This is a genomic window from Bacillus sp. sid0103 (assembly GCF_019219025.1).
This window is the reverse complement of record NZ_JAHUWN010000021.1, coordinates 1-57,671: the sequence shown is the minus strand read 5'-3', so window position 1 is coordinate 57,671 and position 57,671 is coordinate 1. Positions and strand designations below refer to the sequence as shown.

General features: G+C 39.5%; 53 protein-coding genes and 1 pseudogene (1 of these 54 running past the window's edge). 41 read left to right on the top strand and 13 right to left on the bottom strand.

Going from position 1 to position 57,671, the window contains the following annotated elements; genetic code table 11:
- From KW850_RS21560 to fabF, 4 genes are all read left to right on the top strand, one after another.
- Positions 1-791: the 3' portion of a quinone oxidoreductase family protein gene (locus tag KW850_RS21560; protein ID WP_218349825.1), read on the top strand. It extends 190 nt beyond the left edge of the window; the window shows 791 of its 981 coding nt (coding positions 191-981); the start codon falls outside the window, past its left edge; it ends in the stop codon at positions 789-791.
- 72 nt (positions 792-863) lie between these two features.
- On the top strand, positions 864-1,832 hold the full coding sequence (locus KW850_RS21555; RefSeq protein WP_218349824.1) for a hypothetical protein: 969 nt from the start codon (positions 864-866) through the stop codon (positions 1,830-1,832).
- Between the two features lie 454 nt (positions 1,833-2,286).
- On the top strand, positions 2,287-2,568 hold the full coding sequence (locus KW850_RS21550) for a phospholipase A2 family protein (RefSeq protein WP_218349823.1): 282 nt from the start codon (positions 2,287-2,289) through the stop codon (positions 2,566-2,568).
- A 164-nt stretch (positions 2,569-2,732) separates the two neighbouring features.
- Positions 2,733-3,974, top strand: a complete 1,242-nt coding sequence (gene fabF / locus KW850_RS21545; RefSeq protein ID WP_218349822.1) for a beta-ketoacyl-ACP synthase II — start codon at positions 2,733-2,735, stop codon at positions 3,972-3,974.
- Between the two features lie 36 nt (positions 3,975-4,010).
- On the opposite strand, the gene KW850_RS21540 is transcribed toward fabF, so the two are convergent.
- Together KW850_RS21540 and rlmN are read right to left on the bottom strand one after the other, a co-directional pair.
- Entirely contained in the window at positions 4,011-4,217 is a 207-nt protein-coding gene (locus KW850_RS21540) for a hypothetical protein (protein WP_218349821.1), read from the bottom strand.
- 250 nt (positions 4,218-4,467) lie between these two features.
- Entirely contained in the window at positions 4,468-5,526 is a 1,059-nt protein-coding gene (gene rlmN / locus KW850_RS21535) for a dual-specificity RNA methyltransferase RlmN (protein WP_218349820.1), read from the bottom strand.
- Positions 5,527-5,778: 252 nt separating this feature from the next.
- Here rlmN and KW850_RS21530 point away from each other — a divergent pair, with 252 nt between their 5' ends.
- The 13 genes from KW850_RS21530 to bioB all read left to right on the top strand — a co-directional run bounded on the left by KW850_RS21530 (position 5,779) and on the right by bioB (position 17,591).
- Positions 5,779-6,231 (top strand): NUDIX hydrolase, encoded by a 453-nt coding sequence (locus tag KW850_RS21530; protein WP_218349819.1) that lies wholly within the window; start codon positions 5,779-5,781, stop codon positions 6,229-6,231.
- 157 nt (positions 6,232-6,388) lie between these two features.
- Positions 6,389-7,240 (top strand): alpha/beta hydrolase, encoded by an 852-nt coding sequence (locus tag KW850_RS21525; protein WP_218349818.1) that lies wholly within the window; start codon positions 6,389-6,391, stop codon positions 7,238-7,240.
- Positions 7,241-7,404: 164 nt separating this feature from the next.
- The gene (locus KW850_RS33480; RefSeq protein ID WP_256358375.1) at positions 7,405-7,782 is read left to right on the top strand and encodes a XylR N-terminal domain-containing protein; all 378 of its coding nucleotides are present in this window, start codon (positions 7,405-7,407) and stop codon (positions 7,780-7,782) included.
- Positions 7,770-8,759 (top strand): 4-vinyl reductase, encoded by a 990-nt coding sequence (locus KW850_RS33475; RefSeq protein WP_308128836.1) that lies wholly within the window; start codon positions 7,770-7,772, stop codon positions 8,757-8,759. The genes KW850_RS33480 and KW850_RS33475 overlap by 13 nt, the downstream gene beginning before the upstream one ends.
- 62 nt (positions 8,760-8,821) lie before the next feature.
- Positions 8,822-9,283 carry a PucR family transcriptional regulator gene (locus KW850_RS33470; RefSeq protein ID WP_256358379.1) on the top strand — a complete coding sequence of 154 codons (462 nt, stop codon included), beginning with the start codon at positions 8,822-8,824 and terminating at the stop codon, positions 9,281-9,283.
- A 292-nt stretch (positions 9,284-9,575) separates the two neighbouring features.
- On the top strand, positions 9,576-10,760 hold the full coding sequence (locus KW850_RS21515; protein WP_218349817.1) for an acyl-CoA dehydrogenase family protein: 1,185 nt from the start codon (positions 9,576-9,578) through the stop codon (positions 10,758-10,760).
- A 63-nt stretch (positions 10,761-10,823) separates the two neighbouring features.
- Entirely contained in the window at positions 10,824-11,303 is a 480-nt protein-coding gene (locus tag KW850_RS21510; protein ID WP_218349816.1) for a flavin reductase family protein, read from the top strand.
- Between the two features lie 18 nt (positions 11,304-11,321).
- Complete coding sequence (locus KW850_RS21505; RefSeq protein WP_218349815.1) at positions 11,322-12,152, top strand: FAD synthetase family protein; 831 nt, start codon at positions 11,322-11,324, stop codon at positions 12,150-12,152.
- 36 nt (positions 12,153-12,188) lie between these two features.
- On the top strand, positions 12,189-13,172 hold the full coding sequence (locus KW850_RS21500) for a DODA-type extradiol aromatic ring-opening family dioxygenase (RefSeq protein ID WP_218349814.1): 984 nt from the start codon (positions 12,189-12,191) through the stop codon (positions 13,170-13,172).
- A 29-nt stretch (positions 13,173-13,201) separates the two neighbouring features.
- The gene (locus KW850_RS21495; RefSeq protein WP_218349813.1) at positions 13,202-14,089 is read left to right on the top strand and encodes an alpha/beta fold hydrolase; all 888 of its coding nucleotides are present in this window, start codon (positions 13,202-13,204) and stop codon (positions 14,087-14,089) included.
- Positions 14,090-14,208: 119 nt separating this feature from the next.
- Positions 14,209-15,000 (top strand): 2-keto-4-pentenoate hydratase, encoded by a 792-nt coding sequence (locus KW850_RS21490; RefSeq protein ID WP_218349812.1) that lies wholly within the window; start codon positions 14,209-14,211, stop codon positions 14,998-15,000.
- A 21-nt stretch (positions 15,001-15,021) separates the two neighbouring features.
- Complete coding sequence (locus KW850_RS21485) at positions 15,022-16,332, top strand: MFS transporter (RefSeq protein WP_218349811.1); 1,311 nt, start codon at positions 15,022-15,024, stop codon at positions 16,330-16,332.
- 260 nt (positions 16,333-16,592) lie between these two features.
- Positions 16,593-17,591, top strand: a complete 999-nt coding sequence (bioB, locus tag KW850_RS21480) for a biotin synthase BioB (RefSeq protein WP_218349810.1) — start codon at positions 16,593-16,595, stop codon at positions 17,589-17,591.
- A gap of 131 nt (positions 17,592-17,722) precedes the next feature.
- Here the strand turns inward: bioB and KW850_RS21475 are convergent, their stop codons facing one another.
- Entirely contained in the window at positions 17,723-18,556 is an 834-nt protein-coding gene (locus tag KW850_RS21475) for an RMD1 family protein (RefSeq protein ID WP_218349809.1), read from the bottom strand.
- 199 nt (positions 18,557-18,755) lie between these two features.
- Here KW850_RS21475 and KW850_RS21470 point away from each other — a divergent pair, with 199 nt between their 5' ends.
- The 4 genes from KW850_RS21470 (at position 18,756) to KW850_RS21455 (ending at position 23,340) form a co-directional block, all read left to right on the top strand.
- Entirely contained in the window at positions 18,756-20,339 is a 1,584-nt protein-coding gene (locus KW850_RS21470; RefSeq protein ID WP_218349808.1) for a spore germination protein, read from the top strand.
- Positions 20,336-21,538 carry a Ger(x)C family spore germination protein gene (locus tag KW850_RS21465; RefSeq protein ID WP_218349807.1) on the top strand — a complete coding sequence of 401 codons (1,203 nt, stop codon included), beginning with the start codon at positions 20,336-20,338 and terminating at the stop codon, positions 21,536-21,538. The genes KW850_RS21470 and KW850_RS21465 overlap by 4 nt, the downstream gene beginning before the upstream one ends.
- Positions 21,535-22,626: a GerAB/ArcD/ProY family transporter gene (locus KW850_RS21460; protein WP_218349806.1), complete on the top strand. Its 1,092-nt coding sequence runs from the start codon at positions 21,535-21,537 to the stop codon at positions 22,624-22,626. The genes KW850_RS21465 and KW850_RS21460 overlap by 4 nt, the downstream gene beginning before the upstream one ends.
- A 147-nt stretch (positions 22,627-22,773) precedes the next feature.
- On the top strand, positions 22,774-23,340 hold the full coding sequence (locus tag KW850_RS21455; protein ID WP_218349805.1) for an LOG family protein: 567 nt from the start codon (positions 22,774-22,776) through the stop codon (positions 23,338-23,340).
- Between the two features lie 225 nt (positions 23,341-23,565).
- Here the strand turns inward: KW850_RS21455 and KW850_RS21450 are convergent, their stop codons facing one another.
- The 4 genes from KW850_RS21450 to KW850_RS21435 form a co-directional block, all read right to left on the bottom strand.
- Positions 23,566-23,913 (bottom strand): 2OG-Fe(II) oxygenase family protein, encoded by a 348-nt coding sequence (locus KW850_RS21450; RefSeq protein ID WP_308128835.1) that lies wholly within the window; start codon positions 23,911-23,913, stop codon positions 23,566-23,568.
- Entirely contained in the window at positions 23,913-24,239 is a 327-nt protein-coding gene (locus KW850_RS21445) for an isopenicillin N synthase family oxygenase (protein WP_218349804.1), read from the bottom strand. The genes KW850_RS21450 and KW850_RS21445 overlap by 1 nt, the downstream gene beginning before the upstream one ends.
- A gap of 510 nt (positions 24,240-24,749) precedes the next feature.
- The gene (locus tag KW850_RS21440; RefSeq protein ID WP_308128834.1) at positions 24,750-25,595 is read right to left on the bottom strand and encodes a nuclease-related domain-containing protein; all 846 of its coding nucleotides are present in this window, start codon (positions 25,593-25,595) and stop codon (positions 24,750-24,752) included.
- A gap of 200 nt (positions 25,596-25,795) precedes the next feature.
- A complete protein-coding gene (locus tag KW850_RS21435) occupies positions 25,796-26,959 on the bottom strand; it encodes a Gfo/Idh/MocA family protein (RefSeq protein WP_218349802.1) in 1,164 nt (387 codons plus the stop codon).
- A gap of 177 nt (positions 26,960-27,136) precedes the next feature.
- Here KW850_RS21435 and KW850_RS21430 point away from each other — a divergent pair, with 177 nt between their 5' ends.
- Positions 27,137-27,919, top strand: coding sequence for an IclR family transcriptional regulator (locus KW850_RS21430; RefSeq protein ID WP_218349801.1), 783 nt, complete (start codon positions 27,137-27,139; stop codon positions 27,917-27,919).
- A gap of 100 nt (positions 27,920-28,019) precedes the next feature.
- The gene (locus tag KW850_RS21425; protein ID WP_218349800.1) at positions 28,020-28,931 is read left to right on the top strand and encodes an MBL fold metallo-hydrolase; all 912 of its coding nucleotides are present in this window, start codon (positions 28,020-28,022) and stop codon (positions 28,929-28,931) included.
- A 1-nt stretch (position 28,932) separates the two neighbouring features.
- On the opposite strand, the gene KW850_RS21420 is transcribed toward KW850_RS21425, so the two are convergent.
- From KW850_RS21420 to KW850_RS21400, 5 genes are all read right to left on the bottom strand, one after another.
- The gene (locus tag KW850_RS21420) at positions 28,933-29,184 is read right to left on the bottom strand and encodes a DUF2535 family protein (RefSeq protein ID WP_218349799.1); all 252 of its coding nucleotides are present in this window, start codon (positions 29,182-29,184) and stop codon (positions 28,933-28,935) included.
- Between the two features lie 201 nt (positions 29,185-29,385).
- Positions 29,386-30,513, bottom strand: a complete 1,128-nt coding sequence (gene nspC / locus KW850_RS21415) for a carboxynorspermidine decarboxylase (protein WP_218349798.1) — start codon at positions 30,511-30,513, stop codon at positions 29,386-29,388.
- A 1-nt stretch (position 30,514) separates the two neighbouring features.
- Positions 30,515-31,753, bottom strand: coding sequence for a saccharopine dehydrogenase family protein (locus KW850_RS21410; protein ID WP_218349797.1), 1,239 nt, complete (start codon positions 31,751-31,753; stop codon positions 30,515-30,517).
- 756 nt (positions 31,754-32,509) lie between these two features.
- The gene (locus KW850_RS21405; RefSeq protein ID WP_218349796.1) at positions 32,510-33,496 is read right to left on the bottom strand and encodes a glycoside hydrolase family 43 protein; all 987 of its coding nucleotides are present in this window, start codon (positions 33,494-33,496) and stop codon (positions 32,510-32,512) included.
- A gap of 253 nt (positions 33,497-33,749) precedes the next feature.
- Entirely contained in the window at positions 33,750-34,511 is a 762-nt protein-coding gene (locus tag KW850_RS21400) for an IclR family transcriptional regulator (protein ID WP_218349795.1), read from the bottom strand.
- 246 nt (positions 34,512-34,757) lie between these two features.
- Between KW850_RS21400 and KW850_RS21395 the strand changes: the two genes are divergently transcribed.
- From KW850_RS21395 to KW850_RS21355, 10 genes and pseudogenes are all read left to right on the top strand, one after another.
- A complete protein-coding gene (locus tag KW850_RS21395; RefSeq protein WP_218349794.1) occupies positions 34,758-36,752 on the top strand; it encodes a YjhG/YagF family D-xylonate dehydratase in 1,995 nt (664 codons plus the stop codon).
- 114 nt (positions 36,753-36,866) lie between these two features.
- Positions 36,867-37,802, top strand: coding sequence for a dihydrodipicolinate synthase family protein (locus KW850_RS21390; RefSeq protein WP_218349793.1), 936 nt, complete (start codon positions 36,867-36,869; stop codon positions 37,800-37,802).
- 254 nt (positions 37,803-38,056) lie between these two features.
- Positions 38,057-38,170 (top strand): annotated as a pseudogene (locus tag KW850_RS33465) (aldo/keto reductase); the annotation flags it as partial.
- 117 nt (positions 38,171-38,287) lie between these two features.
- On the top strand, positions 38,288-39,670 hold the full coding sequence (locus tag KW850_RS21385; RefSeq protein WP_218349792.1) for a glycoside-pentoside-hexuronide (GPH):cation symporter: 1,383 nt from the start codon (positions 38,288-38,290) through the stop codon (positions 39,668-39,670).
- Positions 39,671-39,678: 8 nt separating this feature from the next.
- On the top strand, positions 39,679-41,280 hold the full coding sequence (locus KW850_RS21380; RefSeq protein WP_218349791.1) for a glycoside hydrolase family 43 protein: 1,602 nt from the start codon (positions 39,679-39,681) through the stop codon (positions 41,278-41,280).
- Positions 41,281-41,309: 29 nt separating this feature from the next.
- The gene (locus tag KW850_RS21375) at positions 41,310-42,791 is read left to right on the top strand and encodes a glycoside hydrolase family 5 protein (RefSeq protein ID WP_218349790.1); all 1,482 of its coding nucleotides are present in this window, start codon (positions 41,310-41,312) and stop codon (positions 42,789-42,791) included.
- A 322-nt stretch (positions 42,792-43,113) separates the two neighbouring features.
- A complete protein-coding gene (gene xylA / locus KW850_RS21370; protein ID WP_218349789.1) occupies positions 43,114-44,445 on the top strand; it encodes a xylose isomerase in 1,332 nt (443 codons plus the stop codon).
- A 79-nt stretch (positions 44,446-44,524) separates the two neighbouring features.
- Positions 44,525-46,024, top strand: a complete 1,500-nt coding sequence (gene xylB / locus KW850_RS21365) for a xylulokinase (protein WP_218349788.1) — start codon at positions 44,525-44,527, stop codon at positions 46,022-46,024.
- 46 nt (positions 46,025-46,070) lie between these two features.
- Entirely contained in the window at positions 46,071-47,054 is a 984-nt protein-coding gene (locus tag KW850_RS21360) for an aldo/keto reductase (RefSeq protein ID WP_218349787.1), read from the top strand.
- A 12-nt stretch (positions 47,055-47,066) separates the two neighbouring features.
- Positions 47,067-47,669: a polysaccharide deacetylase family protein gene (locus KW850_RS21355; protein ID WP_218349786.1), complete on the top strand. Its 603-nt coding sequence runs from the start codon at positions 47,067-47,069 to the stop codon at positions 47,667-47,669.
- Positions 47,670-47,741: 72 nt separating this feature from the next.
- Here the strand turns inward: KW850_RS21355 and KW850_RS21350 are convergent, their stop codons facing one another.
- Positions 47,742-48,356 carry a YesL family protein gene (locus KW850_RS21350; protein ID WP_218349785.1) on the bottom strand — a complete coding sequence of 205 codons (615 nt, stop codon included), beginning with the start codon at positions 48,354-48,356 and terminating at the stop codon, positions 47,742-47,744.
- A gap of 173 nt (positions 48,357-48,529) precedes the next feature.
- Here KW850_RS21350 and KW850_RS21345 point away from each other — a divergent pair, with 173 nt between their 5' ends.
- The 8 genes from KW850_RS21345 (at position 48,530) to KW850_RS21310 (ending at position 57,355) form a co-directional block, all read left to right on the top strand.
- A complete protein-coding gene (locus KW850_RS21345; RefSeq protein ID WP_218349784.1) occupies positions 48,530-50,308 on the top strand; it encodes a sensor histidine kinase in 1,779 nt (592 codons plus the stop codon).
- Complete coding sequence (locus KW850_RS21340; protein ID WP_218349878.1) at positions 50,277-51,062, top strand: response regulator transcription factor; 786 nt, start codon at positions 50,277-50,279, stop codon at positions 51,060-51,062. The genes KW850_RS21345 and KW850_RS21340 overlap by 32 nt, the downstream gene beginning before the upstream one ends.
- Positions 51,063-51,198: 136 nt before the next feature.
- Positions 51,199-52,488, top strand: coding sequence for an extracellular solute-binding protein (locus tag KW850_RS21335; protein WP_218349877.1), 1,290 nt, complete (start codon positions 51,199-51,201; stop codon positions 52,486-52,488).
- 208 nt (positions 52,489-52,696) lie between these two features.
- A complete protein-coding gene (locus KW850_RS21330; protein ID WP_218349783.1) occupies positions 52,697-53,572 on the top strand; it encodes a carbohydrate ABC transporter permease in 876 nt (291 codons plus the stop codon).
- A gap of 17 nt (positions 53,573-53,589) precedes the next feature.
- On the top strand, positions 53,590-54,483 hold the full coding sequence (locus KW850_RS21325; protein WP_218349782.1) for a carbohydrate ABC transporter permease: 894 nt from the start codon (positions 53,590-53,592) through the stop codon (positions 54,481-54,483).
- A gap of 242 nt (positions 54,484-54,725) precedes the next feature.
- Positions 54,726-55,109, top strand: coding sequence for a VOC family protein (locus KW850_RS21320; RefSeq protein ID WP_218349781.1), 384 nt, complete (start codon positions 54,726-54,728; stop codon positions 55,107-55,109).
- A 483-nt stretch (positions 55,110-55,592) separates the two neighbouring features.
- Positions 55,593-56,759, top strand: coding sequence for a processed acidic surface protein (locus KW850_RS21315; protein ID WP_218349780.1), 1,167 nt, complete (start codon positions 55,593-55,595; stop codon positions 56,757-56,759).
- A complete protein-coding gene (locus tag KW850_RS21310; protein ID WP_218349779.1) occupies positions 56,759-57,355 on the top strand; it encodes a class D sortase in 597 nt (198 codons plus the stop codon). The genes KW850_RS21315 and KW850_RS21310 overlap by 1 nt, the downstream gene beginning before the upstream one ends.
- Positions 57,356-57,671: the final 316 nt, after the last annotated feature.

Sequence of the window (57,671 nt, the reverse complement as noted above, 5' to 3'; positions counted from 1 at the left end):
CTGCGGGGGTTATCGAAAGTGTCGGTTCGGAGGTTCAACGTTTTAAGGTTGGACAAAGAGTGGTCGCCTTCCCTGCAAACGGCTCCTATGCCGAATATATCGTCGCAGAGGAAACCCTTACTTTTGCCATTCCAGATCATATCGGGTTTGAAACGGCAGCTGCATGTCCGACCGTTTCTTTTCTAGCTTACAAACTTCTTGCTGACATTGCGAGAATCGAGAAAGGCGAAACAGTCCTCATCCATTCGGCTGCAGGAGGAGTGGGCACAACCGCCATTCAATTAGCAAAGCTACTAGGTGCCGGGAAAGTGATTGGAACAGTTGGAAATGAAGTCAAGGCAGCGGTTGCTTTGGAGGCAGGGGCGGATCATGTCATTTGCTATGAAACAGAAGATTTCGCCACACAAGTAAATGAGTTGACAGATGGCAAAGGGGTCAATATAATTCTCGATTCAGTTGCTGGGTGGGTTTCGGAAAAAAGTCTAGAATGCCTTGCCCTATATGGACGCTTAGTTCATTTTGGGAATTCCAGTGGTATTGCGGGAAATTTTAAAACGAGCGAATTACATTCCAGCTGTCGTTCTATCCTCGGATTTAGCCTAGGTACAACAAGAAGGCTTAATCCGCAAATACTAGAAGACACTGCACAACATGTTTTCAAATATCTAGCAAATGGAAGTTTACAAATAAAAATCGGGCATACCTTCCCATTGAAAGATGCGGCCTTAGCCCACGTATTAATAGAAAGCCGTCTAAGCAAAGGAAAAGTGTTGTTGGATGTAACTAATTAAACTTACATCAGATGACTGGCATCTTTCGAAAATATGAAGACCGTTTAGGACACTAATATAGGAGAGACAAATATGAGAAAACTATTGATAATCGTTTTTTCAAGCATTCTGTTAGCTGGATGCGGTAATGACACATACGATAAAGCCCTTGAACAAGGAAAATTGGCATTGGCAAAAGGGGAGAATGAGAAAGCGCTCGGCCTTTTTGAACTAGCATTAGAGGAAAAACCAAATGATAAAGAGGCAAAGCAAATCTATCAAACATTACAAACGCTGGCTCTAGTTCAAGCAGGTGTAGAAAATAAACATTGGGATGAAGCCTTAACGAAAGGAAATACCCTGCTCAAAGAAAAGAATTTATCGAGCAGCATTAAAAAGGAAATAAAGCAATATTTAGAAACAGCAGAGGCAGGAAAGACACAATTTAATGTAATCTCAGAAAAAGTAGAAACAATTAAACTCCTAATTAGAGAAAAGAAGTATAAGGAAGCTCAAAAACTCATTAGTGAATTAAAACAAGATGAAGGGGCGAAAGAGGCATTAACTACTTTTTCAGAGGAAGTAGATAGATTGGAATTAACAGCAATTGAAGAAATAAAGAGGCAAGCTGCAGCAGCTGCACGAATCGAAGCAGAAAGGAAAAAGAATCAAATTAGCTGGAAAACCTACCATAACGGGAGATTTGGTTTTACGATTAACTATCCAAAGGGCTGGGTTTTAGGGCCTGAACCAACAAATGGTGATGGAAGGGCGCTGTATCAAGGAAATGATGCAGAGGTAGTTGCCTCTGGAAGTAATTATAGGGAAGAGTATGCGGGGGACATTTCTAATTATAAAAAAATAAAAACAAACACGGGTTTTGACGCTTTTTTATTAGAAGAAAATAATGGTTCTGAAATGACCTTTGATGGGCTCATCATTAATGGTGAAATCGAATTTCATTTAAGTGCCACAATGAATCAGAGTTTTTATAATAAGTATTCGGATGTACTTAAGAAGATGTTTTTCAATGTAAGTTTAGATTACAATACCAGTCAATAAGACCGACGCTCAAAAAAATACACTGGCCCCTATCCTTATTAAGGACAAGGGGCCAATTTTATTCTCAAAGTAGAGTTATTACGAATATAAATTATTCCTCTTCTGTATAAGCTTCAGTGGTCGTATCCATGCACTCCCAACATTCACTTCTATTCCTCTCATACTTGGACAATTCACTCCCACATGAAATGCAAAAATCCATAAGAATCGATTCCCCTTTCAAGTGAAAAATTTAATAATGTTAAAGCTATTTGTTTATTTATATTCCAACATAGCTTGTTAGATAACCATGTTCCAGCAATTAAAAACAAATCATTTGTTTATTACATTCACACACGAATGGCAGATACTCTACTGACACACTGGGGTCAACACCCTATTTAGAATACCAGTCTAATCAGGTTTTGTAATTTTTCATATTAATATAGTAATAAACTCTCAGGAGGTGAAATGAATGAAACGTAGGAAAGGGAGCCTGCTGCCGCTATGTATTTTTCCAGGCTATCGGTGGTGCGGCCCAGGATGCAGCGGGCCGGGTAGACCCATTAATGATGTTGATAACTGCTGCTACCATCATGATCGCTGTTTGAGCCAAGGTAATTCCCCATGTTATTGTGATAAGCAATTTATGAAATGCCTCAGCTCAAAAATAGATCCCCATACGCAAAAAGGTAGAAATGCACGCTTAATGTACGGGTTCATGAAACTGAAAACCACGTTCACCTGCCCAAAATAGTTGCTATAATGTTAACCCACTAAACGGATGCCCGAACTCAACCTAAATTTAATCATTGTCCGATATTGATTTGTCCTGCCGCTCTGAATTAGTTAAACTATATGGAGGATAGATTTTCCTAATCGTATGTAGGTACCTAATAAATGGGTGGGAGAGAGCATTAGATGAGTAGAAGAGTAGTGATTACAGGTATTGGAGCAGTCACTCCTTTGGGGAATGATGCTCATTCAACATGGGAACAAATTAAAAGTGGTGTATCTGGTATTGGTCCTGCCACCATATTTGATGTAGAAAAAGTGGATATCAAAATCGCAGCAGAAGTAAAAGGCTTCGCACCAGAAGAATTTATGGATAAAAAAGAAGCGAGAAGAATGGGTCGTTATAGCCAGTTTGCTGTGGCAGCGAGTCAAATGGCTGTAAAGGATGCAGGGATTCAAATCGGAGAGGATATTCAACCTGAACGGGTTGGTGTTTGGATTGGATCCGGCATTGGCGGTTTAGGTGAGTTCGAGGAACAACATCGGAAATTTATTGAAAAAGGTCAAAGAAGGGTCAATCCGTTTATTATTCCCATGTTTATCCCGGACATGGCGGCTGGACAAGTTTCTATTGCACTTGGAGCAAAAGGAATCAACAATTGTTCGGTTACGGCATGTGCTTCAGGCGCCAATTCCATCGGTGATGCATTCCGAGTGATTCAAAAGGGGGATGTTGATATGATGATTGCTGGTGGAACAGAAGCAACGATTACAGAGATGACCGTTGCCGGATTTTCTAATATGACAGCCCTTTCAAAAAATCCAGATCCGAAAACAGCGAGCCGGCCTTTTGATAAGAATCGTGATGGATTTGTTATAGGGGAAGGCGCAGGAATTGTAGTACTAGAAGAATTAGAACACGCTATCGCCCGTGGTGCGACCATATATGGAGAATTAATCGGATATGGAGCTACAGGTGATGCACATCATATTACCACACCTGCAGCAGACGGAGAAGGTGCGGGACGTGCAATGAAATTAGCATTAGACGATGCGGATATTTCCCCTGAACAGGTTGATTACATCAATGCTCATGGGACATCCACATATTATAATGATTTGTATGAGACATTAGCCATTAAAGAAGTTTTTAAACAACATGCCTATCAATTATCGGTCAGTTCTACCAAATCAATGACCGGTCATTTGTTGGGAGCGACAGGGGCTATTGAAGCCATTTTCTCTGTTTTAGCCATCAAGGAAGGAATCATTCCGCCAACCGTCAATTATCAAACACCGGATGAACAACTTGATTTAGATTATGTCCCTAACGTGGCAAAGAAGAAGGATCTTCAAGTGGTTTTATCCAACTCATTAGGATTCGGCGGCCATAATGCCACATTGATTTTTAAAAAATTTAACGCGTAACGATAGCAAGCAGTTAAAACTAGGTGTCTAATATCATTAGATACCTTTTTGTATTTTTCTTATAGGCTCTGTTAACCTTGCCTGTTGATTTCCGCTCCAGGCGCGTGCGGTTCGTGGGCGGTCCGGGGAGCCTCCTCGTCGCTGCGCTCCTGCGGGGTCTCCCCTGCACCGTCCTCCCGCAGGAGTCTTCGCGCCTGGAACGTTGATCAACAGGGTGCCAAAATCAACAATAAGCTTTAACATAGCCTTCTTATAAAAAAACAAGTCGATAAAAGGCATTTCTTCGTTTATTAATCACTCTTCGACACGCTTCCCAATCATTCGTTACTAACCAAACGTTTGATTAGTAATATAATCAATCCTTCAATTAAAAGGATTTTTTCCCGGGAAATGGAGAGAAGAATGTCGGAATTCGATTCGACATAAAAAGACCGGGTATCGCTGCCCGGTCCTCTTATGTCTATTGAATTCTTTATTTAGGAAATTACGGTGCTTACGCTTTTCTTATTTGTTTGCTACGTAACTGTCCGCACGCCGCATCAATATCTGTTCCATGTTCTTGACGGATTTTGCAATTAATCCCGCCCTTTTTCAACGTATCATAAAATGACAATACCGATTCAGTTTCACTTCTTTGGTATTGACTATGTTCATCGACCGGATTATATGGAATTAAGTTTACATAGACTTTCTGCCCTAGAGAACGCAGGAGTTCGGCAAGTTGCTCGGCTTCCCGCTTATGATCATTTACATCTCGCAACAGAATATATTCAATGGTTATCCGACGGTTTGTTTCGTTTACGTAATATTCCATCGCCCTCATTAATTTTTCAATAGGAATGGCACGGTTTATTTTCATAATACGCGTCCGAAGTTCGTTATTTGGCGCATGCAAGGAGACGGCCAGGTTTACCTGTAGACCTGTATTCGTAAACTCGACAATCTTGTCCGCGAGACCGCTGGTTGATACGGTGATACGTCTAGATGCAATCGCAAGCCCTTTATCATCTTTAATGACCTTGATAAAGTCTAATAGGTTTTCAAAATTATCAAATGGTTCACCAATCCCCATCACGACCACATGACTGACTGTTTCTCCTTGACCTTTGCTGTCCAGATGGAGTTGTACGTTCATAATCTGCTCAACAATTTCCCCACTGGATAAATCCCGGCTTTTCGCTAATAAACCACTTGCGCAAAAACTGCAGCCGATGTTACAGCCTACTTGCGTTGTCACACAGACAGAAAGACCATATTTCTGACGCATTAGAACCGTTTCAATTAAGTTGCCATCTTGCAGTTTAAACAGAAACTTAATCGTGCCATCAGCTGATTCTTGCTTAATGTGCTCCTGTAGGGTTTGGATCTCGAAGTTGTCTGATAGTAATTGAAGACATGCTTGATTTACACCCGTCATTTCCGAGAAAGCTGTGACACGCTTTCGATAAAGATTTTCCCAAACTTGTTGTGCCCGCGACTTCTTCTGACCGTGCTCTTCAAGCCAGGCTGCCATTTGATCTATCGTTAATCCATAAATGGACTGTTTACTCATGATTTCCCCTCTTTTCGTAACAATAAAACTTCCTAAAATTTATCTTGTCAACTCAGATTGCTATATATTTGTAGTGAAAAGACTTTAAATAGAATTAAACACCTCAAAAGAAATTTAAAAACATTATCTATTATACCAAGAAAAAACGAATAATAAAAAGTTACCTATAATTGGTTGTCAAAAAAGGTGTCAGGGACCATCCTTGACCAATCGGTAGTGCCTGACACCCTATTATTTTTTGGGAGGATACAAATGGGATATATGGAAGAGTTGCGAGCTATTATTGGAAACCAGCCACTTATTTTAGTAGGTGCTGTGGTGGCTGTTATTGATGAAAAAGGAAAAATTCTATTACAAAAGAGACCTGAAGGCGTCTGGGGACTTCCAGGCGGGCTATTAGAATTAGGGGAATCGGTTGAGGAAGCTGGAAGAAGGGAAGTTTTTGAAGAAACAGGCGTTGAAATTGGCCAACTTCAATTAGTTGAGGTTTTTTCAGGTAAACAGTATTTTCGAAAGTTGCCAAATGGTGATGAATTCTATCCAGTCACGATTGCCTATTTATCAAAAGATATTAAAAATCACACGATTCAAATTGATAGGAAAGAGACGATTGATGCAGGATTTTTCCCAATACACGAGTTACCGGAACATACAAGTCCATTGGTCAAAACGATGATACAACGATTTGCTAATATTATGGCCTAGTCATAGTGAGGAGTTTATTCCCGCGAAAGGGCATTTGGGAGTACGAACAGTGACAAGGCATCTAGCCTTATAATAAAATGAACTTTAAAGGCTTTCTAAACTTAAAAAGGAGTTTAGATAATTATTAATAGTGTTTGCAACAGGAGGATTACTTGGAATGACAACAGTAGGGACCTTTAATGGTGTTAATGGAACGGAACTATTCTTCCGAGTGATTGAACCATTAACAACTCCAAAAGCGGTGGTTATTTTAGTTCATGGACATGGCGATCATAGCGGAGGGCTACAGAATCTAAGTACCAGTTTGGTTAACCATAATTATATAGTTTATGCCTTTGATTTACGCGGTCATGGAAAAAGTGCTGGTAAAAGGGGATTTATCCGGAGTTGGGATGAATTTAGAGGCGATTTACACGAGTTCCGTAAGCTTGTTTCACTTGATCAGCCTAATCTGCCTTTGTATATTGTGGGACATAGCATTGGCGGATTGATGACTCTCGACTATGCCTTGGACCATACTACCGGCATTTCAGGAATTATTGCGATATCCCCCGCTATTTCTTATGAAGTGAAACCGTTTGAGCAATTAGGTATAACCCTTATGGGGAAAATTAAACCAGACTACAGTATCAATAAAGCTCGGAAAATCCGATTAGTGAAGAAAAGCTCAGCACAGCATGCGAAATATTATTCCGACACTTTACGTCACAATATCGTTACGCCTGGCTTGGGAAGCGGATTGATCCAAGCAATAACCCGTTTAGAAAATCTGGCACAATCACTAACATTGCCGTTATTATTGCAATACGGGCTTGACGATAAAATTACTCCGCCAACAAAACTGAACCAATTTTTCCATCTGATTTCATCCAAGGAAAAACAGTTGTATGAATATCCTCTGGCCAAGCATCGTCCCTTTGATGAAGTAGGAAACGAGAAGTTTTTAGGAGATTTACTTGGATGGTTAGACCAACAGATTGTTAAAAAGCAATACAAAGAGATTGGATAAAGGATGGTAAAAGAGGATTTGTTCGAAGAAAACAGGAACCCTAGGTTTCTGTTATACTATATTATGATTGCGTTTACATTTTTGATAAAGTTATCACTTAGCCTTAATTTTGTCTAATGACTATCTACTTACATATATGAACGATGAAATGAGGGTGTGTTAGAATGAGAATTCAAATCTCTGATGAGAGTCATAATCCTGAGGTGGTTTTTGATGGCCGGAAAATTATTACATCCTCCTCGGCTTTTGGGATTCTCAGGCAACAACTGGTCAAGAATATTGGGATAGAAAGAATTAAAGGGTTTCTGTTTCACTATGGTTGGGAAATGGGCGTTAATGATGCGAAAGACGCTATGAAAGCCGATTTACCATTAGAAGATTTAATCAAATTTGGACCAATTCGACATATTGAGAATGGTCATATTAGCGGGATTCAACATGAATGTACCTATGAGCTCGATGTCCAAGATAGCCTGAAGTCTTTCTTTTCATCAGGTAATTGGGTGAATTCCTATGAAGCCATGAGCATATCAAACAATTAGGAGTTTCAAAGGAACAGGTCTGCCATACTCTCATTGGTTATGCGAGCGGTTTTATGACAACGATATTCGGAGAAAAGCTTCTGGCAAAAGAGGTTACCTGTGTGGGGAAAGGGGATGCCGAGTGTCGTTGGATTATTAAGAGACAAAGCGACTGGGAGAAAGAATCGGGCAGTGATCTCCAGCAATACAATGCTCCTCCCATTTTGAAGGAACTGGAGTATACGTATGACCAACTGTTGGAACAAAAAACGGTTGTAACTCGATTGGCTAATTTTCAACAGAAATTAACTGAAGAAATCATTAATGGAAGTCAATTACAGACCATAGCCAATAAAGTTTCATCCATCCTGCAACTACCGATTATTATTAAAGGAGTAGATCATCGGACCATTACGTATGCAGGGTTGTCGGAAGATAGGTATGAGGAACTGCAAAGTGAGTTCGTACAATTTCTTAACGGCCATGAAAAAAAGGATCAGTTTTTCATAAAAGCTAAACAGCCACTGCCATTTCGGAAAAAAATAATCAAAACCGACCTTCAGGAAAGGCTGATGACACCTATTCTTGTCCAAAAAGAAGTATTAGGCTATTGTTCATTTATTTATGAAGGGGCAAAAACGGAGCAGCATGAAGAAGATTACCTGCTTCTTGATCGGTTTGCCAATGCTGTTTCTCTCATTCTATTAAATGAAAAGACAAAGTTTGAATCGTTTGAGAGAATGAAAGGAAATTTTTTAGAACAAATATTGGATGGAAAGCTGACTGAAAGTGAAATGATCAACAGAGGAAAATATACAGGTCTAGACCTGGGACAGCCTTTTTATATAGCAGTCATGGAATATAAGAAAACGCAAAGTTCAATTGAAGAAGAATTCCTATTACAGGAACAAATTTTTGAGTCGACATTTCGCTATTTCAATGGAAAAAGACCGAGTATATTAGCAGGTAGCGTGATGGCAATATCATCTTATTACTAACAAACGAAACCCTTAAAAATTCTACCATCAATCATGTGATGCAGGAATTTCATGGTGAGTTGATGCACAATTACCCGCACGGTGATTTTAAGTTTGGCATCAGTAATGTCAGTGACCAAATTGATAAAGCATCAAAGTGTTTTGAGGAAGCTATGATTGCCTTACGTTTAGCCGTCAAAAAGGAGATTGTTTCATTTCACTCATTAGGAATTGTGGGGGTACTGATTAACTCCAAAAATATAACCGGGATCGAAATGATCGCAGAGCAGGAGTTAGGGCCTTTACATAAGACGGAGAATCCAAAAATAGTTGAATTACTTAAAACCTTATACATCTTTTTGTTAAATGGAGGAAAACTCGAGCAGACGATGAATGATCTGTCGCTGTCGATGAGTGGATTAAGACACAGAATCAATAAGATTGAAAGTTTACTAGAAAAAGACCTTCGTGACCCGAATGAAATGTATCAATTATTACTGATTATCAAATCACTGATTGCCTTAGGAAAACTAAAATTCGATTAAATAGATAATAGAGACGATCAGCCAGCTAAATCTGGCTGGTCTTTTTTTGGTTACTAAACCTTCTAATGAACAAAAATGTACAATTTTGAAGAAAAACATGAACAGTTTTTGTTCTAGTCTGAAAATTTAAAACTATCTACACTATAGATAGACGTTCTTAAACAATATAAGCAAGCGGTAAAAGTTATAAATGTAAACGGTAACAAAACAGTCTTATGAGACCTTCCCCACTGCCTGTAGTGATTGGTGGAAGATGAGAAACCAACAAAACAAATTTGAGAGAGGTGCAATCATGGGAAATTCAGCGTTACAGGAAAAAAGTTCAACCATTGAAGAATTATTATCTGGAGCAGAAAGAGTCGGTAAATTAGCAGAACAAGAAGCACAGGAAACAGAGAAAAATGCAACCATTTCTGAAAATGTTATCAACCTCATGAAAGAAACACAAATTACTAGATTAATGCTTCCAAAAAAGTATGGTGGACCACAAGCAGATTTAAAAACGTTTGCGAAAATTGTTCGTAAGGTGGCTAATTATAATCTTTCAGCTGCCTGGCTTGCCTACTTATACCCACTCCATAATATGCTGCCTGCCTTTCTTCCGCAAAAAGGTAGTGATGAAATCGTCAATCAAGGTGGGTTAATCTGTGATATCTTTGCGGCATTAGGAAAAGCGGAGAGAGATGGCGATGGTTATCGCATTAACGGGAAGTGGAACTTTGTAAGCGGTGTTTTATATAGTGATTGGGTTGGGGCTGGTGTGATGATTCAATTCCCTGACAGTGATAAACCGGAGTATTGCCTGCCAATGCTGCGGACATCAGAGATTGAGATTATCAACAATTGGGATACATTTGGACTGAGAGGCTCAGGCAGCAACCAGATTATCGCGGATAACGTGTATGTCCCAATGGAAAGAATCCTCCGATTAGATCAAGCGGAAGCCACGAGAAGGCCGCCTGAAGAAGATTACGATCAGGGTTATCCTTTTTATAAAATTCCGTTTTATCCCGCTTTCTATCTTGGCTTTGCCTACATGGCGCTTGGAGGTGCAGAACGTATTTTGCAAGAATTTAAAACACTCACCGAAAAACGTGTCCGCTTGATGGATGGTGTACGTGAAAGTGAGTCCCCAAGAAGCCAACGAGTACTAGCTGAAATGACCACTGAATTTCATGCAGCTGAAAGCTTGATGGAAAAATATATTGATCTATTAGAAAACTATGAAAAAGATGGGATGGTCACGTCACCGGCAGAATTTTTCGCAATTCGGACAAAGGCCATCAAGATTTGTGTAGATATCGCAGTCCGAGCCCTATTAACGCTTGGAGGTGGAGCGCTTTATAAAGGCGGTCCAATGGAATTGTTCCTTAGAGACATTATCTCTGTGGCAACGCATAAAACATCCTTGTATGAGGATTCAGTTGCTGCCTACGGAAAAGAATTATTTGGTTTTCAATCAGGAGTAAGAGGATAAAGTCTATTTCTAACATAACATCTTGAAATAAAAACTAGTTGCAAAAACAGGAGGATAATAAATATGGATGATCGTCAATTCCGGCAAGCAATGGGGAAATTTACAACAGGTGTAACAGTTATTGCGACAGATTTAGAAGGAGATGTACATTGGATGACAGCGAATGCTTTCATGTCCGTGTCACTTGATCCAAAGCTTGTGGTTATTTCTATTGGAGAAAAAGCTAAAATTCTAAACAAAATTAAAGAAAGCAAAATATTCTCTGTCAATATCTTGGCTGCAGATCAACAGGAGTTGTCGATGATATTTGCCGGCCAGGTAAAGGAACATCGGGAAGTTATGTTCGAGCGGTTAGATGGAAAACCAGTTATCCCTGGTGCAGTTGCTCAAATTTCTTGTGAGGTGTCGGCAGAGCATGTCGAAGGGGACCATACCCTGTTTATTGGAAAAGTAACCGATATTCACCTTGAAAATGTGGAACCACTGATCTTTTACAGCGGCCGTTATCGCTCTTTAGTAGAAGTACAACCTGTCTCAATATAGGTGCATGAAAGGAGACGTATGAAAACCATTTATTTGAACCAGGAAAATTTGGATGCTTGGCAGAAAGAGGCGAGGCCAAATGTCATGGCACTTGGATGTTTTGACGGGCTCCATCATGGACATTGTACGGTGATTAAAACAGCTTTACAAAAGGCAAAGGCGCAGCAGGTCCCTTTAGCAGTCATGAGTTTCTTTCCTCATCCGAAAACAGTGATATCAAACGGTAAAAAACAAGTTCACTATTTAATGCCACTTTCTGAAAAAGAGGCGCGGCTTCGGGAGCTAGGTGTCGATACCTTTTATATTGTGGAATTTGATCAACCCTTTGCTGCCTTAACACCGGAACAATTTATTGCCCAGTATTTGTTAAAGCTCGGCGTCATCCATGCTGTTGCAGGGTTTGATTTTTCCTATGGCTGTCGCGGGGCAGGGCATATGGACCGGCTCCAAGAGGATTCGGGTGGTCTGATTGAGGTGACGAAAGTAGCGAAAGTGGAGTACTGCGGGGAGAAAATCAGTTCAACTTGTATCCGAGAACGATTGCTAACAGGGAATGTTGAGGACCTGCCTGAGGTTTTAGGGCGCTCCTATGAAGTGAAATGTGATTGGGATGGATATGTACTAAATCCCCGTCCTTATTTTACTCTCCCCGCCCCAGGGCGCTATGCCGTTACTCTGAAAAAAGAAGCCGTATTTATGAAGGCGGAAGTGATGGTCGTAGCAAAGACAGATGGTTTATCGCTTAGTTGTATGACAGAGGTTCCCTCACTCATGAAGGGTGAACTGTCGATTGTTTGGCACCATCGGATTCGGGAAGAAGATTTAGCAAAGAACCAACTCATCTCATAGGTTAGTAATTAATTTTTTAAAAAGGAAGTGGGAGAAATGGCTGACATTATTGCAGGTGTGGCAATGTCACACAGTCCAATGATCATGACAAATGAAGCAGGTGCTGGAGAAAAAGGGCAGCGCTTTCTTCAAACTGCAGCAGAAATGAAAAAATGGTTAGAAGAAGTTGGAGCCGATGTAATCGTGTTGATATCCGATGATCATTTTAATAGTTACTTCTATGATCATATGCCTTCATTCACGATTGGATTAGGCGAGTGTGAAGGGTGGGGGGACTGGCAGCTGCCAAAATACAAAATTCCTGTCCAACAAGAATTGGCAAAACATATTCTCCAGACGAGTATAGAAAAAAATATTGACTTTACTTTCACATTGAAAATGAAGGTGGACCATGGTCATACGCAAGGAATCTATTTTTTAAATCCAGATCTGCAAATTCCGGTTGTTCCTATTGCTGTGAATACCAGTGCACCACCACTGCCAACCATGGATCGCTGTTTCCAACTTGGGGAAGTAATCCGTTCGGCCATTGAATCATGGGATAGTGAAAAAAAGGTAGCGATTGTCGCTTCTGGCGGTTTATCGCATTGGGTGCCTATTCCGAAAATTGACAGTGAAAAACCAGAAGATCAAACGTTGATTAAAGTGTTAAAAAATGGCCGCCAGGAAATCGAACAGCTTGATGAATATTTACAAACACGAGAAACGCGGGTCACTCGGATTAAAACAGGTCCAGTGAATGAGCAAGTCGACCGAGAATTTTTACGGCTGGTTTCCGAAAAGGATTATGCAGCATTAAGAAACTGGAGTGCTGAATTTATTGAGGAAAACTTAGGGAATGGCGGCCAAGAAATTCATAACTGGCTTGTCTTGTTAGGGATACTTCAACACTTTGATCCAGAAGTGGCGTGCTACGAGCCGATACCAGAATGGGTGACAGGAATGGCGATTGTTCAGTTCAATTCGCCCGTCTACCAAACTAAACGTAAAAACGTGTCTGAATACGAAGTCAGTAAATAACAATTAAAAAAAGGGAGCGAGTGATTGAAATGACAATCTGGACAGAATTATCCGATATAGAATTCAAACTTTATTATGTCGATGCGAACGGAATCAAAACAAGAGTGCTGGAAGCTGGAACGGGGGAACCGCTCATTTTGCTTCATGGGACTGGCGGCCATATTGAAGCCTATGCCAGGAATATGAAAGGGCTAAGTAAGCATTTTCGCGTCATTTGTATCGATATGGTTGGACACGGCTATACAGCAAAACCTGATCGCCCATACGGAATTGACTATTATAGCGAGCATTTATTAGGCGTTATTCAGGCGTTGCATCTATCAAACGTATATCTTTCAGGTGAATCGTTAGGAGGATGGGTGGCGGCTTGGTTTGCAGCGGAACATCCACAGTATGTGAAAGCAATGGTACTAAACACGCCTGGAAATGTAAACAACAAGCCTGAGGTCATGAAAAAGCTGAAGGATTCGACGTTAAAAGCCGTTCTTGAGGCAAACTATGAAAATGTGAAAACTCGACTTGAGTGGTTAATGTTTGATAAAAGCCAAGTGACTGAAGAATTAATCGAATCACGCTATAAAATATACACGCAGCCATCCTATCAAGAAGCCGTTCATCATATTGTTTGCCTTCAAGATATTGATGTAAGAAAGTTATACAGTTGGGATTCATCATGGTGCGGCAAAATTAACGTGCCAACTTTGCTGGCTTGGACGGACCATGATCCAACTTCATCAGTGGAGGAGGCGAAACCGATTCAAGATATGATCCCCAATAGTGAATTAGTGGTCATAAAAGATGCCGGGCATTGGCCACAATGGGAAAAACCAGAAGAGTTTAACCATGTATTAACGGATTTCCTTCTAAAAAATAGTAGGGAAAATCTCGAGGATGCCAAACTCGTAACGAATAAGTAAGACGTCGGTGGAAGACGAAAAAAGCACTATTTAATTGATTCAAAAGCTGATAGTTTAAAACGCTGAATCTTTGAATAGTGCTTTTTTTCGTAGATTTTTAAAGAAAAGAGGTTTTTTCAATGCGTAACCAAGTAATTCCACGCGTCAATGAGGCTTATGAGCATTTGATTCAAGCAGAAAGAGAACAGAAAATGGTCTCTCCACTTACGGATTTGTATCCGGATCTAACCATTGATGAGGCCTATCATGTACAAATCAAAGCGATTGACCAAAAACTACAAGCCGGTCATCGCATTGTCGGCAAGAAAATTGGATTAACCTCTCACGCCATGCAGAAGTTGTTGGGGGTTGATCAGCCGGATTACGGTCATTTATTGGAACATATGGAAGTACCGAATAATGGCATCATTCAATTGGACCAGCTTTTTCAGCCAAAGGTAGAAGCGGAACTTGCCTTTGTCCTCCGTAAAGACCTAAATGGTCCAAATGTGACACTGGAGGATGTATTAGAGGCAACAGATTATCTGGTTCCTGCTTTAGAAATTGTCGACAGCCGAATTGTTGATTGGCGGATTAAATTACAAGACACGATTGCAGATAATGCTTCATGCGGTCTTTATGTACTTGGGAATGAACGGATTTCCGTTGCCGATAACGATTTAACCCAAGTCGAAATGAACCTTTTTCGAAATGGTGAATTAATGAATACAGGATATGGTGCTGATGTATTAGGTCATCCTGCAACATGTGTGGCCTGGCTGGCCAATAAATTATCAGAGTATAATGTTGCCCTGAAAGCAGGAGAAGTCATTTTATCAGGGGCACTTTCAGCTGCCATTGTTGCCCAAAAAGGTGATCGATTCACAGCTGGTTTTACAAGGATAGGGAAAGTAGAAGTGAGTTTTGAATAAATAAAATCGGGGAGGTCCTATATGGGTCACAAGAAAACAAAAGGTACCGGCATGTCAAAAATGACATGGACGGTAATCGCACTATTATTCTTATTAACGGTCATTAGTAATGCGGATAAAGCAATTATCGGGTTTGCATCGGTCCCAATCATGAAAGAACTGGGATTAAGTGCGGAACAGTGGGGTGTGGTAGGGAGTGTTTTCTTCTTATTATATTCGATTTCTGCTGTTCTTGTCGGGGCACTAGCAGACAAAGTCGGGACAAAAAAGGTGATTGCCGGAATGGCAGTCATTTGGGCTCTTATTCAGTTTTCCACCGTGTTTGTATCTAGTTTTACTTACTTGTTAATTACTAGAATCATTTTAGGTGCGGGGGAAGGACCTTCCTATTCATTAGCCATGACCGCAGCATCCAAGTATCTTCCAAAAGAGAGACTTGGAATTGGTTTAACACTCGTATCTGTCGGTGGTCCTCTTGGGGTTGCGATTTCAGCACCAATTTTAATGCATATCATCTTAACAGAGGGTTGGCGTGCTGCGTTCATTGCAACGAGGATTGTAGGCGTCATTTGGGTTATTGCCTGGTTATCGCTTGTGAAAGAGAAAAAGAATTTTGAAGTGGAAGTTTCAGGAGAAAAAGGCGGGCTGGAACAAGCGGTCTCACAAGAGGAATCAAAGTTCACTTCTATTCTATTTTCTAAAAATTTCATCCTCATTGCTTTATGCGGTTTTGCAACCTATTGGTCCTTTACCATTGGACTAAACTGGCTGCCAAATTATCTCGAGAATGTTCGTAAATTAAGTGCTGAACAATTACAGATTGTAGTTGCATTACCTTGGATTCTAATTACCGTTTCACAAATCGTCTTTTCCACTTTATCTGACCGTCTTTTTTATAAAACAAAGAGTGTGGTAATAGGACGAGTGTTTGTTCTAGGACCTGTTTTGCTGGCAGGAGCGGCGTGCTATGTTCTTGGCACAATGGTCACTTCCAACATCTTGGCCATTGTTTTCTTATCACTCGGTTTAACATTTGGTTGTATTACATTAGTACTTGGGCCTGCAATATTAGTAGAGTTAGTAGCGAAAAAGCATCAAGGGAAAATTCAAGGCTGGTTTATGGCGTTAACCTCCTTGGGCGGAATAGTTGGACCATATGTGACAGGCTACCTTGTTCAACATTCATCCAGTCCAGCAACAGGCTTCCACCATTCATTCCAGGTTTGCGGATTGGTCCTTCTTGTTTTTGGCGGACTAGTATGGGCTGGCGTCCGTCCTAAGAAGTCGGAAAATTTAGCTAACGTATTAACTGTTAATCAGGTGCAGAGCTAATGGTGGATTTGCAGTAAAAGCGGAGACATCTAAACAGGGTCACTTTAGCGGTTGCAAATGTTAACTTATACGAAAACACACGGCATTTTAGATAATATGCCGTGTGTTTCTTTGTGTTTTATATTGATTACAATATATTCCCAAATGTTATTGACAGAATAATTATATGAATCTATTATTTAATTGTTAACTAAAAATTTATTTAAGTTTACAATTAGTGAAGAACCTATCAGAAAAAGAAATAAAATGGAGGGATAAAGATGAATAAATGGATGGAACTTGCAGATCGTGTGTTAGATGGGGTGGAAGTAACCAATCAGGAGGCCCTTTCAATTTTAGAATGTCCTGATGATGACGTACTGCTACTCATGCATGCTGCTTTTCAAATTAGAAAACGCTATTATGGGAAAAAAGTAAAGCTTAATATGATCATGAATACGAAATCTGGACTCTGTCCGGAAAATTGTGGCTATTGCTCTCAATCTTCGATTTCGACAGCACCGATTAATTCTTACAGAATGGTGGATAAGGATACGATACTTGAAGGAGCAAAGCGTGCATATGATTTAAATATAGGGACGTACTGTATTGTTGCTAGTGGTAGAGGGCCATCTAATAAAGATGTAGATCACGTTGTGGACGCAGTAAAAGAAATAAAAGAAACATATGGATTGAAAGTTTGTGCCTGTCTAGGGCTGTTAAAACCTGAGCAAGCAAAGCGATTAAAAGAAGCCGGGGTAGATCGTTACAATCATAATCTCAATACATCTGCAAGCAATCATGCTAACATCACAACTTCACATACATACGAAGATCGAGTCAATACGGTGGAAACGGTAAAAGAATACGGAATGTCTCCATGTTCAGGTGTCATTGTAGGGATGAAGGAGACAAAGCAAGATGTAGTCGATATGGCTAACAGCTTAAAAGCTCTTGATGCGGATTCAATTCCGGTTAATTTCTTACATGCGATAGATGGTACACCACTAGAAGGCGTAAAAGAATTAAACCCACTTTATTGTTTAAAGGTATTGGCGTTATTTCGGTTTATCAATCCAAAAAAGGAAATTCGAATTTCCGGAGGCCGAGAAGTCAACCTCCGCTCACTGCAAGCATTAGGTCTGTATGCAGCCAATTCTATCTTTGTCGGTGATTACTTAACCACTACTGGACAAGATGAAACGGAAGATCACAAAATGTTACTTGATTTAGGATTTGAGGTTGAATCCGTAGAAGAGATGAAAGCAAGCTTAAAGTAGACGAGTTGATTCTAATATCAAATCACAGCAAAAGACACCCAGCATGAATCCGCTGGGTTTCTTTTGTTATTTATGGCATTTTTCGCATTTCTTTAAGTATTCCTAGATGACTCGTGGCAACCTAGCCTTATTTACAACCAACCGCCAATTTCCAAAACTGTCAGGACGATCTCAACCACGATAAGTGTTACGATAATCCATTCCACGAAAAGTCCCCGGATTGAATGGCTGATAGTAGAAAAACCATCCATGATGTTATACAAAATATCCGTTTTGCTTTTCAAAATTTTATAACGATCATTCAACTCGAAAAACACCACCATCCTGTCGTAAAACTCGCTGGCTGTGCTACTCGTCCAGGTAATATCAGGCTTATCCAAAATCATGATATAAGCAAGGGTATTATACTCATGACGGACGATTTTCGCGGTGGTCCGGGCAAGCTCCTTGTTGCCAATCCGCAGTTTGCCTTTCTCAAGCCTGTCAATCATGGTTTCAAGTTTGTCGTGGATCTTCCCAAGTTGTTCCTCCGTTTTCTCAAGCGCGACCGATTTAGCTATGACCGTAGAAATCAATTCAGGGTAAAACTCCTCATACTCAGGCACAACCACATATTCATCGGTCAATTCAAGGTTCTCGGTTTCAGTGATATGAAGGCAGTAGTCGTCGCTATATCTGTCCGCATGTTCAATCTCAAAGTCCGGTTCAAAGGAATGGATGTAGTGCAATAAACTGTTAATCTCATCTTCGCAGGAGTGATTAATGAAGACGATGCTGCCAAAGGAAAAGACTAGTACCATTTGCGAATCGTCTACATAGTTATGGAGGATTGATTCTAGAATAGCGCCTCTCAGGATTAAAGGCTGTTCCCAGGTGAATTTTTTTGGAATCCCGCAATGGATGGCAATTTTATTCAAGTCAATTTCATGGGTGACAGCAAATGCTTTAAAGGTAATTTCTTTCACTTTGATCACCTTTCCAGGGAATTGTCCTTTTTCGATTTTATTCTATTCTTAGCAAAAACATGCATCCACAGTCTAGAGTGAATTAAGGACTAGCCACTTTTTTATAATTGTAAAATATTGCATCTTATCCTCAGCAGAAGTGCATATAAACCTCTTTAGTTGGAAAAATATACATAGTGAATTAAAGGGGTGCCCAATAATGGTTCGGTTCCGCAAACGAAAAAAGTTAGACGAATGGAAGAAAATTATTTCACTGTCTCCTGGAGAAGAAACGATCGAACCGTTCAGTTCGGATCTTTCGGAAAACGAGCAAATTTTAAAAGATATGTTTCAAAATTGCGCTGACTTTATCATTCGTCCTATCTATATAACTGGCAAACCTAAAATTCTTCTTATTTATATAGAGGGGTTAACTGACACAAAAACTCTGGAGAATATGCTGTTCAAACCGATGGTATTTGAGGGGCTTCCCAACGATATAGGTGAAATTCGATCGATTGTACAAATCATGGAGAAACAGCTTTTATCTGCCACTCCTGTTAAAACTGTTTCACAGATTAACGAACTGGTTAATGGGGTCTTGAAGGCGAATGTCGGAATATTATTAGAAGGTGAATCAGAAGCATTACTTGTCAGTTTAACAGAATTTGAAATGCGGAATGTGGAAGAACCGGCAACAGAAATCACCATTAGAGGCCCAAGAGATGGATTTACAGAATTAATCCGGACAAATACCACCCTTCTCCGCAGAAGAATCCGCAGCACAAGACTGAAATTGGAGCCTCTCTCGATTGGCGATCTTTCTCAAACCGATGTTGTTATTGCTTATATTGAGGGAATTGCTCAGGATTCACTATTGGAAGAGGTACGTAAAAGGTTGGGCCGTATTAAAATTGACGCGATACTAGAATCTGAGTATATAGAGGAATTTATTGAGGACATGCCATTTTCGCCATTCCCGCAAATTCAAAATACGGAAAGGCCTGATATTGTTGTGGCCAACTTACTGGAAGGAAAAGTCGCGATTCTCGTCGATAATACTCCGTTTGTCCTCATTGCTCCAATGACATTTTGGGATGGACTTCAGTCGGTTGAGGATTACTATGAACGTTTTTTCTATACCAATTTCATCCGGTTTGTTCGTTATGTTTTGTTTATTATGACTCTCTTTTTACCATCTTTATATGTCGCGCTTTCAACCTATCATCCAAAACTAATACCCACTAAACTCCTTATTAGTATAGCGTCAGCTCGAGAGGGTGTCCCGTTCCCAGCCATCATTGAAGCCTTGATTATGGAATTTGTGTTTGAAGGGTTACGGGAGGCTGGGATTCGACTGCCAAGAGCGGTCGGTTCAGCGGTCAGTATTGTTGGAGCTCTTGTCGTCGGACAGGCAGCTGTACAAGCAGGTATCGTGTCTGCCCCCATGGTCATTGTCGTAGCTACAACCGGAATTGCCTCGTTTTCAATTCCACGTTACAATCTTGGAACTGCGCTTAGGCTCGTTCGATTTGCCATGCTGATTTTATCTGGAATCTTTGGTTTATACGGTACCACACTGGGCTTTATAATGCTGACCATTCATCTTGTCAATCTCCGCTCTTTTGGGGTTCCATATTTTACTCCTGTGGCCCCACAGATTCCCCGGGATTTAAAGAGCACTTTATTCAGGTCGCCTCGATGGGCCATGCAGTTTGGTCCAATTTTTACTTTTGGCAGTAATAAACCACGGATTCCTCCTGGACAAAAGCCGAGTCCGAAAAAAGGGGGAAGAGATGATTGAAGAAAAAGAACATTCTTCATTTAGTATTTTGTTTTTCTTTCTTTTTCATTTCAGGATGCTGGGATAGCAAAGAATTAAATGAACGGGCGATATGGCTGGCTTCAGGCTATGATAGTGCAAAAAATAACGGAGTAGAAATAAGCGGTCAAATTGTCATTCCTTCTAATATGCAAACCCAAGGCGGATCTGGAGGAGCGACAGAAAAGGGTTTTTTTACGATTTCTGCGAGTGGAAAAAATCCAATGGACTGTTTGGATAACATACAGTTAAAACTTCCAAGGGAGTTGTTTACTGGTCAGCGGCGTGTAATTATTCTCGGTGAACAATTTGCCCGTCGCGGACTTAAGAAAATGATGGATGCAAATCAAAGGAGTCCCGAAGTTAGTTTGCGAACGGATATATTTGTCATCAAGGGGGCTACCGCTAAAGAAGCACTTTCTCTAACCAATCCCTTAGAAAAGCCACCTGCTACTGCGGCTTTAAGTATACATGAAGAATCGGGAGGAAGAGGGAACACGACTTACTTAAATTTCATGTCGGCAGCTAACAGTGACGGTCTACGCCCCACACTGCCTGTTCTTGAGTTCAGCAGTTCTCAGAATGGAAAAAAAGCAGGGAAAGTGGGATCAGCTAATCCACCTCTACTACGGGTTGCAGGAGTTGCAATTTTTGATCAAAACCTAAAAATGCGGGGACTTTTGAATATGGAAGAAAACAAACATATGCTTTGGGTAATGGGAATTCTGAAAAAATTTACGATCAGTATTGCAAAAAAGGATAGTAATGCTAGTCTCCAATTAAACCGAATTAGTAGTAAAATTAAACCGCACATAAGTCATCATAATCAGATTAAGTTCATAGTCACTTTGAAGGGAGAGGGGTCCTTAAGGGAAAGTAATTCAAATTTGGACGTTCAGTACCACAATAATCTTAAACAGCGCGAAAAGGAATTCGAAACTTATGCCCAGAAACAAGTTCAACAAACGATAAAAAAAGTACAAAATGAGTACGGCTTGGATATCTTTGGATTTGGCGAAGTGATCCATCGAAAGAATCCAAAAAAATGGAAATCTTTGAAAAATGATTGGGATAAGAAATTTTCAGAGGCAGAGATTACAGTAAAAGCCGACGTAAAGATTACGGATATTGGAATGAATGGGCCCTCATTGTTGTATAAAGAAAGTGGGGTCAAAAAATGAAACTCTCAGCACTGCAAATTTTTTGGCTGATGTTCACTTTCGAAACGGGAAATATGATTCTGATTACCATTTCCCCAACTTTTCAGGTTGCTAAGCAAGATGCTTGGATATGCTATTGCCTGGCCGGAATTTTAGGTATTATGATTGTATACGTGTCCTCAAGGGCTGCCCTTCTATATCCAGGCAAAACACTTGTTGAATATAGTAAGCTTATTTTTGGCAAGTGGTTCGGAATGCTTATTGTAATTGTTTATCTTATTCAGTGGTTTTCTGTAATCGGTGAAATCTTGAGAGAATTTACAGAATTTACCATTATTGTACTTCTTCCAACTACACCAATATGGATATTAGTGTTAACCATGCTTTTGATACTAATCTATATAACTTACAGTGGAGGAATTGAAGGGATTGGACGGTGCAGTGAAGTGTTTGGTCCCATCGTACTCCTATCCGTTCTCATTATGTTGATTTTATCCGTATCCATTTTTAATTATAACAATTTTCTGCCTATCTTTACAGATACGGGATTCCTGCCAATTATGAAAGGTACCTTAACTCCGCTCTCTTTTCTTGGGGAGTCTGTCATGATGTTAATGCTCCTCTCGTTTATGGACCATCCCCAAAAGGGCCCAAAAAGCGCGGTTTGGGGAATTGCTGTAGCTTCATTGCTTGTTAGTTCAGTAGCTATTGGAGTATTACTGATATTGGGACCAGAAATTGCATCAAAGCTACGTCACCCTGCATTTGATACAGTCAGTTATGTTACGGTAATGGATTTTATTCAAAACTTAGAAATCCTGGCTGTTCTAGTCTGGATCCTTAGTATTTTTATTAAATTATCGCTTTACTTCTTTTTAGCCAATTATGGAACGGCACAATTGCTCCATATCAAAAACTGGCGGAAAATGCTCTGGGTTACCGTGCCCATCTTTTTTGGGATATCGGTCATCTTTCCTAACCCTACGTATAGCCTCATCTATTTGAATAAGTATTGGATCAATTTTGCCCTTCCGGTCAATATGGTAGGAATCCCCCTTTTACTATGGTTTGTAGGAAGTATACGAAAAAAATTTCAAACACATTTGTAATATGGCTGACTGATTGCTTCCATATCCAATCTTAAATGTAAGGCTCTTCTATTAGAAGTCCGGCGCTTTCACAATAATATCTGTTATTCTAGTCCAAATACGAATCATATATATTTATAATAAATAGAAAAGGAGGGAGGCAAGTTTATGAAACGATTAGCTGTTTTTTGCGGATCCAGTTTCGGCGCTTCAGAGGCTTATAAAAGAGGAGCCATTCTATTAGGGAGAGAGCTAGCAAAACGAAACATCACCTTAGTATACGGCGGTTCGAGTATCGGCTTAATGGGTGCAGTTGCAGATACGGTCTTAAGCGAAGGCGGACACGCAATAGGTGTCATACCTAGAGTGTTGGAAGAACGTGAAATATCGCATAAAGGATTAACAGAGTTAATTAAAGTGGAAACCATGCACGAGAGAAAAGCAAAAATGGCTGATTTATCTGATGGATTTGTTGTTCTGCCTGGCGGAACCGGAACGCTGGAAGAGTTTTTTGAAATGTTCACATGGGGGCAGATTGGGTTGCATCAAAAGCCATGCGGCCTACTTAATATTGATCATTATTATGACCCATTGCTCAGCCTTTTTGACCATATGATCGACCAAAAATTCTTACAAGAAAAATTCCGCACTATGGCAATCATTGAAGAAAAAGCAGACGCATTACTCGATATGTTTTTAGATTATAAACCTCCTACGATTAAGACATACGATTAGGGGAATGGAAAAGTGATAAAGATTGAATAAACACGTGTGGAATATTGTTGATTTTTTTGGGTTTTAGATTTGTAGAGATAAAGAGGCATTTGGATTTAATCGGGGTGAACCGTATCATAAGTACATTTAAAAATGAAAGGATGCTACAAGAGCATCCTTTTTGTATTTGTTCAGTTAGGTTAGTAAACGAAGTAAGAAAAATACTTGATCTGGAACAATGGCTTCTTATTTCTTAATTAAGCCGATCTCAACTAATCTTTGATATAGGAAGTCACCAGCGGTAATGGCTGGATATCTTTCTGGGTTATCCTCAGTGATACAAGAAGGAATGGTTTCTAGTAAACAGGTGCTGTATGGGTGCACAAAGAACGGCATGGAATAACGAGCTGTATTTTCGCCTGCAGGATTTACAACACGATGCGTTGTTGCCGGAATGACTTCATTTGTAATGCGGGATAACATATCCCCGGCATCTACAATAATTTGTCCTGGCTTCGCCTTAACTGGCATCCATTCTCCTTCACGAGTTAATAATTCTAGTCCAGATGCAGTTGATTCTACTAATAAGGTAATTAAATTAATGTCCTCATGCTCTGCAGCACGGATTGCAGTGGATCCATTGATTCATGTAATGGCGGATAATGAATAGTACGCAGGATACTATTCCCTTCATGAATCATATCGGAAAAGAAATTCGGGCGAAGATCAAAGTGCATGGCAAGTGCTTCTAACATATTGCGGGCAACTCGCTCTAATTCCCGATAAAAATTTAAGGCATATTGCTTTAGCTCAGGAAGCTCTTTTGGCCAAATATTCGCAGAGTATTGACTAGTTAGAGGATGTCCCACTGGCAATTCTTGTCCAACATGCAGGCTGTATTCGGACAAGTCAAGTCGCAAAAAGCACAAACCTGTCTGAATGTATGCCTTATTCGGACAAGTCAAGCCTCGAAAAAGTCAAGCCTGTCTGAATGAAGGGCGTCTTCGGACAAGTCATGCCCCGAAAAGGTACAAACCTGTCTGAATGCAGGTCATCTTCGGACAAGTCATGCCCCGAAAAGGTACAAACCTGTCTGAATGAAGGGCGTCTTCGGACAAGTCAAGTCGCAATAAGCACAAACCTGTCTGAATGCATGCCTTATTCGGACAAGTCAAGCCTCGAAAAAGTCAAGCCTGTCTGAATGAAGGGCGTCTTCGGACAAGTCATGCCCCGAAAAGGTACAAACCTGTCTGAATGAAGGGCGTCTTCGGACAAGTCAAGTCGCAAAAAGCACAAACCTGTCTGAATGTATGCCTTATTCGGACAAGTCATGCCCCGAAAAGGTCAAACCTGTCTGAATGCAGGGCGTCTTCGGACAAGTCATGCCCCGAAAAGGGCAAACCTGTCCGAATGCACACTCATTCCATTAATTATTTATAATAAGTATCACAAGTATTTCCAAATGCAGTATAGTTTTTCTTCAAAATCCTGCAAAATGTCCTTTTACTTAAATCGACATTGCACCACTCATAGATGCATTTGGTAGTTACTTTTCGATCTGGAAATAGGAGTGCAAATTCCTTCACATTTCGTATAACTGCGTCTTCGATCTTTTCGTGTCTACCGCACTTTCTACATACAAAGTCATAATTTTTAATAGATAGCAAAAAGGACTTACAAGTTTTACAATAAATTCCCTTATGCAGATGGTCATAAGTATATGTAGGGAAGACCGTAAATGGGTTTTTGGTTTTATGCAATGAAATTAATATTTGGGCTAGTTTCTTGTGGCCATCATTTAGCTTCGACGGTGTATTATTTAAATCTCTTAAAAAACCATTAACCTGTGTTGGTAAAATTATGGGATCATCCAGTGGGGCTTGATATAAGGTGAATTCGGGGTTGATAAAAATCACGAAGGGTTCAACCAGGTAATTTAGCTTGAGGTTATGGAGCAGCTGGCGAAGAAGAAGTGCAGCCCTTTTTAACTGGTCTACAGGATTCTTATATTCACGATGGTTTGCCACGGTATAAAGGTTGCCCGATTTTATATAACATTCACCTTCATAGTTTTTTATATCCAAAAGGTGAATAACTCCCTGTGAAATTATAAATTTGTCAATTTGAAAATATGAGTTGTTTACTTCAAGCAATAAGTCATTGACGACATACCTTTCCTCTTGGAGATTTTCTGCAAGTTTGTCAAATTGTAATTCACCTTCAAAGCCTTTCTCTAGGTTTAAATGGCGATACTTCTCCTTTTCAGTTAACTCCATTCGCGCGTCCAAATAGCGCAAAACTAATAATTCTTCCGACTCTGTTCGATCTTTAAGTAACATAAGCCACATCCTTTCTTATCACTACTCTCATTTTATAAAAAATTAACAAGGTTCCATTCAAGGAATATGAATATTCTGTTACATTTCAAGGAATTTTGGGCTTAATAAAAAGGCAGGCTTCTCCAAGCCTTCCTTTCCTAATGCGTCCCGTTGACATCCAATGTCGAGTTACTAACATGTTTCTTCTTAAATGTAGATGTATTGATTCTTTCTTGTAATTTTTCGTAGTATAACTCGGGATTGATTGGCAATTCTAGTGTTTCGTTTAACCAGGAAGATAGATAGATGGCATTAGAAATTTCTAGGGCTTTGACTCCATCTTCCCCTGGTGATAATAGAGGCGATCCTTTAAGAATGGCATCAATCCAGTTTTGAATTATGAGGGGATGGTTTGCATTATTACTAGTTACAGATATTTCTTTTTTTTGATAGTCAGGCATCCCGAATCCGCCTGTGTAGGACGAATTAAATTCACGTTCTGATTGTGCCAATTGAAAAAAGATGAGTTCCTCATTCTCAACAACAAGCTTCCCGCGGTCCCCGACAATCTCGAAGCGATTCGTTCCTGGTGCTTCTCCTGTTGAAGCAATAAACACACCTGTCGCTCCATTTTCATATTCCACAAATGCTGTAACATCATCTTCTACTTCAATATCATGATACTTTCCAAAACTAGACACCGCCCGAATTCGCTTTGGCATGCAGCCTGTTGTCCACTGCCAAATATCCAAATGATGAAGTGCCTGATTTAAGAGGACACCGCCGCCTTCGCCTTCCCATGTTGCTCTCCATTTACTAGAATCGTAATAGCTTTGTGGCCGGTAAATATCAGTAATAATCCAATTCGTTCGTTTAATAGTGCCCAGTTGGCCTGACTGAATAAGGTCTCGAATCTTTTGGTAGAGGGGATTTGCCCTTTGGTTATACATGATGCTGAACACTTTCCCGCTTGCTTTTGCTGCTGCATTCATTTCTAGTACATTTTTTGTGTAGACACCGGCTGGTTTTTCGATCAGGACATGTTTCCCTTTTGCAAAGGCCTCTGTCGCTAATTTTGGATGACTATAATGCGGTGTGGCGATTAGGACTGCATCGATCTCGGAGTCATTAAAAAAGCTCTCCTCGTCCTTGAAAATTTTCACATTACCCTTTGTCTCGCTTTTGACCCATTCAATGCGGCTTTCATTACGACTGCAAACCGCCGTTAACTCTGCTCCGTTGATTCGTCCTTGGTTCAGCATTTGAACATGTGAAGTGCCCATATTTCCTATTCCAATCACACCAATTCTAACTAAACCCATATATATCCCTCATCTATAGTTTAATATAAAATGAACCGTATTGTGGTACAGGTGTATCATTATTGATAAATTAAGTATAACGAATAGTAAAATCCGATGTCAATCACTATCTTTTTCGGACACATTCAAATTTCAGTTATAATAGAAGATAGATAGTGGAGGAAGGGGTTCATACTTTTGAACAACGATAAACAGGAGCAAACAAAAATATCAACTGTTCAAGTGATTACTCGAGCAGCTAATATACTGAGAGTTCTTAGAGATCATCCAAAAGGATTAAGCCTATCGAAAATTGCCAAAGAAGCGGGCCTTGCTAGATCTACGGTTCAAAGAATTGTTACAACACTGGAACAGGAAAGGTTTGTTACACCGGCTTCTGCTGACGAAGGTTTCCGTCTCGGGCCAGAGATTGCTATGCTGGCCGCGGCTGTCCAAAGTGATTTAAGGGAAGAGGTTAGACCATTTTTAATACAACTATCGCGTCAAGTCAATGAAACAGTAGACCTGTCCGTATTAGATAACGGTAAGGTGCTTTTTGTGGATCAAATAATCGCTCCTCATCCATTGCAAGCAACTTCACAACCCGGCGCATCTTTTCCATTACATTGCACAGCAAACGGAAAGGCCATACTAGCCTCGCTGCCAATAACTGAAGTTGAGAGACTGTTACCTGAGGACCTGCCACAGTACAATGAGAATACCATTACAAGCCGGAAAGAATTGTTAAAGGAATTAGAAGTAGTTCGTCAACAGGGGATTGCTTTTGCAAGGGAAGAGCACATACAAGGAATTTGTGCAGTGGGTGCAGTAATTGCTGATCAAATAGGGAATTTAAGCGCTGTCTCAATTCCGCTCCCATCTACTCGTTTTTATGGCAATGAAGAAAAGCTGGCATCCGCCCTTCGTGATACTTGTCAAGCGATTAACCAACACTTTAAAAATCATTATTCTTCGTACTAAGTTCAAAAACAAAATTTACCTTTATACAATGGAAGTTGAATAGCGTTGGAACAACAATTGTAGATTTCAATTGAAGTCTACTAAACGAAGGAGAGGAAAAATGGGGAATGGCGAATTTTACAGCAATCATTTTTTACTAGAAAAGGTTAGTGAGGGAGTTTATGCAGCGATCGCAAAAGAGGGCGGAGGTTCAGTAGGAAATGCAGGGTTTGTTGATTTAGGGGATCAAACCATTGTATTTGATACCTTTAATACGCAACAGGCGGCAGAAGACTTAAAAGTGATGTCAAAAAAGATAACGAACAGCCCCATTACATGGGTGATCAATAGTCATTGGCACGGAGACCATATCCGCGGTAATCAAGTTTTCAGGATTAGTACGATCATATCAAGTGAAGTTACATATCAAAAAATGAGGGAACTCCATCCGGCACGAATAAAGAAGCAGAAAGAGGGTTTACAAGGCCTAGCTGATTATATTGATTCATTAAAGGAGCAACTGAGGAATAATAATGAAAGGAAACTAGAGCATCAAATAAGCTTTCTAAGCGAATTCCAAGCCTCACTGCCAACATTAGAATTAGTATTACCACATCAAACGTTTAAAGAGGAAAAAACCTTTCACGGGACAAAAAGGAGTGCGAAACTCTTTACCTTGGGCGGGGGGCATTCCTACAGTGATGCGATGCTCTTTATCCCAGAAGAGAAGGTCATATTTATGGGGGATTTGCTATTCGTCCATACCCATCCAACCTTTTTTGATGAATCCAGTCCTGAACAATGGAGGAAAATTTTAAAGACTGTAGAAGAGCTTGATTTTAAAATAGCTGTACCAGGGCATGGTCCAGTTGGAACCAAAAATGATCTTAAAGAATTAATAAATTATATCGAAATTATCAGTCAGATTGCAAAAACAGCAAATAATGTAGATGATATACCTTTACCAGATAACTATCAAAATTGGTCATCTCCAGAAATTTATCAACAAAATCTTAAAAGACTACAGGACTGAATTAAGCATTATCCTTAAACTCTTTAATACAAAATAGATTTTTGTAATCAACCCAACTCATTTTTCGTTTTAAATATTCACGGAAGGAATAGCAGCTTTGTTCATGTGGGTGATGATAAAGGAATGCAATATAGATTTGTAACCGGGCTTGTATCATAAAATAATAGCTATTGTTTGTTTCTAATACAGGAATATCAATGACTTTTATCTTCTGTCCGTCCATATTCTTGAACTCTAGGCTTTTACATAACAAAATATCATCTTCTTTTTACTAGTTTGTTTCTATTATTATAACTTATTATCCCCGTGAAACCACCATTACATTAATGTTCACGAATAAGACTATTAATATAAAAAAACCAGATTCCTATTATTAGAATCTGGTTCTTTAAAAAGATATTCAGATAGGGGGAGCGCGTCATATAAAAATGTGCTTCCCTTAACAAATACTATTTTAAGCTAGTCTCATTTTAAAATCTTGATAGCCAAATTGGGACACAACACGACAATCGCCATCTTTATCTTGAATAGCGATGGCCGGTAATGGCATGCCGTTAAAGGTGGTGTTTTTGACCATCGTATAGATCGCCATATCACCGAAAACTAAGCGATCACCGCTCTTTAATGGCTGATCAAAAGAATAGTCTCCAATCACATCACCTGTAAGGCAGGTTTGCCCGCCAAGACGATAGGTAAATGGTTTCTCGCCGGCTTCACCTGATCCAAAAAGTGGTGGACGATAAGGCATTTCCAATACATCTGGCATATGGCAGGTTGCAGACGTGTCAAGAATCGCAATCTCCATACCGTTTTGATGAAGATCAAGGACAGACGTAATCAAGTAACCTGCATTAAGCGCAATGGCTTCTCCCGGCTCAAGATAAACTTCTAAACCATATTGATCCTGCATTCTCTTAATACACGCTTCTAATCGCGGGATATCATAATCTTCTCTCGTAATATGATGACCGCCGCCGAAGTTGATCCATTCCATTTGCGGGAGCCACTCGCCAAACTTTTCTACCACTGCATTAAGAGTGGTTTCTAAGTCGTCGGAGTTTTGCTGGCAAAGGGTATGGAAATGCAGCCCAGAAACACCTTCCAGTAAATCGGGACGAAAATGCTTTTTGGTTACACCGAATCTTGAACCTGGTGAACATGGATCATAGATGGCATGTCCAATTTGGGTGGAGCATTCAGGATTGATGCGCAAGCCAACTTTCCTGCCAGACTGAAGGGCTTTATCTTTAAATTTTTCCAGCTGTGAGAAAGAATTAAAGATAATATGATCGCAAATGGAAATAATTTCGTCTATTTCATCCTCACGATAGGCAGGGGCAAAGACATGATTCTCTTTGCCCATTTCCTCGTAACCTAGTCGTGCTTCGTACAAACCGCTTGCCGTTGTACCGCTTAAATACTCTCCAATGAGAGGATACATTGTTGTCATTGAAAATGCTTTTTGCGCTAAAACAATCTTTGCTCCTGTCCGTTTCATGACTCCGTTCAGGATTTTTAGATTTTTTTCCACTAGACCTTCATCAACTACATAACATGGTGTCGGTAATTCTTCAAACCGCATCTTAGTAAACTAACTCCGGCTCTTTCTTTTTCACAGGCTCATCGTCCACAAGCACTGGGTTAAAGTCTTCTACCCATGGAAGACCCCATTTGTTCAATTCTTCCATGAATGGATCTGGATTAAATTCTTCAATATTGAATACGCCTGGTTTGTTCCATTTGCCAGTCATGATCATCGCCGCACCGATCATTGCAGGGACACCTGTTGTATAAGAGATTGCTTGAGATCCGACTTCTTTATAGCACTCTTGGTGGTCACAAACATTGTAAACGTAATACGTTTTCTCTTCTCCATCCTTTTTCCCTTTGAAGATACATCCGATGTTTGTTTTACCAACTGTACGTGGTCCAAGTGATGCTGGATCTGGTAATACAGCCTTTAAAAATTGAAGTGGAATGATTTGTTTTCCTTCGAATTCAATTGGCTCGATGCTTGTCATTCCTACATTTTCAAGGGCTTTTAGATGAGTAATATAGCTTTGCCCGAATGTCATGAAGAAACGAATACGCTTAAGGCCTGGGATGTTTTGAGCAAGAGACTCAAGCTCTTCATGGTAAAGCAAATACATATCTTTTTCGCCAACTTCAGCGAAGTTATAGACGCGTTTGATTTCCATTGGTTCTGTTTCAATCCATTCACCATTTTCCCAGTATCTTCCGTTAGCAGAAACTTCACGGATATTGATTTCAGGATTAAAGTTTGTAGCAAACGGATAACCATGGTCGCCGCCATTACAGTCAAGGATATCAATTGTTTCAATTTCATCAAAATAATGCTTTAATGCATAGGCAGAAAATACACCTGTTACACCTGGGTCAAAGCCGCTTCCTAAAAGAGCTGTGATTCCAGCCTCTTCAAAACGCTCGCGGTATTCCCATTGCCATTTATATTCAAATTTAGCCGTATCTTCTGGCTCATAGTTTGCTGTATCCATGTAGTGTGTTTTTGTAGCTAGACAAGCATCCATAATCGTTAAATCTTGATAAGGTAAAGCTAAGTTCATGACGATATCTGGTTTTACTTCATTAATTAACGCGATTAACTCATCTACATTATCTGCATCAACTTGTGCAGTTGTAATCTTTGTCTTGCCGCCATCTAATTTCGCTTTTAAGTCATCACATTTTGATTTTGTACGACTTGCGATACAAATCTCTTCAAATACCTCACTGTTTTGAACACATTTATGGATGGCTACAGATGCCACTCCACCACAACCAATTATAAGAGCTTTTCCCATTTTCTTATCTCCTAACTTAATAGACTTTTGATCATGCAAAGAGGAATTTCATAACAATATAACGATGATCGAACGATGAAGACGAATGTCATAACCTCTTAAAAAACGTTTGAAACGCAACAAAAAAAGCAAGTGCATAACGCAAACCTGCGCACCACACTTGCTTGTTAGATATAATATCAATATTAAAAAGCATACGTATACCGTAATAGAAATCATATACTAATACGATAAAGGTCCTTGAAGAATAAGTAAGGAAGCTCTATAATATTCAAAATATATCATAATAGGATCAGAGTCTATATAGCAAATAATTACTTTTACTACTCTTATTGACCGTTTCACAAGTTGTGTGCTTATGCACTGGTTGTAAAGTAACCAACTTATAAAATTTGAGCTTTTAACTCAATCAATAAGGCAACTAGAGTTGCCATTCGGCATTTGACCCGGCTGTCCGTATGGCCTTAACTTCTTGAAGGAAGTGGTCAAAAATTATCTGCTTGGAAAGATCCAGACATATTGAATAATAGCTTTCCAATTTACGCTCTTATTATATTATCAGCATCTTATCTAAATGGCAATAAGAAATTTTAAAAGATTGTCGGAAAATATTAGAAGATGCCAAAGAGGAAGTTTTCCAAAACGAGAGGGGCGGTTTTAGTGGTTTTTAATGAAGCTCGTTCGACCACAAGAACTGTCACCGGTCTCTATAGAGAAAAAAACTGACCCCTATTCAAAGAGTCAGTCATCAATTCATTATTTATTCCCATAAGGATCAATCGTTTGAATCGTTCCATCTTCGTTATATTTTAGTTCAGTGTATTTCACAGAGCGCTTATGATTCACGCCATCTGATAACGAGCAATCATGATAGAACAGGTACCATTTTTCATTAAACTGGACAATCGAATGATGTGTGGTCCAGCCAATGACAGGAGTAAGAATCGTTCCTTTGAACACAAATGGCCCTTGTGGATTTTCGCTTACCGCATAAACAATTTTATGAGTGGTACCGGTAGAATAGGATAGATAGTAGAGACCATTGTATTTATGGACCCATGGCCCTTCAAAATATCTTCGGTCTTCATCACTTGCAAGAATCGGATTGCCGTTTTCATCTACAATGGAAATTTCCTGTGGTTCGCTTTTAAAAGTAAGCATATCGTTGCTTAATTCAGCAACTCTTGGTCCTAAAGCTGGTTCTGCAGCTGCTGGACCTTCAGCATCTGGGGTAAATGTTCCTGTCTGCCATTTTTCCAACTGTCCTCCCCAAAGCCCGCCAAAATAAACATATGATTTGTCATTTTCATCCACGAAGACAGCTGGATCAATGCTGAAGCTGCCTGGTATGTAATTTTCCTCTGGTGTAAAAGGTCCTGCAGGATTAGGGCTTGTCGCCACCCCAATTCTGAAAATACCATCTTTATCTCTTGCTGGGAAAAATAAATAATAGGTGTTATTTTTGTAAGCAGCGTCTGGTGCCCAAAGCTGTTTACTTGCCCAAGGGATATCTTTTAAGTGAAGAGCTTCTCCGTGGTCTACACATGGTACATTTACGTCATCCATGGATAAAACATGGTAATCTTCCATCTTGTATTGGTCACCATTATCATTAGATGGTTCATCATGATCAAGGTCATGAGAAGGATAAATATAAAGCTTACCTTCAAAGACATGTGCGGAAGGATCTGCTGTAAAAATATGCGTAACTAATGGTTCATTGGGCTTTGAGTTTTTCATCATAATATCTCCCCATTAAATAATTTAGAAACATACAATATTATTATAGCTGAAGTTAGATGACTTTGTATATCCAAACAACTAACTTTTTTAATAGCCCAAATATAAGCTCTGACTTATTAATAATGATTGAAAAAAAAGGGGCTGTGTCAATTGTGGGATGTTAATTTCCACCTCGAGTATTTTAGGGAATCAGACAGCCCCCTGTCTGCATAACAAGTAACATGCCTTAAATTATTTATTATTATTAGAAAAATCATTCAAATCCATATCTCATTTGTTCCGATAGTTCATTACAGGATATTTTGAGAAGATCAATAAATATATGCAGTTCCGGATCGCTTACACGAGAAATTAAAGTGGAAATACTGATTGCAGCAAGGACCTGCCCCTTCCCGTTGAATATGGGCACAGCTGCACATCGAACACCTTGCTCATTTTCTTGTTCATCTACTGCATAGCCCTGCTGCTTGACTTTTTCAATTTCCTTTCGAAAAACGGCTTCATTGACTATCGTGTTGGCGGTTTGATACTGGTAGTTATAATTTTTTAATAAAAGCTCCATTTCATTAGGGGGTTGATAGGCTATAAGGACTTTTCCTATTGCGGTAGAGTGGAGGGGAAGTCTTCGGCCAATACGAGAATAACGAATAATGGATTGTTCCCCTTCTACTTTATCGATATACACGCCTTCCTGGCCGTCCAAAATCCCCAAGTGCACTGTTTGTCCCGTTTTGGCAGAGAGATCGAGAAGGTACTTTTTTGCAGTTTTTCTTATATCCATATTGCTGATGACTAAATTCCCTCGTTCAGCTAGTTTCAATCCTAATCTATATTTTCCATCTTCCGGATTTTGATCGATGTAGGAATACTCTTGAAGTGTTTTTAATAGGGAGTGAACAGTACTTTTATGCAACCCCATCTTTTCGCTAATTTCGGTAATTTTTAGCTCCGACTTATGCTCATCAAATAAATCTAGAATCTTCAGAGCCCGTTCAACAGATTGAATAATAGGCATAGATAACCCCTTTAGTTTTATATTGTAAAATCATATCTTATTATAACAAACATAATTCATTAATAAATGTGAATAAAAAATTTTTTAAAAAACAATTTTCCCATTGTAACGGAATAGTCAGAATAAATATAAATATGCTATAATCAAATTGCAGCCAAATGATAAAACTTGGTTTTATATTATAAAACTTTATATGTACATAAAATCATTACTTGGTAGTAAATAAATTAAACATTGGAGGTTACTATGTCATTAAACTCAATATTTGGTGAAGGAAACCAATCCCTTTATAACATAAAGACTCATGGTGCTGGGCCGGAAGGTTCACTTCCACTGACGCCCGAAATGTTAAGGGAACTGCCAAGCGGTGATATTTTTGGTATGACCCAGAATGCCGGAATGGGCTGGGAACCATCCAAGCTCCTGGGAAAACAGGTACTGATTATCGGAACGTTGGCAGGCATTCGGGATCATGATGGCACTCCAATCGCATTAGGATACCATACCGGAAACTATGAACTAGGATTGCAAATGAGGGCTGCTGCTGAAGAAATTACTAGGCTAGGAGGCGTTCCGTTTGCCAGTTATGTAAGCGATCCATGTGATGGCCGCTCTCAAGGGACAACAGGCATGTTTGACTCCCTTCCGTATCGGAATGATGCAGCAGTTGTGATGAGGCGCCTAATCCGGTCCATTCCGACAAGACGGGCCGTTATAGGTGTTGCCACCTGTGATAAGGGTCTCCCGGCCGTGATGATTGCCTTGGCATCCATGCATCATCTTCCAACCGTCCTTGTTCCAGGCGGTGCAACACTTCCGCCTACAGATGGGGAAGATGCGGGCAAGGTTCAAACGATTGGTGCAAGATTTTCCAATGGTGAGCTTTCATTGGAGGATGCCGCAAGACTTGGTTGTGTGGCATGTGGCTCATCCGGTGGAGGTTGTCAGTTCTTAGGAACCGCAGGAACCTCACAAGTGGTTGTAGAAGCACTGGGATTGGCATTGCCACATTCTGCTTTAGCACCGTCCGGCCAGCCTGTTTGGGAAGAAGTCGCGAAACAGTCGGCACGCGCAGCGTTGGAATTGGAAAAGAGAAACATTACTACGAAGGATATCATTACAGGTAAAGCAATTGAAAATGCAATGGTCCTTCATGCGGCATTTGGTGGTTCAACCAACTTGTTGCTGCATCTTCCAGCTGTTGCACATGCTGCCGGCTGCAAAATTCCTACTGTCGATGATTGGGAAAGAATCAATAAATTGGTACCTCGTTTAGTAAATGTATTGCCAAACGGTCCAGATAACCATCCAACCGTTCGTGCTTTCTTAGCTGGAGGAGTACCTGAAGTTATGCTTCATCTAAGGAAATTAGGCCTGTTGCATGAAGATGTCCTTACGGTTACAGGGGAAACTCTTGGAGCAAACCTTGATTGGTGGGAAACCTCAGAAAGACGTGCGAAATTTAGACAACTATTGGTGGAACATGATGGAATTCAACCAGATGAGGTCATCATGAGCCCAATTCAATCAAAACAACGAGGATTAACCTCAACAGTTACGTTCCCGAAAGGTAACATTGCACCTGAAGGCTCTGTCATTAAATCAACTAGCATTGATCCTTCCGTGGTCGGAGAAGACGGTGTTTATCGTCATACTGGTGAAGCAAAAGTTTTTACATCTGAAAAAGCAGCGATCAGGGCGATTAAAACAGGCGGAATCGAAGCAGGTGACATCATGGTTGTCATGGGTGGAGGACCATTGGGGACAGGAATGGAAGAAACCTATCAATTAACTTCTGCATTAAAGCACTTATCCTATGGGAAACATGTTTCCTTACTTACAGATGCACGTTTTTCAGGCGTTTCAACTGGGGCATGTATCGGACATATTGGGCCAGAAGCGTTGGCAGGGGGACCAATTGGTAAATTACGTGATGGAGATGTAATTGAAATCATTGTCGACAGAGATCAGTTGGTCGGTACTGTTAACTTTATCGGAACAAGGGATAATAGATTGTCGATTGAAGAGGCAACTAGAGTATTAGAAGAACGTGAGACACATCTAAACCTTAAGCCAGATCCTGGTTTACCGGATGACACTCGATTATGGGCTGCACTTCAATCCGCAAGTGGAGGAACTTGGCGAGGAAGTGTTTATGATACTGATCGAATCATTGAAGTGTTGAATGCAGGCATGAAAGCACTAGCGGACGAAAAGAAAGAAAAAAGTGTGACTAATTAGTTTTTAGGGAGAAAAAATTTCATGAGCTATGGTAAAGTTCATTAAACAAATATTTTTATCCCAGCGGGCTCAGGTAGAATTAGAGTCTGCTGGGATTCCAAGGAGAGAGATTCATTGGAAAAAGCACAATTTTTAACGCCTGTTGTTACTGCTTTTAATGCTGAGGGCAATTTGGACCAACAGGCCAACAAAAATATTTATGATTTTTTAATTAATGGGGGAGTAGACGGTTTAGTCATTATGGGCAGTACTGGAGAGTTTTTCGCCATAAATGATGCCCAGAAGAAAGAATTGATTGACCTTGTGGTTAACTATGTGAATCATCGGACCAAAGTGTATATCGGGACTTCATGCATGACAGTGGAAGATACGATACAGCTTTCCAACTATGCGATTGATGCCGGTGCGGATGGTGTCATGATTATCAGCCCATATTATTTTTCACTTTCGGATGAAAGTGTTGAATACTATTACGATCAGGTCGCAGATGGGGTAAAGGGTGATATTTATTTGTATAATTTCCCTGCAAGGACAGGCCATGACTTGTCTCCGCAAGTGACCCTCAATCTCTTGAGGAAACATAAGAATGTTAAAGGATATAAAGATACTGTCACGGAAATAACGCATACAAGAAAATTGATTCAAACGGTGCGGGACGAATTCCCTGATTTTATTGTCTACTCCGGATTTGATGAAAACTTTGCCCATAATATACTTAGTGGAGGAAATGGCTGTATTGGGGGGCTCTCCAACTTATATCCAGGAGTATTTTCTGAGTGGGTAAATGCCATCAACGCGAATGACCTGAAAAAAGTGGCTGTAATCCAAAATATCGTCGATAAAATGATGGGGCTATACGATCTTGGGACTCCGTTTATCCCGATTATGAAGCAAGCGATGGTCCTTAGAGGGATCGAATTAGATGGATATTGTCAAAAGCCGCTTATCCAGCCAAATGACAAACAAATAGAGTCTATCAAACTGCTTTTGCAAGAATTAGATGCATCGATTGTTCAAGTTATTCCTGATTATAAAGGAGTTTTAGCATAAGTTCGTAAATAAAAAGGTAGAAAATAATATACTAAGTAGGAATAGATTTCCTTGTTGTAAGGTGATATAATCTAGCTAAATACGTCTATATTATAAAATTATGTTTTATAATATAAAACTATTTTAAAGTCTATTCATATTTCACTGGCAAGAATCCCTTCCTCAGCCGGTGCAGAGACACAAATAAATTGAGTAAAAGGAGTGAAGTTGATGATACAAGGTATACAAAGCACAACGGTCTTACATAATGATGTGAAAATGCAAATAGCTTTGATTTTGAACTTACACAAGAGGACATGGACAAAATAAACGCTCTTAACACAGACCAGCGAATGTTTGCAGATCCTGATGATTTTAATAAAGTATAAGGAGATCCATAAAGGTTTTTGTCCAGTTTGGTATAAGGATAGTAGTATGATCGCCACTTTGTTTATACGGCCAACAAACTAAGTATTTGTAAATTATAATGTAAGAGGGGAATCAGAATGAATACAAGTGTTGCTCAGCAATTAACAGTAGTTCAACCCGAAAAGATCAAAATGAAGGAAAAAATTGGCTATGGTACTGGTGATTTAGCCTGTAACTTCATTTATCAAACCGTAAGTAGTTATCTATTATTTTTCTATACTGACGTTTTTGGAATCACGGCTGCAGCAGCTGGATTAATGTTCCTAGTTGTACGGTTGATCGATGCAGTTCTCGATCCATTTATTGGAGCAGTTATTGATAAGACCAATACAAAATACGGAAGATTTCGTCCATATCTTTTATACGGTGCCTTTCCGTTTGCGGGTGTAGCGATTCTCTGTTTTACAACTCCAGGATTTTCTGATCCTATGAAACTTGTTTATGCATATGCTACTTATATTTTATTATCGATTACGTATTCAGTGATTAACATTCCTTATGCAGCGCTTACTTCAGCCATTACTCAAGATAACAAAGAAGTTGTCAGTTTGACTTCAGTCCGGATGCTGTTCGGAAACACTGGTGGATTGATCGTTTCATTCGGTGTACCCCTTTTAGCTGGAATCTTCACAAATATGACTGGAGAAACAGGCTCAGGATGGCAAATCACCATGACAATCATGGGGATTTTAGGAGCCTTTTTGTTGATGTACAGCTTTTATAACACAAAAGAACGTGTTCAGCTTAATCATTCAAAAGAAGCAGAGATTAACTTTAAAGATATCTGGATTCAATTAAAAACAAATCGTCCACTTTTAATCGTTTGCTTTTTCTTTATACTTAATTTTGGTGTAAACTCCATTGTTAACTCTGTTGGTATTTATTATGTCACGTATAACATTGCAAGACCGGAATTAGTAAAATGGTATGGTTTAATGGGAACGCTTCCTGCACTTATCCTTATGCCATTAATGCCATTGATGTATAAATTGATGGGTAAGAAAAAGCTATTATTTACAGCTTTATCATTAAAGGCAATCGGCTTATTAGCGCTTTTCCTTATTCCGCCAACCATGGTTCCATTTGTATTTGCAGGACGCTTAATTGCAGCACTCGGTACAATTACAGCAGGTGCATTTACATGGGCGTTAATTCCTGAAACCATCGATTATGGCGAATATAAGACTGGTAAACGTGCAAGCGGTATCATCTATGCATTGGTTGGATTCTTCTTCAAGTTTGGTATGGCAATCGGAGGAATTGTTCCAGGATTGATTTTGGCCAACTTCGGTTATGTTGCTAATCAAGCGCAGACTCCAGAAGCATTGAATGGTATTTTGATTACCATGACTGTCATTCCGGCCGTATTTGTTATCATCGAGCTTGTTGCCATCTTCTTATATAACTTGGATGAAAAGGAACATAAACGAATTCTTAATGTATTAAAAACGAGAGGATGATCACCAAAATGAAAATCCAAAATCCTGTATTAAAAGGTTTTAATCCAGACCCTAGCATTTGCAGGGTCGGGGATGATTATTATATCGCGGTATCTACCTTTGAATGGTTCCCTGGGGTTCAAATCCATCATTCTAAGGATCTAGTAAACTGGCATCTTGTATCACGTCCGTTAAATCGGGTTTCCCTTATTGATATGAAAGGGAACCCCAATTCCGGCGGTGTGTGGGCACCATGCTTAACCTATGCTGATGACAAATTCTGGTTGATTTATTCCGATGTGAAACAACATTCGGGAGCGTGGAAGGACACTCACAATTACTTGACTACCTGTGAAACGATTGATGGTGATTGGAGCGACCCGATCTATTTGAATAGTTCAGGTTTCGATCCTTCCTTATTCCATGATGTGGATGGAAGAAAATACATCATCAATATGCTTTGGGACCAAAGAGCGTTTAAACACTCTTTTGGGGGAATTGTCTTACAAGAATATTCTCATGAGGAAGGTCGTTTAATCGGAAAGCCGAAAGTGATTTTTGAAGGAACCGACATTAGGCTGACTGAGGGGCCGCATTTATATCATATCAACGGTTATTACTATCTGCTGACAGCAGAGGGTGGAACGAGATATGCTCATACAGCAACGCTAGCAAGATCAAAAAATATTGAGGGACCTTATGATTTGCACCCAGATCATCCATTCCTTACTTCCTGGCATGATCCTAGAAATCCTTTGCAAAAATGCGGACATGCCTCTATCGTTCAAACACATACAGATGAATGGTATTTAGCGCATCTCACTGGCAGACCGCTGCCTCAAGATGATAAACCGGTACTTGATTATCGAGGTTTTTGTCCGCTGGGAAGAGAGACGGCCATTCAAAAACTTGAATGGAGAGACGGCTGGCCATATGTTGTGGGAGGAAAACAAGGCTCTGTTGAAGTAGAAGCACCAAAGATGGAAGAGGTTAAATGGGAACGAGATTATGACGAGGTTGACCACTTTGACAGCCCAACTTTGAACCATCATTATCAGTCATTAAGGATTCCATTAACAGAAGATATTATGTCCCTGACCGACAGACCGGGACATTTACGCCTTTATGGAAAAGAGTCATTAACGTCATGCTTTACTCAAGCCTTGGTTGCACGGCGCTGGCAGTCATTACATTTTGATGCTGGTACAGCGGTTTCCTTCCAGCCCAACACATTCCAGCAGGCTGCAGGCTTGGTTTGCTATTATAATACAGAAAACTGGGCATCTGTTCAAATTACCTGGAATGAAGAAAAGGGCCGGATCATTGATATCATGAATTGTGATAACTTTGCTTTCTCACAACCGCTTCAGGGGTCAGAAATTCAAGTTCCAGAATCGGTTGAGTATGTCCATTTAAAAGTTAAAGTCAGAAATCATACCTTTCAATTCGCATATTCTTTTGATAACGAAACTTGGACTTATATTCCTGTAACCTTTGAATCTTATAAACTATCGGACGAATATGTCCGGCTTAATGGATTTACAGGTGCATTTGTTGGTCTGCATTGTCAAAATACAAGCGGAACAAGTCAACCTGCTGATTTTGACTATTTTACTTATAAAGAACTTTAGTACATTGCATTGAAAGGAGTGGAATAGACATGGACTTGCTTCAAGTAAAAAATAAAAAAATTACCGATTCTACCGGTAACACCATTCAACTAAGAGGTACCTGTATTGGCGGATGGATGAATATGGAAGACTTTATTAATGGTTACACCGGGACGGAACACGCTCTTCGTCATACCGTTGCTGAAGTGATTGGTAAGGAAAAAGCTGAATTTTTATTTGACCGGATGCTGCATTACTTCTTCGGTGAAGACGATATTCAGTTTATTAAAAGCTGGGGAGCAACCACCATACGCATTCCTTTAAATTATCGCCATTTTGAGGATGATGAGGCACCATTTACTTACAAAGAATCGGGATTTAAACGCTTAGACGAGATCATTGATTTATGCGAAAAGTATGGACTTTACGTTATACTTGACCTTCATGCCGTGCAGGGCTTCCAAAATACTCACTGGCATTCCGATAATGATGTACGTCATAGCTTTTTCTGGCATGACAAAACGTATCAAGACCGATTTGTCGCTTTATGGGAAGAGTTTGCTCGACGTTACAAAGGAAGAGGAGTTATTGCTGGGTATAACGTCATGAATGAACCATGTGTGAATACACCGCACGGCGATTTCCCACATACATTCTTTGGCAATTATCAACCCGCCTGGGACAGGATGAATCGTATTTACCGACGCGTCGTTGAAGCAATTCGCGCGATTGACCCAGACCACATTATTTTCCTAGAGGGGGATAACTATTCAAAGCTGTTTGATGGTTTAGAAGCTCCTTTTGCGAAAAATCTTGTATACAGCAGCCATAACTATACGGCAGCCGGTTTCGGACCTGGTGCTTACCCTGGAGTAGCAGATGCGAAAACAGCCCGTGTAGAAAGTGGAAAGTACTGGGATAAGGCTGTCCAAGAGGAAGTATTTTATCATCACCAAGGTACAGAGTTTGCACAAGAATATAATGTTCCTTTATGGGTAGGGGAGTTCGGTTCCGTATATAATGGACCAGAAAATGAAATTACGGATCGCCTACGTGCGATGGATGACCAACTTAGTATCTTTGAAGAATTTGGAGCTCATTGGACCACTTGGACGTATAAAGATGTCGGTGTGATGGGATTAGTGACACTTGATCCAGAATCGGAATACATGCAGAGGCTTTCTTCCATTTTTAAAATGAAACATACATTAAATACAGACGATTGGATGATTTGGCTGCCAGGCTTTAAGGCAAGACAATCTGTTGAGGAATTAGCTAACCATTTGGAAGAAGTGGTCAATCCGGAAATGTCTCACGCCTATAATCTTTCCAGCCTTTCTCAAGTCATTCTGACTGTCTATGCCGGCGCGCTGATCCAGCCTGAGTATGCGAAGATTTTTAAAGATTTTTCCGAGGAAGAAATTGACCTTATTATGCAGTCGTTTGCCTTTAAAAACTGCAAAGTTAACGAAGGCTTGCTTGAGGTATTGAAAAAACACACAAATGAAAAAGTTGAGGTAGGAAATAATTAAACGAAATACAGCATTCTATAATCAACGGAACCGAATAAAAAATATTTTTTCACACTAATTAAAGGCTGATTTCAAAAAGAGTGCTCAAAAATCCTTTTGAAATCAGCTTTCTCTTTAAGTTCATTTTAAGAATTGTAGGAATGTCTACAAATAATTGGGATGAAAAAGGAGCGATGGCAGATGAGGCCCATGTTAAAAATCCTTTTATAAACTTAGTTTATCTAATGGACAAACTAAGTTTGTGGTGCTATAATTTGATTATGAAGTGAAAGCATTTACATAGTTAATCTAATACTATTAAATTACTAGGAGGAATAACCCCATGGCTTATTTCGAAACAGTTAAAAAAATTCAATTTGAAGGTGCGTCATCTAAAAACCCTTTAGCATTTAAGTATTATAATCCAGAAGAAAAAATAAACGGCAAAACAATGGAAGAAATTCTTCGTTTCTCCGTTGCATACTGGCACACATTTACTGCAGATGGTACCGATCCATTTGGAGTAGGTACTGCAATCCGTCCGTGGGATCATCTTAAAGGATTAGATTTAGCGAAAGCGCGCGTGGAAGCTGCATTTGAACTTTTTGAAAAATTAAATGTTCCTTTCTTTGCTTTCCATGATGTCGATATTGCTCCAGAAGGAAGCACGTTAAAAGAAACAAATGAGAACCAAGACGTAATTGTTGCGATGATTAAAGAATACATGAAAACAAGCAAGACAAAATTACTGTGGAACACGGCAAACATGTTTACTAATCCTAGATATGTTCATGGTGCGGCTACTGCTCCAAATGCAGATGTTTTTGCTTACTCTGCAGCGAAAGTGAAAAAAGCGTTAGAAGTAGCAAAAGAGCTTGGGGCAGAAAACTATGTATTCTGGGGCGGACGTGAAGGTTACGAAACACTTCTCAATACGGACATGAAGTTGGAACAAGATAACTTAGCACGCTTTTTTCATATGGCAGTAGATTATTCGAAAGAAATCGGCCTAAACGTACCATTCCTAATTGAGCCAAAACCAAAAGAGCCTACCAAACATCAATATGATTTCGATGTGGCTACTGGTCTAGCATTCTTGCAAAAATATGATTTAACAGACTACTTCAAGTTTAATATTGAAGCAAACCACGCTACTTTAGCTGGTCACACGTTCGAGCACGAATTAAGAACTGCTCGTATTAACGGAATGCTTGGATCTGTTGATGCTAACCAAGGTGATACACTGCTTGGATGGGATACAGATGAATTCCCAACTGACTTGTATACCAATACATTAGCCATGTACGAAATTCTGAAAAATGGCGGCTTAGGAAAAGGCGGCTTAAACTTCGATGCAAAGGTAAGAAGAGGTTCATTTGAAGCAGAAGATCTATTCCACGCACATATTGCTGGTATGGACGCATTTGCGATCGGCCTAAAAGTTGCTAACAAGTTAATCGAAGATAAAGTCCTTGATAGCTTTATCGAAGAGCGTTACAGCAGCTATACAAAAGGAATTGGCTTAGACATCGTAGAAGGAAAAACAAACTTCCGTGAACTTGAAGCTTATGCACTTCAGTTAACAGAAATTAAAAACATCTCAGGCAGAACAGAGCGCCTAAAAGCTTTAATTAATCAATATTTACTAGAAACACTTTCAAGTGTAACTGTTTAATTACTACTTTATATAATCATAGAAAATGTGCTGGCAGTATATTACTCCAGCACATTTTTATAAGAAAAGGATGATACGGATGAAATACGTAATTGGTGTTGACCTTGGAACGAGTGCAGTAAAGATATTACTTGTCAATCAACATGGTGAAGTTTGCAAAGAAGTGTCCAAATCATATCCTCTCATTATTGAAAGATCAGGCTATAGTGAACAAGACCCGGAAGAATGGGTAGAAAAGACCTCGGCTGGATTAGCGGACCTCATTGAACAATTCGATGGAGACGTAAACGATATCGAGGGTATCTCTTTCTCTGGGCAGATGCATGGTCTTGTATTATTAGATGAAAACAACCAAGTACTAAGAAATGCGATTCTATGGAATGACACAAGGACGAGTAAACAATGCCAGGAGATTTACGATGTTGTTGGCAGTCAGCGTTTATTAGAAGTAACGAAGAACCCTGCGCTTGAGGGCTTTACTTTACCTAAAATTCTCTGGGTAAAAGAAAACGAACCTGAAGTTTTTGAACGTGCCAGCGTATTTTTGCTTCCAAAGGATTATCTGCGTTACCGAATTACTGGAAACGTTCATATGGAGTACTCTGATGCTGCAGGAACCTTACTATTAAATGTAGCAAAACGCAAATGGAGTCATGAAATAATAGAAGCCTTTGGTATTTCAGCTGATTTCTGTCCTTCGCTAGTAGAATCTCATGCATTTGTGGGTACTGTTAAAGCTGAATTTGCCCAAGAAACGGGATTGTCTGAAGCTGTAAAAGTGTTCGCGGGTGGAGCTGACAATGCTTGCGGTGCCATTGGTTCAGGGATTTTAACGGAAGGAAAAACCTTATGCAGTATCGGAACCTCTGGAGTTGTTCTTTCCTATGAAGAACGAAATGACCTCGATTTTGAGGGAAAGGTTCATTATTTTAATCACAGTGAAGAAAATGCTTACTATACCATGGGAGTAACTCTCGCAGCAGGCTATAGTTTAAGCTGGTTTAAAGATTCGTTTGCAAAGGAAGAAGCATTTGAACAGCTATTAGCAGGTGTGGATGAAGTACCGACAGGAAGCAACGGATTATTATTTTCGCCTTATATTGTAGGGGAAAGAACGCCGCATGCGGATTCAACGATTCGCGGCAGTTTTATTGGGGTCGATGGTTCCCATGAGCGTAAGCACTTTGCCCGTGCAGTGCTTGAAGGAATTACATTCTCCTTACATGAATCGATTGAGATTTTTAGAAGCAGCGGTAAGACGATTGATTCAATTATCTCTATTGGCGGTGGAGCGAAAAACGACACATGGCTGCAAATGCAGGCAGATATTTTTAACGCAAAAATTGAAAAGCTTACAAGCGAGCAAGGTCCTGGAATGGGTGCAGCAATGTTAGCAGCTTACGGCTGCGGCTGGTATACGTCCCTAAAAGAATGTGCACAAGAATTTATCCAAACTTCAAAAACCTATGATCCGATTCAGGAAAATGTGGAAGCATATAAAAAGCTATTTAGTATTTATCAACAAGTGTATACACAAACAAAGGAATTAAATGAGCAATTAAGAGAGTTTAGAAAGTAACGGAGAGCTGGCCTAGGTCAGCTCTCTTTATAAAGGAGTTAATAACATGAATTATCGTGAACTAGGTAATACAGGAATCATGACCAGTGAGGTTAGTTTTGGCACATGGGCAATCGGTGGTGCTTGGGGGAAAACAAATGACACAGAAGCACTGAAATCTTTGGAATATGCGATTGACCAGGGTGTTAACTTTTTTGATACCGCAGATGTATATGGGGACGGTCATAGTGAAGAGTTACTGGCCAAAGCCACAAAAGGCAGGGAAGACCAGATTTATGTCGCAACAAAGTTTTGCCGTCAGGGCGACATTTTTGATCCGAAAAATTATAGCTATGAAAAAGTCAGTGACTATTGTGAAGACAGTCTTCGCCGTTTGAATAGAGAGGCGATTGATTTGTATCAAATTCATTGCCCGGCAACGGAGATTTTGAAGGATGGCAGTGTTTTTGAAGTACTGGATCGGCTGAAGCAGGAAGGAAAAATCCGTCATTATGGAGTTAGTGTGGAAACTGTTGAAGAAGGTCTTATTTGTTTGGAATATCCAAATGTGAAGAGCCTGCAAATCATCTTTAATATGTTCCGCCAAAAGCCTTTAGAGAAATTAATCCCGGAGGCTTATCAAAAAGGGGTAGGGCTTCTCGTAAGATTACCGCTTGCCAGCGGTCTGCTCACTGGTAAGTTTACGGCTGAGCATGTTTTTGAAGCTGATGACCACCGTCGTTTTAATGAAAATGGAGAGGCCTTTAATGTTGGGGAAACCTTTGCAGGTCTCGGGTTCCGCAAGGGCGTAGAATTAGCTGATCAGTTAAGGTGGATTGCAGAAGGCCGGAAATCGATGGCGAGCGCGGCCCTGCGCTGGATTTTGGACCAAAATGAGATTACTTGTATTATTCCTGGGTTTAAGAATGTTAAACAGGTTGAGGAAAATCTCTCAGCACTTCAGACAAAACCATTCTCAGAAGAAGAAAAGCATGAGATTCAACGATTCTATCAGGAAAAAGTAAAGGATAATATTAGAGGTCCGTATTGAGGGGGGGGCACTTTGATTAACGAAGTTCCTACATCGCGTAAGGCAGTGGCGATTACGTTTGATGATGGGCCCAATCCCACCTATACACCCCAAGTATTAGAGATTTTTTCAGAGGCAGTTGGAAAAGCTACCTTCTTTATGATTGGTGAGCAAATGAAGAAATATCCTGAGGTGGTAAAACAAGTTGCTTCCCTGGGACATGAAATCGGAAATCATACTTTCACTCACCCGAAATTATCTCTGTTAAGTACTGCCGAATGTTTAGAGGAAATCGAACAAAATGAGAAATTAATAGAGGAGCTGGCCGGACGAAAACCTGTTGTCTTTCGTCCTCCTTACCTAGATTATAATCAGAACACGGTTTCATTAATCGAGCAGAAGGGATATCCCATGATTGGTGCACTAAATTTAAAGGCTCAGGACTGGGAACAGCCCGGTGTGGAGCACATCCTCGAAAAATCAAGAGAAGGGATAAAAAATGGCAGTATTTTAATTTTTCATGATGGCTATGGGGACCGTTCACAAACGATAGAAGCGGTTCGAAAGCTAGTTTCTGAGTTAACATCACAAGGCTATCAACTAGTTACCGTCAGCGAACTATTAAAATTAGCATAAAAAAGAGGAAGCACAATAAGAGTTTGTGCTTCCTTTTGCTACTCCAGTTTCACATGAGTAATTCTATGAGTGTTAAGCTGCTGCATGCCCTTTTTTCTTTTCGATTTTTTGAAACGCTAGATAACAGGATGCCATGATGATTCCCGCCGTAATGCTCCCGCCAAAGATAAACAGTAGTGCCGGTATAAACCTCATGACAAAAATCGCAGCGATAAACCCAATAATCATCATAATATTAGGAACCGGATTCACTAGCATGATGAAGAAAGCGTTTTTAAACAATTGGATAAACTTAACTTCATAGTGAACGTAAACGGGGAATATATACAATACCGTCATGAACATCGCGAAAATAATTAGGTATAAAGGAATTTGAATGCTACTATCGATTTTTATATAGTTCAGATCAATATAAATAATACTGGCTAATATAGCGAGAGCCAGTCCTAATCCATTACTTCTAAAAAACTCTTTTTTATAGGTGCCCCAAAAGGTTTGAAACACAGGGATATCACTTTCACCCATGATCCATTTCCGTATAACTGTAAACATTGCCACGGTCGCAGGGCTAATTCCAAACAACACGAGTCCAAGGAGTGAGAAGCCAATCCATAATAAATTAACATAGGCAAACTTAGTGATCCACTCGGTCAGGGTATAAAGACCACTCATTGATAGCTTATTCATAAAAATTCCCCTTCTTTATGGTGCTTAATTTTATACAATTATAGACCATTGAACCTATATTGAACATGACTAACTTTTAAAAAATTGACAGATTTTTGATTTTTTAAAATAATATTACGGAATTCGACAAAATACGATATATTAGATAAAAACTATCCTAAAAGGGCGATTATATGTTCTCAAAATTACACAAATGGAACACATTACGAAATCAAATACTCGTCGTATTTTTAGTCGTTATGCTGATTGTTTTATTGATTGTCGGCCTGTTAACTTTTAATAGAGTATCAACTTTGCTGAAAAATAATGCTGAAAAACAAATTCACCAGACAGCAGTCGAGGCAAATGGAAGATTAGAATCTTTATATAAACAAATTAGCATGGCCTCGAAACTGGTCATGACGAATGATACGATTCAAAGAACCTTAACTAAAGCATATGGAGGAAACCCTATTTCTTTTGCCGAGCGCCAGCAATTAGAGGGAATTGTGACTACCATACAAGCTAATACAGAGGGGATTTTTTCTTTTGAACTTTATACAAATACGATGAACCGATTAATTCCATTAGATGATACGAATTTAGTCACTAGAATTGACGGGAAGTGGATCCAGCAGGCTGATAACGCGAATGGACGACTGGTTTGGATCGGTGATGATCCACGTAACTCGGATAACATCCTCGCTCTAAGACGAGTGAATTTAATGGGGCGTAACTACGCAAATGGCGGATATCTGCTCATTAGTATCTATCGAAATTATCTTCAGTTCGTGGACCAAGACGAAACCAATATTGAAAACCAGTATTCGATATTATTAGATCAAAATTCAAAGCCGATTCTATCAAACTATAATAAGTCTCTCAAACCGATTATAAAAAATGAAGCTCCTACTCTTTCATTGAATAACCAGGAGTATATGATGACAAAACAAATGTCGAATGATACCGAATGGACACTGGTTATCTTAACACCGATTAAAGCTCTGACAGAAGGAATTACGGTATTACGATCAGGGATTATTATTTCTGGGATTATTGGATTCATTATCTTTTTGATCAGTTCGTTATTCCTATCTACTTTTATTACAAGGCCGATTATTAAATTAACGAAAACGATGCAACAGGCAAGCGCAGGTTCATTAACAATGAACCCCAGTGTTACCACTGTCAATGAAATCAATGAATTAAATAGTACCTATAACCAACTGGTTAAAGAAACCAATCATCTGATTAAAATGGTATATCAAAAGGAAATTACCCGAAGTCGGAGTGAATTAAAAGCATTACAAGCGCAAATTAATCCCCATTTTCTGTTTAATACATTGGACGCACTTAAGTGGACGCTTGAGGATAAGGATGAGGAAGAGCTGGCAGAGTTTGTCGTGGCCATGTCAAACTTATTCCGATATACAATAACCAAACAAAACGATGGAGATTGGGTCCCAATAAAGAACGAAATCCAACATATTGAAGACTATATGGAGATTATGAAGATGCGTTTTGGTGATCACTTAAAATGGAAGTCAAACCTGCCTCTTGAAACAGGACACGTTAAAATTCCAAAACTGTTGATTCAGCCGTTAGTCGAAAATGCGGTTCTGCATGGAGCAGGGAATACGATGAAGCCATGTACGATATCGGTTACGATTCAACCAACGGCGGATCAAGAGTACCTGCAAATACTTGTTGAAGATAACGGCCCGGGAATCCATCAAGAAAAATTAGATTCTATTAAACAGGCCATTCAATCAGGCGGAATCATCTCTAAAAACGGCAACGGAATGGCGATTTCCAATGTTCACAAACGCTTGGAATTATACTATCCTGATCGTCTAAAAAGTGGACTTACCATTATGAGTGAAGTAAACATTGGTACAACGGTTTCGTTTGTCATACCGGTAAAGGGGGAGGAAAACCATGTTGAATACAAAGACAATTTTAATCGTGGATGATGAACCAAGAACTCGCCAAGGGCTTAAGAAAACATTAGATACTTGGGCAAATGGACAATATCAAATAAATATAGCTTCGAATGGAGAAGAAGCTATTGAACTGATGAAGCAACATAAAGTGCATATCCTCATCACAGACATCCATATGCCTGAAATAACGGGTTTACAATTATTAAAAATCGCGAAAGAACAAAATATATACCCTGTCATCATTGTTATTTCGGCATATTCCGAGTTTGAATATGCCCAGGAAGCCCTTCGTTTGGGTGTTATTAACTATTTACTAAAACCCATTAGTAAAAAGGCGTTAATAGAGGCCGTGGAGGAAGCAGTTCAAACGGTTGAGAAAAAAGAACGGGCCGGATTGATTGAAAAGGTTGTGGATACGAAACTCGTTGATGCTAATACCCAAAATCCTTCCAACCGTGAGCCGATTAGGGAAGCGATTGATTATATCAACAACAATTTAAAAAATGAGTTATCCCAAAAGGAAGTAGCCGATCATGTTCATTTAAATCCGAGTTACCTAAGTGTCCTATTTAAAGAACATGTCAAATTAACATTCAGTGAATATGTAACCCGACGAAGAATCCAGCGTGCGAAAGAATTATTGATATCTACTAATCTTCCAATTAACGATATTGCAGAAGAATCCGGGTATAAAACAGCTAAATATTTTATTAAGATCTTTAGAGAACTAGAGGGAATGACACCAAGCGCATACCGAAAGGACAATAATGAAAGGGCTTTCTAAAAATAGTAGTATTTTTCCTAATCGTTGTGACCTATTTTTCAAAACTATCTGAATGTAGACTATAAATGTAAGTAAAATCTAGAAAAAGGTCATAGGGGGAATCACATTGTTAAAAAAGAAAACGGTTGCAATCTTTATGTCTGTAATCATGCTTGTCTCTCTAGCGCTTGCGGGTTGCTCTTCCTCAAGTTCATCTGAGGAAAGCAGTTCAGATGGTAAAAAAGTTATCAAATTCATGCATTTATGGCCGGAAGGCAGCTCGAATGCTCAGTTCTCCATTGTAAAAGACATCATTAGTGAATATGAAAAAGATCATAATGTAAAAATTGAAACTGAAATTTTAAATAATGATCAATACAGAGAAAAGCTTAAGGTGTTAGCTTCATCTAATGAACTTCCTGATATTGGCATGACTTGGTCAGATGGATTCATTAAGCCTTATGTAGAAGGTAATATGTTAGCTCCACTGGATGATATCGTAGAGGGGGATGCAGATCTTAAAGATGCGTTTATCCCTGGTGTAAAAGAATCGTATGCAGTGGACGGAAAAACATATGGTCTTCCACTAGAATTAAATATTTCCTACGTGTTCTACAACAAAGAAATTTTCAAGAAATATAATCTTGAAGTTCCAAAGACTTTCTCAGAGTATAAAAATGTTGTTAAAACTTTAGCAGATAATGGCGTTGTTCCTGCGACAGTAGGTGCAAAAGACGGCTGGCCAGCATCTTTCTGGTTTATGTATCTAGCAGACCGGATTGGCGGGTCTACCATTCTAACAGATGTTATTAAAGGTAAAGCAAAAATGGATGATCCAGCTATTGTAAAAGCAGCTGAAGAGGTACAAAACCTTGTTGACATGGGCGGATTTGTTAAAGGTGCGAGCGCATTATCAAATGACGATGCAAAAGGTTATTTCATGAACGAACAAGCAGCGATGTTCTTAACGGCTACTTGGGAGTTACCAAACTACACAACAAGCCCAGATGTTAAACAAGAATTTAAAGATAAGATTGGCTATTTCAAGTTCCCAACTTATGAAGGCGGAAAAGGTACAAGCATCAACAGCTACGTAGGCGGCCCTGGGGTTGGTTTATTCGTAGCGAAAGATTCTAAAGTTCAAAAGGAAGCAAAAGATTTTGTTGGCTATTTTGTGAAGAGATGGGGAGAAAAATCAGTTACAGATGCTGGCGTTATTCCTGCAACGAAAGTAGACACATCTAGCATGGATCTTGCTCCAATGTACATTGAAATCTTAAAGGATTTGGGTGAAGCATCGAACGTAACGACCTACTTTGATACTCAATCCAGCCCGGCTGTATCAGAATTACACCATGATTTAGTAACGGCTCTATTTGGAAAACAAGTGACGCCGAAGGAGTTTGTCAAGCAACATGCGGATGAACTTGCTAAAGAGCAAAAGTAAAATGACCCATTAGAATTTCAGGTGTAGAGGGCATACAGGTTATGCCCTCTATGTTTTATACAATTTTAGTGTCTAGCTTCAGCGCCTAGTGGCTCGGGTCATAAGCCAATCCGTCAAGAAGGCTAAAAGGCAGCCTTCTCGCCGGCTCGACTTATGCCTGTCGCCCCTGACCAAGGCGCTTACGCTTTTCGATGAAGGGAGTATCAATATGAAAAGTGTAATGTCAAACAAATGGGTAATCAGCCTTTACGTACTTCCTGCCTTAATTCTTATCCTGTTATTAATTTATATCCCAATTGTCTTAACTGGATATTATGGTTTGATGGACTGGAACGGCATCGGCAAGATGAAGTTTATCGGTATTGAAAACTACATAGAGTTAGTCCAGGACAAAAAGTTTTGGCAAAGTACATGGCATTCCCTGTTACTCGGTATTTTTTCCACAGTGAGCTTGGTTGGTTATCTAATTTTATCGTTGATTTTAGCAAGTAAAATTAAAGGAGCCAATTTTTTAAGAAAAATTTACTTAATCCCAATGTTATTATCTTCTGTGGCTATTGGACAGCTTTGGGCAAAGATTTTTGACCCAACGAACGGTATGATTAACAGATTGCTAGTGTTGGTAGGTGTTGAAAATCCTCCGCTTTGGTTAGCGGATTCTAAAATAGTCTTATTTGCCCTCTTCTTTCCAATCGTTTGGCAATATGCAGGCTTCTATATCATTATTTTCTATGCTGCCTTAAAAAACGTGCCGGAAGAACTGGTCGAAGCAGCGAAAATTGATGGAGCAACTCCGATTCAAATTGCTTATAAAATTAAGGTTCCTCTTATTGCAGGTGTCATTAAAGTCATGGTTATCCTAGCGATTGTCGGTTCATTAAAGTATTTTGACTTGATCTTCGTGTTAACCGGAGGCGGACCTAACGGTGCGAGTGAAGTTATGGCATCTTACATGTATACAGAAGCATTTAGTAAATATAACTTCGGTTACGGAAGTGCGATTGGATTCGGCTTACTAATCATCTGTCTTGTGGCAACATGGTTAATTCAAAAATTACTATCTTCTAAAGATGTTGAATTTTAAAAAGGGGAGTGAAAAGAATGAGTAAGGTTGCAGTTGAAATACAAAAAACGACCCTATCAACTTATTATAAAACCAGTAAATCACTAGGAAGTAGAATTGGATACGGACTATTGTACTTTATCCTGGGGGTTATTGCGATTATTCAAATTTACCCGTTAGTGTGGTTATCTTTATTTTCCTTAAAAACCAATCAAGAGGTTTTTGGGATGTCCCCGTTTGCGCTTCCGCAAAATCCTCAGTGGGGCAACTATGCTAAGGCTTGGACAGCGGGTCATATCGATGTTTACTTCTTTAATAGTGTGTTGTACACCGTCGTAGCGGTTGCGCTTACCGTAATTCTTGCCAGTTTCGTAACGTTTGCAATCACAAGAATGTATTGGAAATGGAGTGGACTTGTTCTTGGTTTATTTATGGCGGGATATATGATTCCACTTCATTCAACCTTAATTCCACTATTCAATTTCTTTAAAACAGCAAATCTGATTGATAATCCAATTTCCGTTATTTTATCCTATGTAGCGTTCAATTTGCCCATTACGATTATGATTCTAACTGGATTTTACAAAACTCTTCCAAGGGAGATTGAAGAAGCGGCGGTTGTGGATGGCTGCTCCATCCATCGGATCTTCTTCCAAATTACCCTGCCAATGACAGTACCGGTACTTTCAACTACTGTCATTATCAACATGATCTATAACTGGAACGAATTCGTATTTGTTAATACGTTCCTTAGCTCCGACAAATGGAAAACAATTACGGTTGGGGTAAACAACTTCGTAGGACAGTATTTGACTGACTGGGGTGCGATTGGTGCAACTCTGATGATTAGTATTATCCCAGTATTGATTGCTTACTTTATTTTAAGTGACCGCATTGTAGAAGGTATTGCAGCAGGGTCTGTAAAAGGGTAATAGTGAGAAAAAGCTGACTTGTATTATTGTAAAGAGTCCGTTTTCGGGTGCTAACTTAATAAATGACACTAGAAATGACGTGTGAATTGGCATACGTCTTTTTCTTTATTTATCAAGGTTTCTGCCGGAGATTTAAGGATTTTGATATACCGATCGACATCATTTTTTATGATGGACAATAAGTATTGTACAATTAATAAAGATGTCCAAAACTACCCAAATATCAAAGGAGGCAAAACATTATGAAAATCATTGTTACCAGTATATTCGTACAAGACCAAGATAAGGCACTGGAATTTTATTCAGAAAAGCTGGGATTTGTAAAAAAGCATGACGTTCCTATGGGGAAATTTAGGTGGATTACGCTTGTTTCTCCCGATGCTCATGACGGTACCGAGCTTTTACTCGAACCGAATGAGCATCCTGCCGCAAAGGAGTATCAAAAGAAGATATTTGCCGAAGGCATTCCAGCAACAATGTTTGGCGTTGCAGATATTCATAAAGAGTACAAACGATTATTGGAAAACGGCGTGAAGTTTACTATGGAGCCGACAAAAATGGGCGAAGTCACAATAGCTGTCTTCGACGATACATGCGGCAACCTTATTCAGATATTGCAGCAGTAACTTTATGTAGAAATAGTTGTAACCTAGTTCTAAACGATTTTATTGGTATGTTTTAAGTTGGGTGAAGTGTTTTTATCAACAATTAAACAACTTTATATTAACCCTGTCCTAATTTTAGGACGGGGTTATACATGTTTAAGGTTTAAAGATAAATGACATTGTTCTCATTCTGCAATAGAAATGTACCAATTGTGAATAAGTTCGCTTAAACTAAGGGTGCTTTACTTCTAGAGGAGTAGAGCCTTTTTAGTTGTTGCACTAACAAGCAGGTTAATGAAAGAAGGAATGAAGGGATTTTATTGTAATATAAAGGTAATAATCAATAACTTTTAGGGGTGAAGAAGAAAAAGACCCAAGTTTATTAAATTATTATTTGATATTTCCATACATAAAACTCTATTTTTCCCCTCATTTTTCCTCTAAAATACATAGTTGGAACACTTTTTTTTCTGTTTTTTAAAAAATATAGGGGGAAATAAAAAAGTGAAGAAATTTCAAAAGATTTTATTGGCAGTCATCCTTCTGTTTGGTTGTTTTCCAGCTGTTGGTAATGCAGTCGCACCAGATGAGCTAAATGCATTTTTAAACGAAAATAATTGGACAGAAGAAGATTTAGACTCCTATCTGGAATATTTCTATGATATGAGTTTGAAAGATTTTTCTACTATTGATGAATTAAAAGAAACACTAGGTGAGCCCATTACTGAAGAAAATCTACACAAATTAATAAAAGATTACGAGTTTCAAAATGAAGAAGACCTTGTTGCTTTCCTTATTGAAAACGGGGAAATGGAAAAAGGTGAAAATGTTAGGGATGTCTTTCGATATATGAATGCCCTTGATGATACTGTTTTTTATTATACAGAAGAAAGCGGCACCCCGATTACAGATGAAAACCTCAATGAACTTCTTGAAGATTATGATTTGACCATTCAGGAATTGAAGGATTTATTGAAAAAAAATGACGATTCACTGGACAATTATGAAACGATTGAAGATCTGGATATGGCTGTAGCTTTGTATTTGGGCGGAAATGAAATAGAGGATATTGTTTCCAAAATAGGCATTACAGAAAACGAAATCATGGCAATGATGGCCCATTTTGAGAGCCTTAAACTAGATGAAGCTACGGTTAATGAAAAAATGGAATCAATTGAGAAACGCCTTGAACCATTCATTGATTTAGAAAGTGCCAGCGAGCTTACAACTGGACAGGCTGCCGAGTTGGTCAGCATTGTAGAAGAAATCTTTAACATAGTTGAATTAGAGCCGAGGTTTTATCTAGTAAAGGGAAGTAAAAAGAAACCAGTTACCATGAATGAGCTTGTCAAGATGAAAGATGCTCAAGGTTATGGCTTGTTAATCGAGCTTTATAATAAAAAGGGTGAGCTTCTCGCAGATGCGTTATTTCCTGCAGACATGCTTAATTCTGAATTAATTGACGAAACGGTAAATGATGTGAAAAAAGTTGAAAAGACTGTAAAAAAAATCGAAACGGCAGTAAAAAGCACAAAGGAAAAGCAGCCACGAACGATTAAAGGTGGTAAACTTCCAAATACAGCAGGCCATTATATGGAGTGGGTACTGGTTGGTTTATTAATGATTCTTGTAGGTGTCATTTTTTACCGCAAGAGGAAAGAGCAAGCCTAATGAAAAGGAAAATTCCGGCTCGAAAGTGGATTAGCATCTTCCTAGTCCTGGTAGGAATAGGGATTGTGTTATCAAACATCAGGCCCATTTTTCAACAAACAAATGTGGGTCAATTCCAAAATAAACAGGAAAAAATGGCACCCAAAGTAGTAAAAGAAAAAATTGGTTCGAAGTCTCTTTATTCAGTCCGTTACAAAATAGGGGATCGAATCGGAGAACTGGACATCCCGAAACTTTCTAAGACCCTGCCGATTTTTCATGGGGCAAATGAAGATGAACTGGAGAAAGGAGTCGGCCACTTTGCAGGTAGCGTGCTGCCTGGCGAAAAGGATAATTCAGTTCTTTCAGGACACAGGGATACAGTGTTTAGACAGCTGGGGAAAATCGGAAAAGGTGATTTATTCATTGTGAGGACATCTGCGGGCAAGTTTATTTATAAAGTAAGAAGAACACGGATTGTTGATGCCGATGATCGGACCGTGATTGTCCCTAAACCGAGGGCTACTCTGACGGTTACGACGTGTTATCCATTTTCATACATTGGTGACGCACCGCAGCGCTATATTTTAATAGCAGATTTAATTAGCTCCAATTAATCGCCAGTATCATATAGTTACCTCTATTTATACATTTCCCTCTTAACCTTTGGCTAAGAGGGATTATTTGTAATACAGATATTAGATGCAACAGGAAATTTGCACCTTAAAAAAATAGCCTTTTAAAACGGATGCATGAATTCAAGAAGGATATCAGCGACAATCCTTTTTTCTTATTCGACTAACGGAGCAGTTGTGCGGCCGAGCCTAGGTCGTATCATATAGCGGGTGGGATTCCCGCCGAGTAAGAACTAGCCATTCGCTCGTAGCGAGTCTTGGAGGGCTAATGGTAACATTAGTCTTTAAGCGTAGACAG

Excerpts from the sequence above, each read along its gene's own strand:
- KW850_RS21555 (WP_218349824.1), top strand. The coding sequence starts at position 864 with ATGAGAAAACTATTGATAATCGTTTTTTCAAGCATTCTGTTAGCTGGA.
- KW850_RS21550 (WP_218349823.1), top strand. The coding sequence starts at position 2,287 with ATGAAACGTAGGAAAGGGAGCCTGCTGCCGCTATGTATTTTTCCAGGC.
- fabF (WP_218349822.1), top strand. The coding sequence starts at position 2,733 with ATGAGTAGAAGAGTAGTGATTACAGGTATTGGAGCAGTCACTCCTTTG.
- KW850_RS21540 (WP_218349821.1), bottom strand. The coding sequence starts at position 4,217 with ATGTTAAAGCTTATTGTTGATTTTGGCACCCTGTTGATCAACGTTCCA.
- rlmN (WP_218349820.1), bottom strand. The coding sequence starts at position 5,526 with ATGAGTAAACAGTCCATTTATGGATTAACGATAGATCAAATGGCAGCC.
- KW850_RS21530 (WP_218349819.1), top strand. The coding sequence starts at position 5,779 with ATGGGATATATGGAAGAGTTGCGAGCTATTATTGGAAACCAGCCACTT.
- KW850_RS21525 (WP_218349818.1), top strand. The coding sequence starts at position 6,389 with ATGACAACAGTAGGGACCTTTAATGGTGTTAATGGAACGGAACTATTC.
- KW850_RS33480 (WP_256358375.1), top strand. The coding sequence starts at position 7,405 with ATGAGAATTCAAATCTCTGATGAGAGTCATAATCCTGAGGTGGTTTTT.
- KW850_RS33470 (WP_256358379.1), top strand. The coding sequence starts at position 8,822 with ATGCACAATTACCCGCACGGTGATTTTAAGTTTGGCATCAGTAATGTC.
- KW850_RS21515 (WP_218349817.1), top strand. The coding sequence starts at position 9,576 with ATGGGAAATTCAGCGTTACAGGAAAAAAGTTCAACCATTGAAGAATTA.
- KW850_RS21510 (WP_218349816.1), top strand. The coding sequence starts at position 10,824 with ATGGATGATCGTCAATTCCGGCAAGCAATGGGGAAATTTACAACAGGT.
- KW850_RS21505 (WP_218349815.1), top strand. The coding sequence starts at position 11,322 with ATGAAAACCATTTATTTGAACCAGGAAAATTTGGATGCTTGGCAGAAA.
- KW850_RS21500 (WP_218349814.1), top strand. The coding sequence starts at position 12,189 with ATGGCTGACATTATTGCAGGTGTGGCAATGTCACACAGTCCAATGATC.
- KW850_RS21495 (WP_218349813.1), top strand. The coding sequence starts at position 13,202 with ATGACAATCTGGACAGAATTATCCGATATAGAATTCAAACTTTATTAT.
- KW850_RS21490 (WP_218349812.1), top strand. The coding sequence starts at position 14,209 with ATGCGTAACCAAGTAATTCCACGCGTCAATGAGGCTTATGAGCATTTG.
- KW850_RS21485 (WP_218349811.1), top strand. The coding sequence starts at position 15,022 with ATGGGTCACAAGAAAACAAAAGGTACCGGCATGTCAAAAATGACATGG.
- bioB (WP_218349810.1), top strand. The coding sequence starts at position 16,593 with ATGAATAAATGGATGGAACTTGCAGATCGTGTGTTAGATGGGGTGGAA.
- KW850_RS21470 (WP_218349808.1), top strand. The coding sequence starts at position 18,756 with ATGGTTCGGTTCCGCAAACGAAAAAAGTTAGACGAATGGAAGAAAATT.
- KW850_RS21460 (WP_218349806.1), top strand. The coding sequence starts at position 21,535 with ATGAAACTCTCAGCACTGCAAATTTTTTGGCTGATGTTCACTTTCGAA.
- KW850_RS21455 (WP_218349805.1), top strand. The coding sequence starts at position 22,774 with ATGAAACGATTAGCTGTTTTTTGCGGATCCAGTTTCGGCGCTTCAGAG.
- KW850_RS21440 (WP_308128834.1), bottom strand. The coding sequence starts at position 25,595 with ATGGAGTTAACTGAAAAGGAGAAGTATCGCCATTTAAACCTAGAGAAA.
- KW850_RS21435 (WP_218349802.1), bottom strand. The coding sequence starts at position 26,959 with ATGGGTTTAGTTAGAATTGGTGTGATTGGAATAGGAAATATGGGCACT.
- KW850_RS21425 (WP_218349800.1), top strand. The coding sequence starts at position 28,020 with ATGGGGAATGGCGAATTTTACAGCAATCATTTTTTACTAGAAAAGGTT.
- nspC (WP_218349798.1), bottom strand. The coding sequence starts at position 30,513 with ATGCGGTTTGAAGAATTACCGACACCATGTTATGTAGTTGATGAAGGT.
- KW850_RS21410 (WP_218349797.1), bottom strand. The coding sequence starts at position 31,753 with ATGGGAAAAGCTCTTATAATTGGTTGTGGTGGAGTGGCATCTGTAGCC.
- KW850_RS21405 (WP_218349796.1), bottom strand. The coding sequence starts at position 33,496 with ATGATGAAAAACTCAAAGCCCAATGAACCATTAGTTACGCATATTTTT.
- KW850_RS21400 (WP_218349795.1), bottom strand. The coding sequence starts at position 34,511 with ATGCCTATTATTCAATCTGTTGAACGGGCTCTGAAGATTCTAGATTTA.
- KW850_RS21395 (WP_218349794.1), top strand. The coding sequence starts at position 34,758 with ATGTCATTAAACTCAATATTTGGTGAAGGAAACCAATCCCTTTATAAC.
- KW850_RS21385 (WP_218349792.1), top strand. The coding sequence starts at position 38,288 with ATGAATACAAGTGTTGCTCAGCAATTAACAGTAGTTCAACCCGAAAAG.
- KW850_RS21380 (WP_218349791.1), top strand. The coding sequence starts at position 39,679 with ATGAAAATCCAAAATCCTGTATTAAAAGGTTTTAATCCAGACCCTAGC.
- KW850_RS21375 (WP_218349790.1), top strand. The coding sequence starts at position 41,310 with ATGGACTTGCTTCAAGTAAAAAATAAAAAAATTACCGATTCTACCGGT.
- xylA (WP_218349789.1), top strand. The coding sequence starts at position 43,114 with ATGGCTTATTTCGAAACAGTTAAAAAAATTCAATTTGAAGGTGCGTCA.
- xylB (WP_218349788.1), top strand. The coding sequence starts at position 44,525 with ATGAAATACGTAATTGGTGTTGACCTTGGAACGAGTGCAGTAAAGATA.
- KW850_RS21360 (WP_218349787.1), top strand. The coding sequence starts at position 46,071 with ATGAATTATCGTGAACTAGGTAATACAGGAATCATGACCAGTGAGGTT.
- KW850_RS21350 (WP_218349785.1), bottom strand. The coding sequence starts at position 48,356 with ATGAATAAGCTATCAATGAGTGGTCTTTATACCCTGACCGAGTGGATC.
- KW850_RS21345 (WP_218349784.1), top strand. The coding sequence starts at position 48,530 with ATGTTCTCAAAATTACACAAATGGAACACATTACGAAATCAAATACTC.
- KW850_RS21335 (WP_218349877.1), top strand. The coding sequence starts at position 51,199 with ATGTCTGTAATCATGCTTGTCTCTCTAGCGCTTGCGGGTTGCTCTTCC.
- KW850_RS21330 (WP_218349783.1), top strand. The coding sequence starts at position 52,697 with ATGAAAAGTGTAATGTCAAACAAATGGGTAATCAGCCTTTACGTACTT.
- KW850_RS21325 (WP_218349782.1), top strand. The coding sequence starts at position 53,590 with ATGAGTAAGGTTGCAGTTGAAATACAAAAAACGACCCTATCAACTTAT.
- KW850_RS21320 (WP_218349781.1), top strand. The coding sequence starts at position 54,726 with ATGAAAATCATTGTTACCAGTATATTCGTACAAGACCAAGATAAGGCA.
- KW850_RS21310 (WP_218349779.1), top strand. The coding sequence starts at position 56,759 with ATGAAAAGGAAAATTCCGGCTCGAAAGTGGATTAGCATCTTCCTAGTC.